Here is a 56,888-nt window from a genome sequence, read left to right as displayed (position 1 = left end):
CAGGTCGCAGCGCAGCATCTCCTCCACCGTCTCGCCGATGCGCAGCTTGCCCAGATCCTGCAAGTTGGGCAGCCCTTCCAGAAACAGCACCCGCTTGACCAGCTCGTCGGCGTGTTTCATCTCATCGATGGACTCGTGATACTCCTTGTGACCGAGCGCCTTGAGGCCCCAGTCATCATAGATGCGGGCATGCAGAAAATATTGGTTGATGGCTATCAGCTCATTGGCCAGCACCTTGTTGAGGTGGGCAATGATCTTGGGATCTCCTTTCATCGACAGTGCTCCTTGGTTCGTGCCTGAGGCTGAGATCCTTAGAGCTTAGTCCAGAAAAGTGACAACAAGAGGTCCGGCGAGCCAGCTCGCCTGCGGGAAGGGATTGAAAAGACGGGCCGGTTTTGCCGGCGACAGGCCCTGCTCAGGCCACCTCGTAGTAGAGCGGCGCCTGTTCCAGCTCTGCCTTGTCGAGTTCGGCGGCAATGATCTCCATGGTCATGCGCACGCATTTGCCGCACTGGGCACCCACTTCGAGCGACTGCTTGAGCTGGCGAAACTCGGTCTTGCCTGCCTGTACCGCCTTGCGGATCTGGGAATCTGTGATGCCGCGGCACAAACAGACGTACATAGTGTTTACCTCATGCTGGATTGCCATGAAATCTAAATGAGAATGGTTCGTAGTGCAAATAACGATTGGTAATAAGATCCCCCGCTTGCCAGCCATCAACCCCTTGGTGACAATGCCCTGTCACTGAGGGAAACATCATGCTCAAGAAACTGTTCACTGCCCTGTTTGGCGGCCAGCCCGCTGCAGCCACCGAAGTCACCCCCACCGAATACGCCGGCTACCTCATCTATCCCGAGCCCATGGCCGAAGGGGGCCAGTATCGGCTGGCAGGCCGCATCACCAAGGAGCTGGACGGCGTGCTGCAGACCCATCGCTTCATCCGCTCCGATCTGTTTGCCAATCCCGCCGACGCGGAGCGCTTCATGGTGCAGAAGGCACACATCTTCATCGACCAGATGGGGGATCGCATGTTCGAGCCCCGCAAACCGGCCGACAGCACCGCCTCATGATGTCGGCTGCGCTCGACGAGTTGCGCCAGGCGCTGGCCCGCACCGGTGAACGGCGGCTGATCTGGCTGGAAGGTGATGAGGCCGATTGCATCGCCCGAGCCGAGGCGCTGCTGAGCGGTGCCAGCTACTGGCTGGGGGACGGCCCGAGCGAACACCACCCGCAACCGGCGGCCAAGGCGTTGCAGCGGCTCGGTCAGGAGTGCGACACGCTTGTGTTTAATACTTTCAGCGGTTTTCACCCCGACGCATTCGGGGCGCTGGCGGGCACCTTGCGGGCAGGCGGTCTGCTGCTGTTGCTGACTCCGCCGCGGGCCGAATGGCCAGCCTGGCCGGATCCAGACCGGGTGCGGCTGGTGGCCCAACCGGAAGACATGGTGCTGGCGGGTCACGGCTTTCTCGCTAGGCTGGTGCGGCTGCTGGCGGGTGACCCTGCCCTCGATCTGACGCCCCCTGCCGCGACAACCCCGTGGCAGCCGGTTGGTCCAGCGCGGCCGCTGAGCTGTGATCAGGCGCGCGCCCTGCCCGCCATCCACAAGGTGTTGCACGGTCACCGCCGCCGCCCGCTGGTGTTGAGCGCGGATCGGGGCCGCGGCAAGAGCAGCCTGCTGGGGCTGGCCGCCGCCGAGCTGCTGCGCCAGCAACCCGATCTGCAGATCGTGGTGACGGCGCCCTCCCAGGCCACGGTCGCCACCCTGTTTACCCACGCTACCAATACCCTTGAAGACGCGCCACAGCTGCTGGCAGGGCTCAGCTACTGCTCGCCCGATCGGCTGGTGCACGAACCGCTGCAACCCGACTTGTTGTTGGTGGACGAAGCGGCCGCCATTCCGACCCCGCTGCTGGAAGCCATGCTGGCCCGGCACGGCCGCATCGTCTTCGCCACCACAGAGCACGGCTACGAGGGCACCGGGCGCGGTTTTCACCTGCGCTTCAAGCGGGTGCTCGATCGCGAAACGCCCGGCTGGCAGGAGATCCACCTGGCCGAGCCGATCCGCTGGAGCAGCCGGGATCCGCTGGAGCCGCTGGTGTTCCGGCTGCTCGGCCTCAATGCCGAGGTCGAGACACCGCCAGCGCCCACCCAGCCTGGCTGGCGCCGGCTCGAGCAGGATGCACTGGCGGCCGACGAGGGGCTGCTGCATCGGGTGTTCGGCCTGCTGGTGCTGGCCCACTACCAGACCACACCGAGCGATCTGCGCTACCTGCTGGAAAGCCCGGCCCTCGACATACACCTGCTGGAGCAGGGCCCACATCTGCTCGGGGTGGCGCTGGTGGCCCGGGAAGGAGAGATAGCAGACGAGCTGGCCGAGGCGATCTGGGCCGGGCGGCGGCGCCCGCGCGGCCATCTGCTGCCCCAGTCGCTGCTGGCGCACGCCGGCTTCAAAACCGCAGGTGCGCGCAGCTACGCCCGGGTGATGCGCATCGCCATCCACCCGACTCTCCATCGCCACGGGCTGGGGTCGCTCCTGCTGGCCCACCTCGAACAGCATTATCAGGCGGCAGGGCTCGACTATCTGGGCTCCGCCTTCTCGGCCAGCGCCGACTTGTTGCCCTTCTGGCGCAAGGCCGGGCTCAGGGTGCTGCGCATCGGCCTGCAGCGAGATGCCGCCAGCGGCAGTCACGCCGCCCTGCTGCTCAAGGCGCTGCAACCAAGCTGCACCGCCGAGCTGGCCCACTGGCACCGGCGCTTCGTGCGCCAGCTGCCCACCCTGCTGGCGGGCGAGCTGAAAACCCTTGAATCCGAGCTGGTGTGGCAGTGCCTGCAGGATGGTGAGGCCAGCTCGAGCGGGCTCGATGAGTTTGATCAGGATGAGCTGGCCTGCTTTACCCACCACCACAAACCGTTCGAGCTGTGCCAGCCCAGCCTGCAGCGCTGGCTGGCGGGCAACCTGACAACACTGGCGCAGCTTGACCCCGCCGAACGGCAACTGCTGATCGCCACCATCTGGCAATATGCCGACTGGGGAGTGCTGGCGGCCAGGCTGCAACTGGCAGGCAAGCCGGCGGTCATCAAGGCGCTGCGCAGCCTGCTGGCCCGGCTGCTGCCGCCCGCTACCACTCGATAGGCTCGCCTCGCCAGTCGAGATAGCTCAGCTCGCCATCCGGCGTCAGCCGCGCCATCAGCGTCACCAGATGCGCGGCAGCCTGTTGCGGGCTGTACAGGCTGCCGGCGGCCAGGTTGCCGTGAAACGGGCGCGAGAGCTGGGTATCCACCGTGCCCGGGTGGAACGCCAGCAACTTGACGCCGGGCGCCCGTCTGGCGAGCTCGATGGCAGCACACTTTAGCAGCATGTTGAGGGCCGCCTTGGCGGCGCGATAGCCATACCAGCCCCCGGTGCGGTTGTCGCCGATGCTGCCGACCCGGGCGCTGAGCACCGCCAGGGTACAGGGGCTCGACCCCAGCAGGGGCAGCAGCCGGCTGATCCAGCGCAGCGGCAGCAGGGCGTTGGTCTGGTAGAGCTGGGTCATGGCCTCGAGGTTGAGCGCTTCGAGCCGCTTCTCCGGCCGGATGCTTCCCTGCTGCAGCAGGCCGTTGCAGATCACCAGCCAGCGCGGCCTCGGCGCCAGCTCGCCGATGCGGGCCACCACCTCTGCCAGCTGTTCATCACTGTAATCGCAGCGTAGCCAGTGCAGCCTGCTGCTGTTGAGCCCCACCGGTTGCGGCTGGCGACTGACGGCGATGACGGGCGCGGCGCCCGCCGCCAGCCAGTGCTCGACCAGGGCGCTTCCCAGCCCCCCACCGGCGCCGATCACCACGACACTCTCTTCCATGACGAGCCCCCTTGTGGCGAGTGTGATGGCCTTCTCCATAGCCCCGCGCTTTTCCTGATAGGCTGATACGCGCCTTCCAGCCTGCGGGATCAAGCGGTTATGGAGGCGATCTTGTGTGGATCCCGCCGTCAGCGGCGGATCCATTCCTATACTGAGGGAAAACCGCAGCGGGTGCTGCCAGCGCAACCAGAAGCACGAGAGTGACCATGATGTCCAAAGACGGGGAAGAGCGTAAATCCATCCTGACCGAGAGCGGCACCAACGAGCTCGAGATCATCGAATTCCACCTCAAGAAGCAGCTGCCCGATGGCCGCGAGAAAATAGCCTATTACGGCATCAACGTCGCCAAGGTGCGCGAGGTGATCCGGGTGCCGGAAACCACCGACTACCCCAATGCCCAGCGCCACATGGTGGGGGTCTTCTCCCTGCGCGAGCGGCTGATCCCGCTGGTGGATCTGGCCGGCTGGCTCGGCATCCGCACCAACCCGGACAACAGCAACAAGGTGGTCATCGTCACCGACTTCAACAAGATGGCAAACGGCTTCCTCATCGACAGCGTCAGCAGGATCCACCGGGTCTCCTGGGAGGATGTGGAGTCCCCCAGCCAGTTCCTGGAGGCGGGCGAGAATGACTGCGTGGTGGCAGTGGTCAGGCGCGATGGCAACCTCATCATGATCCTCGACTTCGAGAAGATCATCGCCGACATCAACCCAGAGCTCAGCATGGAGAAGTACGATGTGACCCAGGATCGCAAGGTCATCATCGACGATCGCATGATGGCCATGCGCCAGGCCAAAACCATTTTGGTGGTGGACGACTCCGCCTTCATCCGCAAGATGATCGAGACCACTCTGCGCACCGCGGGCTACAACGTGGTGACCGCCAAGGACGGGGGCGACGGGCTGGAAATGCTGATGGAGTTCGATCGCCTGTCGCAGGAGGAGAAGATCCCGGTGGCCGAGTTTGTCAGCGGCATCATCACCGACGTGGAGATGCCCCGCATGGACGGCATGCACCTGCTCAAGCGGCTGCGCGATACCCCCGCCTTCAAGGCCACCCCCATCGTCATGTTCTCGTCGCTGATGAGCGATGACAACCGCCACAAGGCGCTGCAGCTGGGCGCCAACGACACCATCACCAAACCGGAGCTGGGCCGCATGGTCGGCATGATGGACAACTTCCTGCTCGGCATCCCCATTCCCAAACCGGGCAACCTGTGAAGCCGCCGGACGGCCACGCAAGCAAAAGGGCGCCGAGGCGCCCTTTTGCTGCTTGATGACTCAGCCCAGCCAGAGATAGAGCTGATGAGCCGCCACCCCGGCGCACAGGCCGCCGATGGTGTGGGCCACGATAGCGCGAGAGGTGAGATGGCGATAGCCGAGCGCATCCAGCATGGCGGTGTGGGTGCTCAAGAAGCCACTCCAGCACATGCCCATGGCGGTGAACACCGCTACCTCGTTGCCGGTGATCCAGCCCTTGCCGATGAAGGGAGGTACCAGCGACATGGCGGCCCCGACCGCCCCCAGCGAGGTGACCGGGAAGGCCACCAGCTCGGCGTGGGTGAAGCCGAACAGCAGCTCGAACAGCCAGCCCACCTTGGCCGCCAGCACCGGCAGCAGCGCTACCCCCTGGAAAGCCTCACCGCTGTAGCCCTGCTCGCCCGGACCGAAGGTCAGCAGCATCACGAAGGTGCTGATGATGAGCACCCCGGGGATCACCGCCATCCCCAGCTCCACCCCGGACTTGCCACCGTCCAGCAGGGCGTTGAGCACCCGCAGCCAGGTCGGGGCGGCTTCCTGGCTCAGACCCGGTTTGGCCCCCACGCTCGCCACCTCGTCGGTGATCGGGGTCTCCCCCACCAGAGGGCGGATCATCCGCTGCATCAGCCGGGTCGACACCACGGAACCGATGAGAGCGCCGAGCAGGCCGATCAGCGCCGCGCTGGCGGTGGACTCGCCGCCCGGCAGTTGCAGGGTGGCCATGAAGGTCACCACGATCAGCCCCATGCCGAAGGCGGTGCCGAAGTTGGTGAGCGACACCAGCTGCCAGGGAGTGAAGCCCTTGCGAAAGCGGCTGTCCTTGGCGAGGCTGATCACCGCCGGGTTGTCGGAGAAGAAGGTCATCAGGGCCGCCAATGCGGTGCGCCCCGGCAGCCGGAACACCGGCTTCATCAGCGGCGCCAGCAGCACCTCCAGCAGGCGGATCACCCCGAACTCGCTGAGCAGCTGGCTGAGCGCACCAGACAGCACGGTAATGCCCATGATGAAGAGCACGGTGTTGAGCAACAGCTGATGAGCGGTGTTGAACAGGGTGTTGACCAGGGCGGAGAGGCCCATCTGGCTGCCGAGGTAGCCAAACAGGCTGCCGAGGATAACCAGCACCAATACCGGCTCCAGCCAGCGGCGAAGGGAGGCCGCCCCCTGGTGAGAATCTTTAACTGCTTGATTTTCCATACCAATCCTGAAATCTGTCGCTGTGTGGTGAGTATTGTTGTTATGGCACCCATAAAGCAGGAGCCCTTGTCTTGCGACAAGGGCTCCTTGAATGACTCTTCCTGCCGGCCGCGAACCCGTGCCATACGGATTGACGCTTCGCCGCGCTAGCGGCTGAACCAGGGAGGAAACACGGGTGGCCGGACGATCCTGTCCAGTCTGCCCGTCTCGCGTCAGCGCGCCGGCCCACGGCCAGCCCGGCGACGAAACGGGGCGGCAGTATAACAACTGGGGCCAGTCAGCGAAACAAGGGTAGGAGGCCTGCGCCTTGCCACCCCCTCGCCTGTGCTGGCCGCCGACGAGCTCTACGGCTTCACGCCTTCGCTCTTCAACCACTTGCGCAGCCGGCCGTTGGCATTGTGATAGGGCGAGGCGGTATTGAACTGGATCATCCGCCCCAGCGGCCAGCGTTCATACCAAGGGTGGCCGTACAGCTCATCGTCGCTGCGCTGCCCGATCAGCTCGACGATGCGGGCCCTGGCCGCCACCAGCCGGGTCAGCAGCTGCGGGTAGGTCAGCCCCTCATAATCCCGATAGAATTTGTGCGCCAGCCCGCCCAGCTCGTTCCATTTAAAACCGGTCTCGGGAAAATCCACCGGCAGACCCGCCGCATCCCGCTCGATCCACTTGATCACCAGCTCATTCCAACCGATAAGGTAGGCCACCAGATTGGCCACGCTCATGCGGGAACCCTTGCTGTGTCCCTCCATCACCGGCTCTTGTGTCAGGCTCTCGGGGACGGCCTGCAAGGCCTTGAGCAACTTGCCGAAGTTCGTCTCGATGGCGAGCAGCAGCTCGGCCTTGTCAGCAGGGATCCCCATCACTTTTCTCCTGAATGCCCGCCACCCGACAAGCGGCGGGCGAGATTGCCGTCCACGGCCGGCGCGGGTAAGCTCGCCCCATCGGCCATCCATCTACTCATCCAGCAGCACCATGAACGACCTCGTGACCTACATCAGAGCCATCCATCGCCAGGCGGGGCCGGCGATCATCGTCCGCCAGCAGAGTGAACAACACAGCGAGCAGGACGAGAGCGGCACTCTGACTCATCACCGGCAGACCCATTACTGGTTTGCCAACGGCGTGGTCATCTGCCACCAGCTGGAGCTGGACGAAGAGTCCTCTCCGCAGCTCTGCCCGGAGTGCTGGATCAGCTACCGGGTGGTCGCCAGCCCCATTCCCATCACACCTGCGCGCAAGCTGTTCCACAACCCCTGCCAGGAGGCCTTCTGGCTCAAGATGCAGCAGATCACGCCAGCTGGCTGACCCGCTCGGCCGGCCGCCGGCCCCCCCATCAATACTGCTTGGTCTTGGAGGCAAACCCCGCCAGGAACAGCCCGGTCAGAAACATGCCGCAGAAGGCCTCGATGGCAGACAGCAGCTGGAGCGGGGAGGAGGTCTGGGAGATGTCGCCATAGCCCAGGGTCACGAAGGTGACGATGCTGAAGTAGAGCGAGCGGCCCAGGTGGTGGTAGGTGACCGAGGCCGGCGCCAGAAAATAGGTCAGGGTCGCCAGCAGGATCACCCCCATCGACAGCAGCAGGCTGCGGATCGGCCGCTCGCCAAAGCCCCAGGTGATGAAACTGATGAACTTGGCGGCGCACTTCAGGTAGCACAGCAGGGTGAGCCAGCCTTTCTTTAGCCAGCCGCTGCGCAGCCAGCACTCCTTGAACAGCTCCCTCGGGCTCGCCAGCGACTTCATCTCGTGCAGCTTCTCCTTGTAGTAACACTCGCCGGCATCGACGGTATCACCCACGCTGGAGAAGAGCCGCTTGGCATTGCGGTAGAGCTTGCTGGCCTCGCTGTGATCGACCCGGCCATTCTCGTTGTAGGCCACCTGCACCTTGTCCAGGTTGGTGTGCTCCATGGTGGCGTCGAAGTTCTTGGCCCGCACGTTGAAGTTTTTCAGCACAGCCCGGGAGGAGTGAAAGCGGATCTCCTCGCACTCGATGGTGAAGTCCTGAAATACTCCGTCCTCCAGCGCCAGCTCCCGCTTCTTGGCCCAGGCCCTGTGGTCCCACAGCAGGGAGTCGAACAGATCGAGCCCGATCACCCCGCCGTTGACCCTCACCCCCTTGGCCGAGCAGTGCCACAGATAGACCTTGGAGTTGTTGACGGCGCCATCCAGCGAGAGTTCGTCCAGGCAGGTGAAGTCGAGCAGCCGGCCGGAGATGATGGGGCTTTTGAGCTCGACGCCGCCGATGTTGAGCAGCCGGTGCTTGCCCAGTACCTGGGCCTCCCCCTTGTTGTTCTCGGAGACCGAGAGCAGGCTCTGCACCCGCTTCACCTCGTCCTTGCCGTGCTTGCCGGCCAGCCACATGCAGTAGGGTTCAAAGCGCGTCTCGGCACGGATCAGCCCGCTTTTGCGCAGGGACTCCAGCGCGCTCGAGGCGGTCTCATAGAGCCTGATCTTGTCGTCGCTCATGTAGAGGCACAGGCTCAGCACGCAGCGGGAGCTGATGAAGCGGGCGATGCCGATCTGGAAGATCACCTGCTTGTCGATCTTCTGCTCCGTCATCCAGTCGTCGAAATGGGGCAGCGACGCCACCAGCAGATCCCAGATCAGGGGATAGTCGTTGGCCCGGCGCCACTCGTTGAACTGTTCGGGGGAAAGCTGCCAAAGCTCTGTTGCATTCATGGATGACCTCGCTCAAGAAACGGTTCCGTTTGCCTGCACCGGGCCTGATACCCGATAAGTCTGCATGACCCGAACCGGGCAGGAGACGGACTCAGCAAGCCATCATACTAGCCGAGCCGACGAAGTCACTGATGGGGAGGGGACAGGGTGAGCCATGCGACAACTTGGCGCCGGTTGGCCCATTTATTGGGCCGCAGTGAGTGCCGGATAGCGACGAACGGGCAAAGAAAAAGCCCAGCATTGCTGCTGGGCTTTTGAATTGGCTCCTCCTACTGGACTTGAACCAGTGACATACGGATTAACAGTCCGCCGTTCTACCGACTGAACTAAGGAGGAATTGTACTTTGGAGACCAGATATCCCTATCTCATCGCCTTATTGTGGTGCCCAGAGACGGAATCGAACCGCCGACACGGGGATTTTCAATCCCCTGCTCTACCGACTGAGCTATCTGGGCAAATGGTGCCGGCTACCGGAATCGAACTGGTGACCTACTGATTACAAGTCAGTTGCTCTACCTACTGAGCTAAGCCGGCACACTTTAAACCATTGTGCATGAACAATTTTTTATTTCATGGCACCAAAAATTGGTGCCCAGAGACGGAATCGAACCGCCGACACGGGGATTTTCAATCCCCTGCTCTACCGACTGAGCTATCTGGGCGTGGGCGCTATTAAACGGATTTTAAGGCAGGTGGTCAACGGGAAATTTCACTTTTTGTCTCGTTCGTCTCTTTTTTGCTCAGGATCATCCATTTCCAGCACTTCTTCCTGCTCGGCGCGGTTCTGGCGGCCCCAGACTCTGGGTTCCTCCCCTTTCAGCAGGCGAGCAATGTTCTCGTGATGGCGGATCAGAATGAGGCAGGAGAGCAGCGACACCGGCAACGTGTATTCCGGTTTGAGCAGGTAGGTAAAGAGCGGGGTCAGCAATACGGTAATGATGGAGGCCAGCGACGAATAGCCGCTCACCAGCAGCACCAGCAACCAGGTGCCGATCACCGCCCCCCCCATGGTGAAGCCGATGGGCATCATGGTGCCGAGCGCCGTGGCCACTCCCTTGCCGCCACGAAAGTGGAAGAAGATGGGGTACATGTGGCCGAGACAGGCAGCCACCCCGATAAAGCCTAGGTAGACGGGTTTGATCTGCAGATACCAGGCGAGGTAGACGGGAGCCGTGCCCTTGAGCACATCGAGCAGCAACACCACCACGGCCGCCAGCCGGCCACCGAGGCGCAGCACATTGGTGGCCCCCGGGTTGTGGGAGCCGTGATCACGGGGATCCGGCAGACCCGTGATGCGGGAAACCAGCACCGCACTGGACAGCGAGCCGCCCAGGTAGGCCAGAATAATCATCAAAATCGTCAGGGCCGTCATCTTGGTCGTTTTTACCACGATATGAATGGGGTATGATGCGGGCCACATTCTCTGGCGCCGACGTGGGGTTGCCCAACGCGTGTCGCCCAAACCGGCCGCCGGCACTCATCCGCTGGCCAGGCCTGCATCCCTGCGCTGTCATCACAGCCCATCAAGAGTAAAGAAGAAGTACTGTCATGGACAAGGTGTTTATTCGCGGACTCGAGGTTTTGACCACTATCGGTGTATACGAGTGGGAGAAAGGCATTCGCCAGAAGCTCTGTTTCGACCTCGAGATGGGGTTCGACAACCGCCCCGCCGCCGCAACCGACGATATCAAGCTGGCACTGGATTACGCCACCCTCTCTCGCAAGATCTGTGATCACGCCTCCAGCAAGGTGGTGGAGCTGGTCGAAACCATGGCCGAACAGGTCGCCATGCTGGTGCTGGCCGACGAACGGGTGCAGTGGGTCAAGGTCACCCTGACCAAACCGGGTGCCGTCCCCAATGCCGCCGGTGTCGGCGTCGAGATCCTGCGTCACCGCACCCCGGCCGCGAGCGCCAACTGATGACCCGCATCTATATCAGCCTGGGATCCAACATCGAGCGGGAACGTCATATCCGCGCCGGCCTCGATGCGCTGCAGGCCGAGTTTGGTGAACTGCAGGTCTCCCGGGTGTTCGAGAGCGAGGCGGTGGGCTTCAACGGCCGCCCCTTCTACAACCTGGTAGTGGGCGCCGATACCGAGCTGCCGCTGGCGACCCTGTGCCAACGACTGCGCGCCATGGAGTTTGCCCACGGCCGCGAGCCGGATGCCAAGAAGTTCGCCCCGCGCACCCTGGATCTCGATCTGCTGCTCTACGGCGAGCTGGTCTGCGAGACGCCGCTGGTACTGCCGCGCGGCGAGATCCTCAGCAACGCCTTCGTGCTCTGGCCGCTGGCCGAACTGGCCCCCACCCTGCGCCATCCGCTGGATGGGCGCACGCTCGGTGAGCTGTGGGAGCGTTACGACAAGGCCTCCCAACGGCTCTGCCCCATCCCCTTTCACTGGGCAGCGGGCGAATTGCAGCACCACTGAACGACAAGGGCACCTCGCGGTGCCCTTGTTGTTGATGGACGGAGCTGATAACGGATAAGAAACCGTGATTGGGCCTGCGCCGGTGCAAGTGGCAGGATGGCCGCCATCACAGGAGAACCCCATGCCACTCGATACCATTCACGACTTCAACTGCCGGCTGCTGGCCGGGCTGCCCCACCAGCGCTTCGAGCACGAACCCATTCTCGACTACGCCACCGATGAAAAGGTGAGAGCACGCCTCGGTTGGCAGGCCGAATTCAGCAAGACCCTGTTTCTCAAGTTCAAGGATGGCCGCTTCGCCCTGCTGCTGACCCACAGGGACGGCCGGCTCGACAACAAGGCGGTCAAGGCGGCGCTCGGCGCCAAGCCCTCCATCTGCACCGCCGACGAGATGCAGGCGGAGATTGGTTGCCTGCCGGGCGCGGTCTGCCCCTTCCTGCCTCGCGCCGACATCCCGCTGCTGGTGGATCCCGTGCTCATGACCCACCACGCCTTTACCTGGACCCCGGGCCACCCCGAGCAGACCTTCCTGCTGGAAACCGCCCACCTGGCCGGGCTGCTGACCCAGCTACCCTGCCAGGTGAGCTACCTGCCGGCCCCCTGAGCCCGCGGCTCAGCGCTTGTCCCGCGCCAGCTGGGCGAAGATCAGCGCCGCCAGCATCGACATCAGGCCGATGCAGAGGTAGGTGAGGTGAAAGCCTCCCAGCCACTGACCATCCGCCGCCGACGAGCCGGCAGAGAAGAGCCCCAGCAGACTGGCGGCGATGGCCACCCCCAAACTCATGGAGAGCTGCATCACCACCGACAGCAGGCCGTTGCCGCTGCTGGCAAACTCCGGGCTGAGATCCTGCAGGGTCAGGGTGTTCATGGCGGAGAACTGCAGCGAGTTGATGGCGCCGAACACCATCAGCCAGCCCAGCAGCACCCCGTAGGGGAGCTTGTTGTCGATGAGGGAGAAGCTGGCGATCATCACCCCGAGCGCCAGGGTGTTGCCGATCAGGATGCGGCGATAACCGATGCGCGGAATGAGCTTGTTCACCAGCGTCTTGGTCAGCATGGCCCCCAGCACGGTGGGGATCATGGTCATCCCCGCCTTGCTCGGCGAGAAGCCGAGCCCCAGTTGCAGAAACAGCGGGGTGAGAAACGGCATGGCGCCGCTGCCGAGCCGGGCAAACAGGTTGCCCCAGATGCCGATGGCGAAGGTGCTGGTCTTGAACAACCCCAGCCCGAACAGCGGCTCCTCGGCATTGGCGGCGTAGAGCCAGTAGCTCGCCATGGCGGCCAGCCCGAACAGCAGGGCAAACAGCGCCCAGCCGGTGGAGATGCTGTGCTCCCCCAGCCCCTGCAGGCCCACCGACACCAGCACCATGCCGGCGCTGAACATCACGAACCCCTGCCAGTCGAACTTGGCCGTGCTCTGGCGCAAGTCCGGCATGAAGTACCAGCTGGCGATGAAGCCGAGCAACCCCACCGGCAGGTTGATGAGAAACACCCAGTGCCAGCTCGCTACCTCCACCAGCCAGCCCCCCAGTGCCGGGCCGATCAGCGGCCCCACCAGGCCGGGGATGGTGACGAACGACATCACCCGCAGCAGCTCGTGCTTGCTGTAGACCCGCAGTACCGCCAGCCTGCCCACCGGCATCAGCAGGGCGCCACCGATCCCCTGCAGCACCCGCGCCGCCACCAGCAACGGCAGGGAGTTGGCGGCCGCGCAGGCCAGGGAGCCCAGAGTAAACAGCAGGATGGCGGCCAGATAGATGCGACGAGTGCCGAATCGGTCCGCCAGCCAGCCGGAGGCGGGAATGAGCAGCGCCACCGTCAGCATGTAGGCGATGATCACCGACTGCATCTGCAGCGGGCTCTCGCCCAGGGTCTCGGCCATGCTGGGCAGGGCGGTGTTGAGGATGGTGCCATCCAGCGTCTGCATGAAGAAACCAACCGCAGTGAGCGGCGGCAGCCATTTACGCTGGGCAGGGGTCACCATGTGTGTGCTATCGGGCATCTGCAGCCACCTCCTCTTCAGACAAAAAAAGACCCGCACAAGCGCGGGTCATCTCATTACATCAGGCATCAGGCTGGCCGAGCATGGCTCTGAGCTGCTCTTCCAGGCTGGGCTCGGGCGCCTTCAGCGTATCCAGGAACAACCGCTCTATGCCCGCCTTGTCCTGACTTTTCACGATGAACACCAGCCGGGACTGGGCCTTGCCTTCCGGCCACTCCCCCAGCGCCTGCAGCGGATAGAGCTGGCCATGGACGCCGTGGATCACCACCGGCTGGCTCTCCCCCTCCAGCTGCAATATGCCCTTGAGCCGCAGCAGCGCATCGCCGTATTGCGCCTGCACCGCATCGATGGCGGCCAGCAGGCGAGAAGGCTTGAGCGGCTCGCCGATGCGCAGGGCGAAACTCTCGATATTGCCATGCTCGAAGTGGGTCGGCGCGGCCGTGCCCACCTTGACGGCGAACGGCTTCATCTTGGGCTGCATCGGTGAGGCCAGCCCCTGTTTCGGAGCTTCGGTGCGCAGCCAGGCCAGCAGCTGGCGCACGTCGCGCCCGGCCGCCTCGTTGTAGGCACCCAGCTTCTCCAGCACGGCGGGCGACAGCTCGCCGTTGCTGACCCGCTCGATGGGGGCTGCTGGGTTCAGGGCCGCCAGCTGGGCTTCGACCCGCTCCAGCTGCTCGCCATCCACCAGATCCCCCTTGCTCACTACCAGCAGATCCGCCAGCGCCACCTGTTTCACCGCTTCATACTGAGCCGCCAGCTGCTGCTCGATATGGCCGGCATCCACCACGGTGACGGTGCCGTCGAAGCGGTAACGCTGGGCGATAAAGCCCTCTTCCCTCAACGTGAACAGCACCGGGGCCGGATCGGCGAGGCCAGTGGTCTCGATAATGAGTCGTTTAAAAGGCTTAATTTTCCGCTGGATAGCCTTCATAAACAGTCCCTGCAGCGCCTCCACCAGGGAGCCCTGCACCGAGCAGCAGATGCAGCCGGAATCGAGCAGCACCACCTGCTCGTCCACCTGCTGCACCAGGTGGTGATCCAGCCCTACCGAGCCGAACTCGTTGATCAGCACCGCGCATTCGCCAAGCTCGGGCTGCTTGACCCAGTGGTTGAGCAAGGTGGTCTTGCCGCTGCCGAGAAAGCCGGTCAGCAGGGTCACAGGGATACGCGTATCTTGCATGTCCGTCATAGGGATGACTCCCCTCTGGTCGGCAGGGTGATGAGTAAGCGAGTGTCTTGCATATCGGTCATGTCAGATCCTTACCGGTTGGCAAACAGGTCGGCGAGCCAGCGGTTTTCGAAACGGCCGTGGGGGTCGAGCTCGCCCTTGAGGGTCAGGAAGTCGTGCCAGCGCGGCAGCAGCGCCGGAAAGTCGTAGAGATCCATCGCCAGGTGCTTGCCGAAGTGCGGGATGCCGCCGAGCGGCACCAGCAGTTGCTGCAGCTCGCGCATCTGCTCCATGGAGCCGTTGACGAAGGTGCCGTCCGCCGCCAGATAGACCAGAAAACCGATCCAGCAGACCGGCTGATCATAGGCGGCACTGAGCCAGGCCTTGGAGGGGCCGGTGCAGCGCAGGATAAAGGGGTAGTGCAGCACGCCCGGGTTGGCCTGCTGCCACGCCTGCAGGGTCTCCAGCGCCTCGTTCATCCGATGCAGCGGCACCGCCACCTCGCAGTTGATCTGGGGCGCCGGGATCCCCTTGCAGAGGATCTGGTAGACGTTGCCCACCAGATCGGAGGCATCCTTGAAGCGGCGCACCGTCTCGAAGTGCTCGCCGGCCAGCGCCTCATCCTTGGTGTCCTTGGCCATCTTCTGCAGAGTCGCATCTATGGTGGCATTCATGCGGGCGTCGATGTCGCCCTCCAGCAGCAGCGGCTCGCTGCCACCGGCGCGGTAGCGGGCCACCTCCTCCTCGGAGGCGGGATCCACCAGCCAGATGTGGCTCTCGCCGGTCCAGGCGAACCACCAGCTCTTCACGAAGGCGTGCTCGCGGTTGAGCCGCTCGTTGTGCGCCAGCAGGAAGGGATAGTCGGTGGTGAACTTGGTGCAGCGCATGATGCGGTTGGGCACGGTCTGCAGGGTGACGTCGAGCAGAATGCCGAGCATCCCCATGCCCATCACGAAGGCGCCGAAGCGTGGATCGCTGCGGTCCACCCGGATGGTGTCGCCGCTGGCCAGCATGACTGTCATGGCCGCCACCGCATCGCACAGGGCGGACTGGTGCAGCCCCTGGCCGTGAGTGCCGGTGCTGAGCGCACCGCCCAGGGTCTGGATGCCGATGACGCCGGGGGAAACCGGCAACATCCGCTCCATGGCGATGAGATCGGCGTAGACGGTGTCGAGCGGGGTGCCCGCCTGGTAGGTGACGGTGTCGGCGGTCTGCGCCAACTGGCCACGCAGGTGGTGCAAGTCCACCAGCAGCGCCTGGCTGCCCTCGGCATAGACGCTGTGGATGGGTTCGAAGGAGAGGCCGGAGCCGATGAGGCGCAGCTTGCGCTCGGGGTTTTCCCGCAGCAGTTGCTGCAGTTCGTCGCGATTCTTCGGACGCCACACCTGCTCCAGTGCGCCGAGCGGATTGGTCCTGGACCAGTTGAACAGCACCTCCCGCTGACCTATCGCCTTGATGCTGTGAAATGCCTGGAACCTGACCGTCATACCGCCCCTCATCTTTATTGACGTCAAAATGAGCGCCAATTCTACCGAAAAGCGGGGCGCAAGGCATGAAAAACAAGCCCCTACAGTCGGGGGTGGATAGGGGAGAGCGCCTCTCCCCTCGCCTCAGCGCGTCTGCTGGGTCAGTGCCAGCAGCATGCCGAATCCCACCAGCAGAGCGCCAAACACCCGATCGATCCAGTGGCGCACCGCCAGCAGCCGACCCCTTACCGAATCGGTGGAGAAGAAGATCGCCACCGCGCTGAACCAGACGGCGTGGGCCAGCACGATGAAGGCGCCGTAACCGAGCTGGACCGCCAGCGGCGTCTGCGGCTGCACCACCTGCATGAACAGACTGACGATGAAGATGGTGGTCTTGGGGTTGAGCACATTGGTCAGAAAACCGGTGCGCAGCGCCCCCAGGCTGGAGAGGGCGGGCTGCTCGGCCAGCACCTCGGCGGTCGCCGGCTTGGCCCGCAGCATCTTGATGCCGAGGAAGATGAGGTAGGCAGCCCCCGCCAGCTTGATGAGATTGAACAGCCAGAGCGACTGCTGGATCAGCAGCCCCACCCCGAGCAGGGTGTAGGTGACGTGCACGCAGACCCCGGCGCCGATGCCGAGCGCCGTCAGCACCCCGCTGCGACGCGAGAGCAGCAGGCTGTTGCGCGACACCATGGCGAAGTCGGGCCCCGGGCTGATGACGGCAAAGAAGGTAATGGCTACTACGGCTAACAGTTCGGTCATGAAAATAGTCCTGATCACATGGAATATCGGCTATTTTATTTGGCCATAGCACCAATAACGAACGATAACTTCTGACATGAACGGTGAGAATGATTCACAGAAAAGCCTGTCGCTGCCGGCCCTGACCGCCCTGCGCTGTTTCGAGGTGGCGGCCCGTACCGAACACTTCAGCCGCGCCGCCGACGAGCTGCACCTCACTCACGGCGCGGTCAGCCGGGCGGTACGCCTGCTGGAAGAGGATCTCGGGGTCATGCTGTTCGAACGGCGCCAGCGCCGGGTCTTTCTGACCGAGGCGGGCGAGCGGCTCTATCAGGCGGTCAGGGAGGGGCTGGGCGGCATCCGCCAGACGGCGCAGGCGCTGCGCCGGCAGGGACGGCCGACGTCGCTGGTCATCTCCTGCGAGCCAACCCTGCTGATGCGCTGGCTGATCCCGCGCTGGCCCGCCTTCCAGGCCCTGCATCCCGAGCTGGACGTGCACCTGATGGCCGGTGGCGGTGCCCTCAGCTTCGGCAGCGGCATCGATCTCGCCATCCGGCGCAACGACTTCCAGTGGCCTGCCGAGCTCTACAGCCAGCCGCTGTTCGAGGAGCTGACCGGGCCGGTCTGCCAGCCGGGCAAGGTAGCACAGTTCTTCGAAGCGGGGGCAAACGGCCCGGCCCTGCGCCCTGGCGCCCCCCGCCTGCACACCAAGACCCGGCCGGGAGCCTGGCAGGAGTGGTTGCAGCACGCCGGCCAGTTTGCCGGCGAGGAGGCGCCGGGGCAGACCTTCGAGCACTTCTACTTCAGCCTGCAGGCGGCAGTCGCCGGGCTGGGGGTCGCCATCGGCCCCTACCGGCAGGTGTGCGACGACATCGAGGCCGGCCTGCTGGTGGCGCCGCTCGGCTTTTGTCCCGACGGCACCGGCTACCACCTGCTCGCCCCCGCCCCGCCCGCTCCCGGCAGCGCCCACGCCAGACTGTCGGAGTGGCTGCAATCCCTCACCTGATGGCTCAGACAGAAGCCAGCTGCACCGAGCGGTCGACCTGAGGCTGGGCCAATGCAGCCTGAAAGTCGCGCAGCGGCAGCGGACGGCCAAACAGGTAGCCCTGCAGGTAGTCGACGCCTTTGCGTTTCAGGTAGTCGGCCTGCTGGCGCGTCTCCACCCCCTCGGCAACCAGCGCGAGGCCGAGCCGGGTCCCCAGATCGATCACGTTGTCGACTATGTGCTCGGACAGGGATTCGGTGCCGATCCTGCCGATAAACGACTGATCTATCTTGAGATAGTCCACATGGAACTGCTGCAGGTAGTGCAGGCTGGAGTGGCCGGTGCCAAAATCGTCCATGGCCAGCCTGACCCCCATCTGGTCGAGCTGGCGAAACAGCGCCAGGGTCTGGGGATCCGCCACCAGCAGCTCCCGCTCGGTCAGCTCCAGCACCAGTACTACCTGGCCCGGCGCGAAGTGATCGAGGAAGCGCCGGCACTCGGCAAGCAGCGCCATGTCGCGACAGTGGGCGGCACTGATGTTGAAGCTGAGGTGAAACCCGTCGGGCACCAGGTCGCGCTCCATGCTCAGCTCGCGGGCCACCTCCTCCATCAGCAGGCTGGTCATCGGCACGATCAGACCGCTCGCCTCCGCCTGGGGGATGAAGAAATCCGGGCGGATCAGCCCGGCCGTCGGATGTTGCCAGCGCATCAACACCTCGGCCCCGATCACCCGCTCGCTCCCCGCCGCCACCAGCGGTTGCAAATAGGGCACAAACTCCCGATTGCGCAGGGCTCGCGCCAGCTCGACCTCCGGTGAACGGGGCCGTCCCAGCAGCCACCAGATGAGCAGGGCGAAGCCGAGGGAGATCCCCAGCAGCAGCAGGATGGCCCAGCGCCTGGCCTGCCACAGGGAGTTCCAGAACGAGGGCACCTCGTGCCCGGCATAGATGGAGAGCGGATAGCGGCTGGAGTGGATCTCATGGCTGGCCAGCATCGCCTGCGGCTGCCCCCCTTCACTCAGCACGCCCCGCTCGTCCAGCCACTGCTGCCCCACGTGCAGCAGCAGGGTGCAGGGCCGTCCGCTCAGCACCAGCATGAAGCGCAGGTACTCGCCGTCTATGGTGCTGAAAGCGGCCCCCTTGCCATGGCTGTCGCGCAGGGCCAACAGGGGGTGGTGGGCCCGCACCTGGTTGCCCGCCAACAGCAGCAGCCGTCCGCCGCTGTAACGCTCGAGCCGATCCGGCCACTGGATGGCACCGAACAGCGAGTTGCAGTAGATCCCGTTCTCCCCCACCAGGTTGACGGTGCGCACGAAGGGCACCAGCGCCACCTGCTGGCGCAGGGTGAACAGGGCCTGCTCGCACGGCTGATCGATGAAGGGAAAGAGCGAGCGGTTGGCACTCTCGGCGTGGGCCAGCATGGTTTCCATCAGGGTCACCGCCTGTCTGGCGGAGTGCTCGGACTGACGATCCAGAGCGTGCATATGACTGTTGTAGATGGCCCAGCCGCCGAACGTGAAGGGCAGGCTGAACAGCAACAGGGTGCAGCCAAGACGGAGCCAGGGACGGGAGAAATCCAGATTGGGCAGCGACATCGACATAGCGGGACCAGACAGCAAACATGGCAGCCCACCTTAACAGCCGATGCTGAACCCAGCCCTAATGTGTGCAAAAAACAACCAGGCATGCCCAGAACAAAAACAAAAGCCCCGGCACGGGCCGGGGCTTTGCATCAGCACGGGAGCGCCATGGCGGCGCCGACCCTTATACCGCTTGCTGCAGGATCACCGCATCGGCCTTCTTGGTGTAGGAGGCGATCTCGTTGAAGTTGAGGTAGCGATAGGTGTCGGCCGCAGTGGCGTCCAGGGTCTTGGCGTACTGCAGGTACTCGGCCACGGTCGGGATCTTGCCGATGATGGCGGCAACCGCAGCCAGCTCGGCAGAGGCCAGATAGACGTTGGCACCCTTGCCCAGACGGTTCGGGAAGTTGCGGGTGGAGGTGGAAACCACGGAGGCCCCTTCCGCTACCCGCGCCTGGTTGCCCATGCAGAGGGAACAACCGGGGATCTCGATGCGGGCACCGACCCGGCCGAAGATGCCGTAGTAGCCCTCTTCGGTCAGCTGATCCTTGTCCATCTTGGTGGGCGGCGCGATCCACATGCGGGTCGGCAGCTCGCCCTGATACTTCTCGAGCAGTTTGCCGGCGGCGCGGAAGTGGCCGATGTTGGTCATGCAGGAACCGATGAATACCTCGTCAATCTGGTCACCAGCCACGCTGCTCAGCAGACGGGCATCGTCCGGATCGTTCGGCGCGCACAGGATCGGCTCCTTGATGGTGGCCAGATCGATCTCGATGATTTCGGCGTACTCGGCATCCTTGTCCGCTTCCATCAGCACCGGGTTGGCCAGCCACTCTTCCATCCCCTTGATGCGGCGAGTGATGGTGCGTACGTCGCCGTAGCCTTCGGACAGCATCCATTTGAGCATCACGATGTTGGACTTCAGATACTCGATGATCGGCTCTTTATCCAGCTTGATGGTGCAACCGGCGGCGGAACGCTCGGCGCTGGCGTCGGCCAGTTCGAACGCCTGCTCCACCTTCAGGGTCGGCAGACCTTCGATCTCGAGGATGCGGCCGGAGAAGATGTTCTTCTTGCCCGCTTTCTCGACGGTCAGCAGCCCTTTCTGGATGGCGGCGTAGGGGATGGCATGGACCAGGTCACGCAGGGTGATGCCCGGCTGCAACTCGCCCTTGAAGCGCACCAGCACGGATTCCGGCATGTCCAGAGGCATCACGCCGGTGGCGGCGGCGAAGGCCACCAGACCGGAGCCCGCCGGGAAGGAGATGCCGATGGGGAAACGGGTGTGGGAGTCACCACCGGTACCCACGGTATCCGGCAGCAGCATGCGGTTCAGCCAGGAGTGGATGACGCCGTCACCCGGACGCAGGGAGACACCGCCGCGGTTCATGATGAAGTCCGGCAGGGTGTGGTGGGTCTGTACGTCGATGGGCTTGGGATAGGCCGCGGTGTGGCAGAAGGACTGCATGGTCAGATCGGCGGAGAAGCCGAGGCAGGCCAGGTCTTTCAGCTCGTCGCGGGTCATCGGGCCCGTGGTGTCCTGGGAGCCGACCGTGGTCATCTTGGGCTCGCAGTAGGTGCCGGGGCGAATGCCCTTCACGCCGCACGCCTTACCCACCATCTTCTGGGCCAGGGTGAAGCCTTTGCCGGTATCGGCCACCGGCTGCGGACGGCGGAACACGGTGGAGAACGGCAGACCCAGCGCTTCGCGGGCCTTGTCGGTCAGGCCGCGGCCGATGATCAGCGGGATGCGGCCACCGGCGCGCACTTCGTCGATCAGCACGTCGGTTTTCAGTTCAAACTGCGCCAGCACCTGGTCGGTGCCGTGCTTGCAGATCTTGCCGGCAAACGGGTAGATGTCGATCACATCGCCCATTTCCAGCTTGGAGACGTCCACTTCGATGGGCAGGGCGCCGGCATCTTCCATGGTATTGAAGAAGATCGGGGCAATCTTGCCACCGAGGCAGACACCGCCGGCGCGCTTGTTCGGCACGTGCGGAATGTCGTCGCCCATGAACCAGAGCACCGAGTTGGTGGCGGATTTGCGGGAAGAACCGGTACCCACCACGTCACCCACGTAAGCCAGCGGGAAACCTTTCTCTTTCAGCGCATCGATGGTCTTGATAGGGCCGATGACGCCATCCTTGTCCGGGGTGATGCCGGGACGGGCGTTCTTCAGCATGGCCAGCGCGTGCAGCGGAATGTCCGGGCGGGACCAGGCGTCCGGCGCCGGCGACAGGTCGTCGGTGTTGGTTTCGCCGGTCACCTTGAACACGGTGACGGTGATCTTCTCAGCCAGTTCAGGGCGGGAGAGGAACCACTCGGCATCGGCCCAGGATTGCATCACCTGCTTGGCGTGGGCATTGCCCGCCTTGGCCTTCTCTTCCACGTCGTGGAAGGAGTCGAACATCAGCAGGGTGTGGGAGAGGCCCTTGGCGGCAAGAGGAGCCAGGGTCGCGTGGTCCAGCAGGTCGATCAGCGGCTGAATGTTGTAACCACCCTGCATGGTGCCCAGCAGCTCGACGGCTTCGGCAGCGCTCAGGATGGGAGAGTGGGCTTCGCCCTTGGCGACGGCGGTGAGGAAGCCGGCTTTGACATAGGCCGCTTCATCAACACCAGGGGGAATACGGGAGGACAACAGCTCTTTCAGAAAGTCTTGTTCGCCGGCGGGCGGGTTCTTGAGCAGCTCAACCAGGGCGGCGACCTGCTCTGCGTCCAGAGGTTTGGCAACCACGCCTTCGGCGGCACGTTCTGCGACGTGTTTACGGTATGTTTCAAGCACGACTAATTCCTCTTTGGTCTTTTTTTGGGGTTCGCCCACGCTCGCGGCGATCGTCCTTGCGGGACACCCGTAGGGTGCCCCCCACTATATAAGTTTTAACGACTAATTAAAATCCAAAGCCTGTACAGATATTCATCAAAACAACATAACCATCTAAAGTTGCTGGTGTTTTACAAACAGATAAATGGCACACCAGAAATAAGTTAACAAAAAGGCATCATTTTGCCGTTATTCGAATGTGCTGCCCAATTGCAGATAGAACATGTCGTTGCCCCCCTCCGCCATGCCGTAGCCGAGGAAGATGGGGCCGAGGAAGCTCTCCACCCCCACGTAGACGGAGCCGGCGGTGAAGGAGCTCTCCATGCTGATGTCTTCACCCTTGTCCCACACCCCGCCCTGCTCGAGGGAGCCGCCCAGATAGAGCGGCGCCCGCAGCGCGCCGAAGTCGTTGTCCGCCACCCGGTAGATGTAGCGCAGCCCGCCAAACAGGCTGTAACGGCCGCTCAGCTGATAGCGCTGGAAGCCGGACATGCGGAACAACCCGCCCAGATCCTGCACGAACAGCGGCAGCTCTTCCTGGGAGGTAGAGCCCCCACCCTCCAGCAACAGGTTCAGGCTGTGTCTGTCCCAGGACCAGGGCTTGACCATCGCCAGGTGATAGTTGACCCCCTCATAGCGATCATCTATGTCACTGTTATTATCCAGCCGGACGGCGGAGTACCCCCCCTTGATGTCCCAGTAGGCGCCCTGATAGGGGAAGTAGCGGCTGTCTAGGGTATCGTGCTCGAAGCGGACATAGGGGCCCCAGGAGGAGGCATCCACCTTGGCATCCGCCACGTTGCGCACATCGATGTCGCCCACCTTCCCCTCCAACCCGAGCGAGAGGCGGCTCCAGGGCTGGCGATTCCAGCCCACCGCCAGATCGACGTTGGTGAAGTTGTACTCGGCGTCGACATAGCTCACCTCATTCGCCGCCCGCGTCTCCTCGGGGATGAAGATACGACGCTGGGTCTTGTCATAGGCCAGGCTCGCCTCGCCAAAAAAGGTCTGGGAGGGCTCCAGCGGGGTGTAGAAGTCAGTCTTGAAGTGCTTGGCGGTGCCGAGCGATGCCTCGGTCAGCCACTCGGCCCCCCAGTCGTTGACGTTGGTGAGGGTGTAGGACATGCCCACGTTGTAGTTGGAGCTGCTCTCGAAGTCATCGGAGAAGCCGAACTGGAAGTTGAGGTAGCCCGGCCCCCAGTTCTTCTCGCTGGCGTCCACCACCAGCACGTTCTCGCCGCCCCGCTCCTCCACCTCGTAGGTGATGCGATCGAACGACTCCAGCGCATAGAGCCGGCGAATGCCCGCCTCCAGGCTCTCGTTGGTCTGGATCTTGTCAGGCCGCACCTTCAGCATGGCATGCACCGTCTCGTCGGAGAGACGGGACTTGTTGATGATCTCCACCTTGTCGATGTAGTAGGCGGGCTGGCCGCTGCGCTCGGCGCGCCGGCTCAGCTTCTGGTTGCGATAGGCGGCATAGGCGGCGGGCGACAGAGAGAGCGCATCCAGCTGGGCCGAGGCACGGTTGGCCACCTGCTCCCCGAGCTTGATCCCCTCCGGCATCAGGGCGAAGTCGGCGATACCCATGTTGCCGAACTCAGGCGTCAGCAATACGTCTCTGGGCCCCATCAGCGCCTTCTGTTTCTCGGTGCCGACCTGGGTCATGTAAGTGGTGAGCTGATCGATCATGGCCAGCCCCGACTTCAAGGACTCGCGGGTGCGCAGCTTGGCGCTGATGTCCACCGCGATCACCACGTCGGCCCCCATCGCCTTGGCCACGTCCACCGGCATGTTGTTGACGGTGCCGCCATCGGCCAGGATGTGGCCCTCCCACTCCACCGGCTTGAGAGCGCCGGGAATGGACATGGACGCCTGCATCGCCTTGGCGAGGCTGCCGTGGTCCAGCACGAAGGGGGTCACCGTCTCCATGTCGGTGGCCATGGCGCGATAGGGAATGGGCAGATCGTCGAAGCTCTTCTGCACCGGCAGATTGGAGGTGGCGTGGCGCAGCAGGCTGGCCATGGACTGGCCCTGGAAGAAGCCGTCGGGGAACTGGACCGAGTCGCCATTGATGCCGATGTCGGTGCGCAGCTGATACTGCTCGCTCTGCTGCTTCTTGCGCAGGGAGAGCTCGTCACGCCCCACCTTGTCCTGATAGCCCTTGTTCCAGTCGATGGCCAGGGTGGTGCGCTCCACCTCTTCGGCGCTGAGTCCCATGGCGTACATGCCCGCCACGTAGGAGCCCATGCTGGTGCCCACTATGATGTCGACCGGGATGCGCTTCTCTTCCAGCACCTTGAGGATGCCGATGTGGGCCGCCCCCTTGGCACCACCGCCGCTGAGCACCAGGGCAATTTTGGGCCGCTCGGACTGGGCCGCCGCCATCAGCGGCAGACAGGCCAGCAATATCAGGAACAGGGGGTTCCATCCTCGACGAAAGATGCGCATATGATTTTCCATTGAATCCAGGGCGAGCCAGCTAGGCAGTGAAGCCTACTATAAGGGGCGGCCGGCGAACCGCAACAGTTCGCAGGGGATATCGGCACGCATTGCGACGCTGGCCGCCCATGCGGCGATGTGAGCGCAAACGTAATCCGTCAATAAAGTGGGTCGGCCTATCAAGGGTGGCGCCGGGCTGCCGCTAATATGTCCTCAATCCCGTGTTCACACACCCGAGTCACTCCTATGCTTGCAAGCCTGACACTCAAACAGAAAATCCTGGCCACGGTCACCCTGGCCGTGGTGCTCTCCTGCCTGCTGGTAGGCTACTTCAGCCAGCGCTCGGCGCAGCAGCTGATCGAAAGCCGCATGTTCGAGCAGGAGCTGCCCAACCTGACCCAGCGCATCGGCAAGGAGATCGAGAAGGATCTCACCTCGGTCGCCGGCGCCGCCAGACAGCTGGCCAACGATCGTTTCGTGCTGGACTGGGTGGCCCGCGGCATGCCCAAGGAGCAGGAGTCGATCCTGATCGACCAGCTCAAAGACATGGCAGCCCAATACGGGCTGGTCACCGCCTCTTTCGCCGATCGCCAGAGCGCCGCCTACTACAACCAGGATGGCTTCCTGCGCAACCTCACCCCGGAGCAGGACGCCTGGTTCTACGGCTACACCAAGAGCCAGCAAGACCTGATGCTCAGCATCTTTCGCGAGAGCAACGGCGAGGTGAAGCTGTTCGTCAACTTCCAGCAGCTCAATGGCCGCGGCCTCGCCGGCCTCGCCAAGTCCCTCGACAGCATGGTCAGCATGCTCGCCAACTTCCGCATCGGCGACAGCGGCTTCGTGTTCATGACCGACGGCAGCGGCAAGGTGAAACTGCACCCCGACGCCAGCCGCATCGACCGTGACAACCTGGCCCAGCTGGCAAGCGGCAGCGGCAACCTGCTGAACAAGCAGTCCTTTGCCGCCACCCACGCCGAGATCGACGGTCAGCCGGTGGTGCTGGCCAGCAGCTACATTCCGCTGCTCGACTGGTATCTGGTGGCCCAGGTGCCGGAAGCGGAGATCTATGCCGAGCTGGACCGGGCCCGCCTGCACATCCTGCTGGTGAGCCTGGCCATCGCCGTCGGCATGGGGCTGCTCGGCATGCTGCTGGCCGGCTCGGTGAGCCGCCCGCTCAACCAGCTGGCCCGCCTGTTCCGCGAACTCGGCAGCGGTGACGGCGATCTGACCCAGCGCCTCAAGGTGGAGGGGCGGGATGAACTGGCCCAGGTTGCGACCGGCTTCAACAACTTCGTCGCCAAGATCCACGGCTCCATCGAGCAGGTGGCGAGCAACTCCCGCCAGCTCGCCGCCACTGCCAACGAGGTGGCCGCCAAGGCTCAGCTGACCCAACACAACTGCACCGCCCAGCGCGATCGCACCGTGCAGGTGGCCACCGCCATCCACGAAATGGGCGCCACCGTGAGTGAAATCGCCGGTAACGCGTCTCTGGCGGCCGATGTGGCCAAGCAGGCCAACGAACAGGCCGACGCCGGCGCCTTGGTGGTAGCCCAGGCCCGTCACGGCATCGTCGGCCTCTCCGGCGAGATTGAACAGGTGGCTGGGGTGATCGAGTCGCTGGCCAGCCAGACCGACTCCATCGGCAGCATCCTCGACACCATCCGCAGCATCTCGGAGCAGACCAATCTGCTGGCGCTCAACGCCGCCATCGAGGCCGCCCGCGCCGGGGAACAGGGCCGCGGCTTCGCGGTGGTGGCCGACGAAGTGCGCAACCTCGCCAGCCGCTCTGCCGCCTCCACCGCCGAGATCCAGGGCATGATCAACCGGCTGCAGGAGCAGAGCGCCCGCGCCGTCAGCGCCATGGCTCAGGGCCGCAACCAGAGTCTGGAAGTGGTGACCCAGGCTGACGAGGCCAACGGCGCCCTCGGCCAGATCACCGCCCACATCACCCAGATCAGCGACATGAACATCCAGGTCGCCACCGCCACCGAGGAACAATCCAGCGTGGTGGGCGAGATCAACCGCAACGTGGAAGACATCAACCAGCTCACCATGGAGACCGCCGACATCGCCCACCAGCTGACCGAGTCGAGCCGCAGCCTGCAGCACCTCTCCGGCGAGCTGGACAAGCTGGTCGGCAACTTCCGACTTTAAGACTTCTGACATCATAAGGGGGCGCTATGGCGCCCCTTTTTGTTGGCTATTTGTTAACAAAAACTCAAGTTGGTGCCAAATCCGTCGATTTATACTCTGATAATTCACATCGTCATGATCAGCGAGGAAAACCCATGCTAGAAGGTAAACTGACGCTCAAATTGCAGCTGATCCTGGCTGTCACCGTGCCCTGTCTCGCCCTGCTGCTGGTGGGCGGTGCCAGCCTCAAGAGCATGGGCACCATCCAGCAACAATCCACCGAGCTTTACCAGAACACCGCCACCCCCATGCGCGCCATGGCGGAGGTGGTGTCGCGCATTCCCCGCATGCGGGTCGGCATCGACATGATGCTGCTGCAGGATACCTCCCTCAAGGATGTGAAGGGGGTGATCACCCGGGTCAAGGAGAGCCGGGAGGAGGACATTCCCGAGATGCGTCAGGCCATGCAACAGGCCGTCACCGCCCAGACCGACCCCGCCGCCAAAGCCAATGCCCAGCAGCTGCTCAGCCAGTTCGAAGGGATGGCGAGCAACGAGCTGGCGCCCATGCTGCAGGCGCTGGAACAGGGCGACATGGAAGCGGCAAGGGGCATCTATCGGGATCGCTATACCGTCACCTACGGCACCATGCGCAAGGATGCCAACGCCCTGCTCGACGGCCTGATCCAGCAGGCCCAGCAGCGCCATCAGCTCGGTGAACAGAGCTATGCCAGCGGGCGGCTGCAGATGATCAGCATCATCACCGGCGCCATCCTCATCTCGCTGCTAGTCTCGGTACTCATCCTGATGAACCTCAAGCGCCGGGTCGGCTTCCTGCAGCAGTACATCGGCTATGCCGCCGAACACCTGGCGCTGGATTCCCGTGCCCAGCTGAACGGCAATGACGAGCTGGCGGAGATCACGGTGAGCTTCAATCACTTCGTCAGCAAGATCCACAGCGCCATCGAGCAGGTGGCCCGCAACTCCCATCAGCTGGCCGCCACGGCTGACGAGGTGGCCGCCAAGGCCCAGCTGACCCAGCAGAACTGTACCGCCCAGCGCGACCGCACCGTGCAGGTGGCCACCGCCATCCACCAGATGGGTGCCACCGTCACCGAGATCGCCGGCAACGCCTCCCTCGCCGCAGAAGTGGCGAGACAGGCCAACGAGCAGGCGGATGCGGGTGCCGGCGTGGTCGCCCAGGCGCGCCACGGCATCGTCGGTCTCTCCGACGAGATTGCGCAGGTCGCCGGGGTGATCGAGTCGCTGGCGACCCAGACCGACTCCATCCGCAGCATTTCGGAGCAGACCAACCTGCTGGCGCTCAACGCCGCCATCGAGGCGGCCCGCGCCGGTGAGCAGGGTCGCGGCTTCGCCGTGGTGGCCGACGAGGTGCGCAACCTCGCCAACCGCTCCGCCGCCTCCACCGCCGAGATCCAGGGCATGATCAACCGGCTGCAGGAACAGAGTGCCCGCGCCGTCAGTGCCATGACCCAGGGCCGCAGCCAGAGCCTGGCCGTCGTCACCCAGGCTGACGAGGCCAACGGCGCACTCGGCCAGATCACCGCCCACATCACCCAGATCAACGACATGAACATCCAGGTCGCCACCGCCACCGAAGAGCAGTCGAGCGTGGTCGGCGAACTCAACCGCAACGTGGAGGACATCAACCAGCTCACCATGGAGACCGCCGACATTGCGCACCAGCTGACCGATGCCAGTCGCGGCCTGCAGCAGCTCTCCGGCGAGCTGGACAAGCTGGTCGGCCACTTCCGTCTGTAGCTTTTGGCTGCCTCGGCACGACTTGCCAGAGGGCGCTGCGGCGCCCTCTGTCGCCACCACGGCAGGCCGTGACGCAGGGGCTTTGCGCCGCCTCCACCCACCTCTGAAAATGCCCCATAATCAGGAAAATAAGAGGAGGAGTTATGGGCAAGCTGGTAGTGATGATCTTGCTGAGCGGTCTGCTCAGCGCCTGCAGCAGCGGGCCGGTACGGGTACACAGCGCCGACGTGAGCGTGGACGATACCCGGATCCGGGTCAGCGACGGGGATCGAGGGGGTTACGGTACCTTCTGTCCGCCGGGACAAGCCAAGAAAGGGCGCTGCTAGCGCCCTTTTTTACAGTCATACATCTTCTGGTCCGCCTGCTGCAGCAGTTGTTCCAGCGCTGGTGGCGAGCGTCCGTCATAGTGTCCGACACCGATCGAGCAGGCCAGCTGATAGGGTTTGCCGCTCTCCTGATTAAAGACAGCCAGAGCCTCGGCAAAACGGGCCAATACCCTTGTTATCTCAAGAGGCCCTGAACCCAGCAGCAGCACCGCAAATTCATCGCCCCCCAGCCGGGCAAAAATATCCGCCTCCCGAAAAACCCGGCACATCAGACCGGCCATCTGTTGCAAGGCATCGTCACCCACATCGTGCCCAAGCTGGTCGTTGATCTCCTTGAAACGGTTGAGATCGATGAACAGCAGGGTAGCCTCCCGCTCCTGCCGGTGAGCCAGTTGCAGACATTTTTGCGCCAGCAGCATGAAGCCGCGCCGATTGGTGATACCGGTAAGGTCATCAAGCGTAGCCAGCTGGATCGCGGCCAGCTCGCGCTCCACCATGCCGGCCAGATCCGTCAGCAAGCCCTGTTGGCGCGAATCCAGCAGTCGCGGCTTGCGGTCAATGATGCACAGAGTGCCCAGCTTGTAACCTTCGCCAATCTGTAACGGGCAGCCGGCATAGAAGCGGATATGGGGTTCACCGGATACCAGCGGATTATCGGCAAAGCGCAGATCCTGCCTGGTATCCTCCACCACGAACAGACCATCACCGAGAATGGCATGCCCGCAGAAAGAGACGTCGCGCGGTGTCTCCTGCACCGGCAAACCACAACAGGACTTGAACCACTGCCGGTTTTCATCCACCAGCGACACCAACGAGATGGGCACATCAAACATGCTGCGCGCCATCCTGGTAATCCGATCGAAACGCTCTTCGGCGGAGCTGTCGAGAATGGAGATCCGGCGCAATGCATCGAGGCGCAATCTTTCATTGTCAGGGATAGCCGGTGTTTGCATGGCTGACTCCAGCAAGTGATATGGAAGTCACTAGCATAGCAACCAGCCCCGAACAAATCTCATCTATATACAAAAACAAAAAAGCCGCTCGATTGAGCGGCTTTTTTACAGGCAGAAGCGAATCACTTCTTCTTCTTGGCCTTGGCGTTCGGCAGGTCGGTGATGGAGCCTTCGAACACTTCGGCTGCCAGGCCCACGGACTCGTGCAGAGTCGGGTGAGCGTGGATGGTCAGCGCGATGTCTTCGGCGTCGGCACCCATCTCGATGGCCAGACCGATTTCACCCAGCAGTTCACCACCGTTGGTACCGACGATGGCACCACCGATGACGCGGCCGCTCTCCTTGTCGAAGATCAGCTTGGTCATGCCGTCGGAGCAGTCGGACGCGATGGCGCGACCGGAAGCCGCCCACGGGAAGGTGGCCACTTCGAAGTTCAGCCCTTGTTGCTTGGCTTCCTTCTCGGTCAGACCAACCCAGGCCATCTCTGGCTCGGTGTAGGCGATGGACGGGATCACTTTCGGGTCGAAGTAGTGCTTCTTGCCGGCGATGACTTCGGCAGCCACGTGGCCTTCGTGCACACCCTTGTGAGCCAGCATCGGCTGACCAACGATGTCACCGATGGCGTGGATGTGCGCCACGTTGGTACGCAGCTGCTTGTCCACCTCGATGAAACCGCGCTCGGTCACGGCAACGCCGGCCTTCTCGGCATCCAGCATCTTGCCGTTCGGCACACGACCTACGGCAACCAGCACGTTGTCGTAACGCACCGGCTCGGCCGGGGCGTGCTTGCCTTCGTAGGAGACGTACAGGCCGTCTTCACGGGCTTCAACTGCGGTGACCTTGGTCTCCAGCATGATGTTGAACTTCTTGGCCACGCGCTTGGTGTAGATCTTGACGATGTCTTTGTCGGCAGCCGGTACCAGCTGGTCGGCAAATTCCACCACGTCGATCTCGGAACCCAGGGAGGAGTACACGGTACCCATCTCCAGGCCGATGATGCCGCCACCGATAACCAGCAGCTTGCCAGGAACGGTAGTCAGCTCCAGCGCATCGGTAGAGTCCCATACGCGCGGATCGTCATGCGGAATGAACGGCAGCTTCACCGGACGGGAACCGGCAGCGATGATGGCGTTGTCGAAGGTCACGGTGGTTTTGCCGTCGGCACCTTCCACTTCCAAGGTGTTCGGGCCGGTAAATTTACCGAAGCCGTTAACAACCTGTACTTTACGCATCTTGGCCATGCCAGCCAGTCCGCCGGTCAGCTGGTTGATGACTTTCTCTTTCCACAGACGGATCTTGTCGATGTCGGTCTGCGGGGCACCGAAGACGATGCCATGCTCGGCCAGCGCCTTGGCTTCTTCAATGACTTTGGCGACGTGCAGCAGCGCCTTGGACGGGATGCAACCCACGTTCAGGCAGACGCCACCCAGGGTGGAGTAACGCTCGACGATAATAGTATCCAGACCCAGATCGGCTGCACGGAAGGCAGCGGAATAACCGGCAGGGCCAGCACCCAGTACTACGACCTGGGTTTTGATTTCTTTACTCATCATGACCTCTTTGTCGTTCTTATATCCCCGGACAGCGCAGTCTTAAACCAGAACGAGGCGGCTGCAGCCGTGAAAAAAACGGGGCAAGTTTACAATCCTGTTAACGAAATGAGAAGTAAAAAGGGCAGGCTCTGGGCCCGCCCTCTCACTTACAGGACCAGTCGACGAACGTCGGACAGCACGCCGTTCATGGTGGTGATGAAGCGAGCTCCATCGGCACCATCGATGACGCGGTGGTCGTAGCTCAGGGCCAGCGGCAGCATCAGGCGCGGCGCGAATTCTTTGCCGTTCCACTTCGGCTTCATCTCGGACTTGGAGACGCCCAGGATGGCCACTTCCGGCGCGTTGACGATCGGGGTAAAGCTGGTACCGCCGATGCCACCCAGGCTGGAGATGGTGAAGCAACCGCCCTGCATGTCGGCAGCGGTCAGCTTGCCGGCACGGGCCTTCTTGGAGATCTCGGCCAGATCACGAGACAGCTCCATGATGCCCTTCTTGTTGACGTCACGCACCACGGGCACAACCAGACCGTTGGGGGTATCCACCGCCACACCGATATGGATGTACTTCTTCATGATCAGCTTGCTGCCATCTTCGGACAGGGAGCTGCAGAAGCGCGGGTGAGCTTCCAGCGCCTTGGCGGCGGCTTTCAGGATGAACACCAGCGGGGTGATCTTCACGTCAGCCTTCTGCTTCTCGAGCATCGCGTTCTGCTCTTTGCGGAACGCTTCCAGCTCGGTGGTATCGGCTTCGTCGAACTGGGTGACATGGGGGATCATGACCCAGTTGCGGTGCAAGTTCGGACCGGAGATCTTCTGGATGCGGGTCAGATCGACCTCTTCCACATCACCGAACTTGCTGAAATCGACCTTCGGCCACGCCAGCACACTCATGCCGTTGCCGTTGCCATTGCCAGTGCCTTGACCTGCAGCCGGAGCGGACTCGGCGCGCTTGACCGCATCCTTCACGTAGGCTTGCACGTCTTCTTTGACGATGCGGCCCTTGCGACCGGAGGCTTTAACCTTGGCCAGGTTGACACCGAACTCACGAGCCAGACGGCGCACGGCCGGCGAGGCGTGTACGTAGGCATCGTTGGCAACGAAGTCAGAGGCAGCAGCAGCCTGGGCAACCGGAGCCGGAGCTGCGGCAACAGGGGCAGCAGCGACCGGGGCGGCAGCCTGAGCAACCGGGGCAACTGCGGCGGCCGGAGCAGCACCAGCCACTTCGAATACCATGATCAGGGAACCGGTGGAGACCTTGTCACCCGCCTTCACCTTGATCTCTTTGACCACACCGGCGAACGGCGCAGGCACTTCCATGGAGGCCTTGTCACCTTCCACGGCGATCAGGGACTGGTCGGCTTCAACCTTGTCACCCACGGCAACCATGATCTCGGTGACTTCGACTTCGTCGCCACCGATATCCGGTACATTGACTTCTTTGGCAGCGGCGGCAACCGGGGCAGCAGCCACGGGAGCGGCAGCCTGGGCCGGTGCGGCAGCAACGGCAGGAGCGGCGCCAGCCACTTCAAAGACCATCACCAGGGAACCGGTAGAGACCTTGGCGCCAGCAGCGACCTTGATCTCGACCACACGGCCCGCGAACGGTGCCGGCACTTCCATGGAGGCCTTGTCACCTTCCACGGCGATGATGGACTGGTCGGCTTCAACCATGTCGCCCACGGCAACCATGATCTCGGTCACGTCCACTTCGTCGTCACCGATGTCCGGCACGTGCACGTCTTTGCGAGCGGCAGCAGCAGGAGCGGCGGCCGGGGCGGCTGCAACCGGTGCAGCGGCCTGAGCCGGCGCAGGTGCGGCAGCACCTTCGGCTTCGAAGACCATGATCTGGGAACCGGTGGCAACCTTGTCACCCACCTTGATCAGGATCTCTTTGACGATACCGGCGGACGGGGCCGGTACTTCCATGGAGGCCTTGTCGCCTTCTACCGCGATGATGGACTGATCGAGCTCGACCTTGTCACCCACGGCCACCATGATCTCGGTGACTTCAACTTCATCGGCGCCGATATCCGGCACCATAATCTGTTTGGACATTGTGCTTTATCCTCTTGCGTGCATCCGCGTGACCGACTGCTGTCACGCGTCTCTCGCGTTAACCTTTGCAAGGTCGTGCCGGGCAGCGAGTCCCGGCACGACACTTGATCCTCTTACGCGTACAGCGGGTTGACCTTGTCGGCATCGATGCCGTACTTGGCGATGGCGTCGGCCACAACCTGCTTGTCTACCTCGCCGCGCTTGGCCAGTTCGGTCAGGGCAGCAACCACAACGTAGAATTCGTTCACTTCGAAGTGACGACGCAGGTTGGCACGGCTGTCGGAACGGCCGTAACCGTCGGTACCCAGCACGCGGTAGTTCTCGGTCGGTACGAAGGCACGCACCTGATCGGCGAAGGACTTCATGTAGTCGGTCGCGGCGATGATGGCTTCAGAACCCAGTACCTGAGCGATGTACGGTACGCGAGCATCGGCGTTCGGGTGCAGCATGTTCCAGCGATCCGCGTCCTGACCGTCACGAGCCAGCTCGTTGAAGGAGGTGACGCTGAACACATCGGAGCCGATGCCGTACTCGCTGGCCAGGATCTGGGCGGCAGTGCGCACGTGACCCAGGATGGAGCCACAACCCAGCAGCTGTACCTTGGCCTTGGTGCCGGCCACGGTTTCCAGCTTGTAGATACCCTTGCGGATGCCTTCCTCGGCGCCTTCCGGCATGGCCGGCATGGCGTAGTTCTCGTTCAGGGTGGTGATGTAGTAGAAAACGTTCTCCGGCTTCTCACCGTACATGCGACGCAGACCATCCTGTACGATCACCGCTACTTCATAGGCGTAGGACGGGTCGTAGGAGACGCAGTTCGGGATGGTGTTGGCCAGGATGTGGCTGTGACCATCTTCGTGCTGCAGACCTTCGCCGTTCAGGGTAGTACGACCGGAGGTCGCACCCAGCAGGAAGCCACGGGCTTGCTGGTCACCGGCAGCCCACGCCATGTCGCCGATCCGCTGGAAGCCGAACATGGAGTAGTAGATGTAGAACGGGATCATCGGGCAATCGTTGGTGCTGTAAGAGGTCGCAGCAGCCAGCCAGGAGGACATGGCGCCCAGCTCGTTGATGCCGTCTTGCAGAACCTGACCCTGCTTGTCTTCCTTGTAGTAGGAGACGATATCGCGGTCTTGCGGGGTGTACTGCTGACCGTGCGGGCTGTAGATACCGATCTGGCGGAACAGACCTTCCATACCGAAGGTACGAGCTTCGTCAGCCAGGATCGGGACGATGCGCTTGCCGATGGACTTGTCTTTCAGCATCACGTTCAGGGAACGCACGAACGCCATGGTGGTGGAGATTTCGCGCGCCTGTTCACCCAGCAGCGGACCGAAAGCATCCAGCGCCGGGATTTCCAGCTTGGTGGTGCTCTCGCGCAGACGGGTCGGTACATAGCCCTTCAGCGCGGCACGGCGGGCGTGCAGGTATTTGTGCTCTTCGGTACCCTCTTCGATCTTCAGATACGGCAGGGTTTCCAGCTGCTCGTCGGTGACCGGCAGGTTGAAACGGTCACGCAGGTGACGCACGGAGCCCAGATCCATCTTCTTGACCTGGTGAGCGATGTTCTTGCCTTCGGCCGCTTCACCCATGCCGTAACCCTTGATGGTCTTGGCCAGGATCACGGTCGGCTTGCCCTTGGTCGCTGCAGCCTTGGAGAAGGCGGCGAACAGTTTGCGAGGATCGTGACCACCGCGGTTCAGGGCGAAGATCTCCTCGTCGGTCATGTCTTTGACCAGCGCGGCGGTTTCCGGGTAACGGTTGAAGAAGTGCTCACGCACGTAGCCGCCATCGCGGGACTTCATGGTCTGGTAGTCACCGTCCACGGTCTCGTTCATCAGCTGGATCAGCTTGCCGGAAGTGTCTTTCTTCAGCAGCTCATCCCATTTGCGACCCCAGATAACCTTGGTGACATCCCAGCCAGCGCCGGAGAACAGGCCTTCCAGCTCGTTGATGACCTTGCCGTTGCCGACAACCGGACCATCCAGACGTTGCAGGTTGCAGTTGACCACGAACACCAGGTTGTCGAGCTTTTCACGCACGGCAACGGTCAGGGCGCCCTTGGCTTCCGGCTCGTCCATCTCGCCGTCACCCAGGAAGGCGTAAACGGTCTGCTCGGAGCAATCCTTGATGCCACGGTCGGTCAGGTACTTCAGGAAGCGAGCCTGATAGATGGCGGCGATGGGGCCCAGACCCATGGAGACGGTCGGGAACTGCCAGAAGTCCGGCATCAGTTTCGGGTGCGGGTAGGAAGGGATACCCTTGCCATCCACTTCCTGACGGAAGTTGTCCAGCTGCTCTTCGGTCAGACGACCTTCGGCGAAGGCACGAGCATAGATGCCCGGGGAGATGTGACCCTGGAAGTAGACCAGGTCGCCACCGTCCTTCTCGCTGCGAGCGCGGAAGAAGTGGTTGTAGCAGACTTCGTAGATGGTCGCGGAAGAAGCGAAGGAAGACATGTGACCACCCAGGTCCAGGTCTTTCTTGGAGGCGCGCAGCACGATCATCATGGCGTTCCAGCGGATGATGGCGCGAATGCGGCGCTCCATCTCCAGGTCGCCCGGGTAGTCCGGCTCTTCGCTGGACGGGATGGTGTTGATGTAATCGCGGTTTGCCTTGGCAGCCACGTCCACACCGCTTGCGCGGGCTTTCTCGGCCAACTGTTCAAGGATGAACTGAGCGCGTTGGGGACCCTCTTCACGCAGCAGGGATTCCAGAGAGGCAAGCCACTCCAGCGTTTCTATCGGGTCCACATCGTTCTTCAGGATATCAGACATGGCTGGTTCCTATTTTGTTGTGATTGCACGGCATTGCACGGCGAAGGGCGCAAGCATTCGACAATAAAGCCTTGTGGGATTAGTTTTCCTGCTGACGGATCCGACGCATGGATCGCTGGATCCGGCTGTCTTCCCTCTGCATATCCAACAAGGTGTCCTCGATAAAGGCCAGGTGCTCATGACAAGCTGCCCTGGCCCGCTCCGGAGCCCCCGACAGGATAGCCTCGATCAGATGCGCGCGATGGCGACGGATCTTGGCGACCACTCCCGGACGGCGATTCAGAATTTCGTTATTGCGTAAAATGTTCTGCTCAAGCATGGGGCCCATGGCCCGCAGCAGATGCAGCAGCACCACGTTGTGGGACGCCTCGGCCACCGCCAGATAGAACTGGGTGACGGCAGCGGATTCGCTGACCAGCGAGCCTTGCTGGCCAGCCTCCTCGATGGCGGACTGCACCTGACGGATGCGCTCGAAATCGGCGTCAGTACCCCGTAACGCAGCATAGTAGGCGCAGATGCCTTCCAGTGCGTGGCGAAACTCCAGCAGGTCATACTGGGCTTCCGGGTGAGTGCTGAGCAGCTCGAACAGGGGATCGGCGATCCCTTTGCTCAAGGCGTTTTGTACGTAAGTGCCGCCGCCCTGACGACGATACAAGAGTCCTCTTGCCTCGAGGCGCTGGATGGCTTCGCGCAGCGAGGGGCGCGATACCTGAAACTGGATGGCCAGTTCCCGCTCGGGCGGCAACTTCTGGCCCGGCTGCAAACTGCCTTCCAGAATCATCTGTTCCAGCTCGGCGACAATGGCGTCGGCCAACTTGGGTTGAGTAATCTTGAGATAGGGCATGAGGCTGCTTTGTTAAATTGGTATTACCAATTTCATGAATGGGGCGAAAATTAGCAGAGGGCATGGGAAAAGTCCACCCAAAAGATGATCTGAATCAAGAATCAACCTTGCCACTTAAGGGGTAAAGAGAGGGATTTATGATTTAGCTCATAGAAATTGGTCAGACCAATATTTTTGACATCGCTCACAGGCAACATTTGATCAACAGCCAGTAAAAATGGCCTGCCATAAAGGCAAGCCATTGTTTTAAAAACACAAACTTATTTTTAGAATAATTACTTAAAGTTGAGTGCCTGACGGTAACGCGGCCATTCGAAACTGTCACCCGGATCCGTCTTGCGCCCCGGCGCTATGTCGCAATGGCCGACGATGCGATCCGCCGTAATGGCGGGGTAATGGCTAGACAAGGTTCGGCTGAGCCCGATCAATGCCTCGTATTGTGCATCCGTGTAGGGCTGCTCATCGGTCCCTTCCAGCTCGATCCCGATGGAAAAGTCGTTGCACGCCTCGCGTCCCTGCCAGCTCGATACCCCCGCATGCCAGGCTCTGGCACCAAACGGCACATATTGCACCAGCTCACCGTCGCGCCGGATCAGGCAGTGTGCCGAGACCCGCAGCTGATGGATACCGGCAAAATAGGGATGAGCGTCGGGATCGAGTCGCCCAAGGAAAAGATCATCGATGAAGGGACCGCCAAACTCGCCAGGCGGCAGGCTGATGCCATGCACCACCAGCAGGGAGATATCGCTCGGGGTGGCCCGCTCGTTGTGGTGCGGTGATGGCACCTTGCGGGCTTGCTCACACCAACCGTCTGAATCAATGGAAAATACTATTTTTGGCTGAGTCATTGTCTACTCGCTCTGCAATGGAATGGCGCATCTGGCAACACTGGACGGGCAACAAGGCGATCCACCTCTCAGGCTCATCGCAGTCGCCTCATGACAACGGGCAACTGTGGTAGGCTGGGCCATCTTCCGCTCGACTCAGGAAAGGATATGCACCCGATGGCACGCCGCTTCTGGTTGCTGGCCTGGCTCTCCCTGATGGGATTGCTGACCCTCTATTTTCATGCCCGCGAACAACCATCAGTCACCGCCAGCGGCGACCTGCTGCTCAAGGCCGATGCCAGCGGCCACTATCGTCTGGAGGGTGCCATCAACGGTCAGCCGGTGCAACTGCTGCTCGATACAGGAGCAACCCGCATTACCGTGCCACAACAGGTCGCCGAGCGGCTTGGCCTGACCGCCCGCGGCAGCAGCCAGGTCAATACGGCAGCCGGCTTTATCCGGGTCGGCAACGGCACCATCGAAACGCTGGCGATGGGACCACTGACCTTGTACGATCTGGCTATCTTCATCAATCCGGCAGCGGCTGGCGACGAGGTGCTGGTAGGCATGAACGCCCTCGGCCGGCTGGAGCTGGTTCAAAAGGAGCGGCAGTTGCTGCTCAGACCTTTGCAGGAATAAAAGGCATGCTACAACAGGACATCCGCCGCGCCGTGCGCGCCGCACTACTCGAAGACTTGGGCGATGCCCTCACCCCTTTGGATCAACCGGATGCCGGTGCCGACATCACGGCCCAGTTGATCCCGGCGGATCGCCTCGCCAGCGCCAGGGTCATCACCCGCGAGGCTGGTGTATTTTGCGGCCAGCCCTGGGTCGATGAGGTGTTTGTCCAGCTTGGTGGCGAAGTCAGAGTTGAATGGCTGGTACAAGATGGCGAAGTGCTCTCCCCCAATCAGGAACTGTTTCGCCTGCACGGCCCGGCCCGCGTGTTGCTGACCGGTGAGCGCAATGCCCTCAACTTCGTGCAGACCCTCTCCGGAGTGGCCTCTCTTACCGCTCGCTACGTGGCCGAGTTGGCAGATACCGATTGTCGGCTGCTCGATACCCGCAAGACCCTGCCGGGACTGCGCAGCGCCCAGAAGTACGCTGTCACTTGTGGCGGTGGCAAGAACCACAGGATCGGCCTGTTCGACGCTTACCTCATCAAGGAGAACCACATTATTGCCTGTGGCGGTATCGCTGAAGCAATCAGTGAAGCGCGCCGTCTCAACCCGGGTAAACCGGTAGAGGTAGAAGTCGAATCCCTGGTCGAGCTGGAGCAGGCCTTGGCTGCCGGCGCCGACATAGTGATGCTGGATAACTTCGACATTCCCATGATGCGCGAGGCGGTTGCCCTCAATCAGGGCCGGGCCAAGCTGGAGGTATCTGGCAATGTCACGCTGGATACCCTGGCTGACTATGCCGCCACCGGCGTCGATTTTATCTCGGTCGGCGCCCTGACCAAGCATGTCCGCGCCTTGGATCTCTCCATGCGATTCATCTAGCCGCAGAGGCATCATCATTCCCCCGTCTTGTCGCTGACATATAACAAGATGAAGGACTTGCAAAAGGCGCCACGGGCGCCTTTTCTTTAAGGCAGGATCCCTCGGCAAAGGAGTGTGAGATGGACCCATCCCCGCCAGTAAAAAAGAGTCGATAGGGACTCTTCATCCATGATTTATATCAAAATTTTCGCAAATGACAGAAAGATTGTTAACAAAGACCCCGGCCTCTGTTGCCAAGTCAAACAGCTCGGATAAGATACTGACGTGTGGATAGTTTTCCACCGGCACTTCCCAGGAACCAAGGACAAAAAGGATATTTGAAATGAAGAAACAATCAGGCTTTACCCTTATCGAATTGATGATCGTGGTCGCGATCGTCGCCATCTTGGCCGCCATCGCGCTGCCGGCGTATCAGACCTACACAAAAAAAGCAAAGTTCTCTGAAGTAGTTACAGCAACAGGAGCGTTTAAAACTGCAGTTGAAGTGTGCGCACAGAAAGATGGGGCACTAACCAATTGCGCGACAGCAGGTACAAATGGAATTCCTGCTGCTGTAAGTGCCTCTGCATCTGCCAATAGCTACGTACAGTCAGTTGATATCGCTCTCTCTGGAACTGCTGTGCAGATAACTGCTATGGGCAAAGTCCCTCCTTTTGCCTCAGGTGAAGAAACCTATATCCTCGAAGGTAACTATGATGGGGGAAGGGTCATATGGACAAATGCTGCGAGTGGTAGCACTTGTTCGGCTGCAGGTATCTGCTAATACATGACTTCTAGTCCCAATAGCGGCTTGGCGTTAAGCCTGGCCGCCTCTTCCCTGCTCAGTGAGTCCGACTCACAACGCTATCTGAGCCAAGCCAAGGCACAGCGCAAACCTTTTGTGACCTTTCTGATCGAAAACGAAATCCTCGACAGCAAAGCATTGGCGGACTTCTGCGAGCTGGAGTATGGGGTACCTCTGCTGGATCTTGCCGCCTTCGACCTGGCCGAGATCCCGCAGAAATACCTCAATCAGAAGCTGATTGAAAAACATCATGTCCTGCCCATTTACACCCAGGGGCACACCCTCTATATCGCCATGTCGGATCCCACCAATGTCTCTGCACTGGAGGATTTTGGTTTCAGCTTCGGGTTGCATACCGAAGCGCTGCTGGTAGAGGAGAACAAACTCACCACAGCCATCGGCAAGCTGATGGAGAGCGATCAGGATGCCCTCGGCATGGAGGACATCGACGAATCCGAGATCTCCGAACTGGAAGTGTCTGACGAGGGATCGCGGCTCGACGAGAGCGTCAATACGGCCGACGACGACGCCCCCATCGTCAAATACATCAACAAAATCATGATGGATGCCATCAAGCGCGGAGCCTCCGACCTTCACTTCGAGCCCTATGAGACCAAATACCGCATCCGCTTTCGGATAGACGGGATCTTGCATGAAATAGCGACTCCACCAGTCAATCTGGCCAACCGCTTCTCGGCTCGCCTCAAGGTGATGGCACGGCTCGATATCGCCGAGCGGCGACTGCCCCAGGATGGTCGCATCAAACTGAAGCTGTCGCGCAACAAGTCGATGGATATGCGGGTCAATACCCTGCCCACCATGTGGGGCGAAAAGATCGTTATCCGTCTGCTCGACTCCTCCGCGGCACGTCTCAATATCGAGCAGCTCGGTTTCGACGATCGGCAGAAGGCGCAATATCTGCGTGCTCTGTCGAAGCCCCAGGGCATGATCCTGGTGACCGGCCCTACCGGTTCGGGCAAGACGGTTTCCCTCTATACCGGTCTCAATATTCTCAATACCACCGAGGTCAATATCTCCACCGCCGAAGATCCGGTGGAGATCAACCTGCCCGGCGTCAATCAGGTGCAGGTCAATCCCAAGGCAGGGCTGACCTTCGCGAGCGCCCTGCGCTCTTTCTTGCGCCAAGACCCCGATGTGGTCATGGTGGGTGAAATCCGGGATCTGGAAACAGCCGAAATTGCCATCAAGGCCGCCCAGACAGGTCACCTGGTGCTATCCACCCTGCACACCAACTCGGCGGCGGAAACGCTGACCCGGATGATGAACATGGGGGTCCCCGCCTTCAATATCGCCTCCTCGGTCACCCTGATCATGGCTCAGCGGCTGGCGCGTAAATTGTGCGATCACTGCAAAGCCCCCGAAGTGGTACCCGAGGCTGAGCTGCTTGAGCTGGGTTTTACCCAGCAGCAGCTGGCCGCTGGCTTGCGGCTGTTCAAACCGGTTGGCTGCAAAGAGTGCTCGGGTGGCTACAAGGGCCGGGTCGGCATCTACGAAATCATGCTAATGTCTGAAAACATCGCAAAATTGATCATGCAAGGGGCCAACTCTCTGCAGATTGCCGCCATCGCCCAGAAGGAAGGCATGCGTACCTTGCGTACCTCCGGCCTTGAGAAGGCCCGCCTGGGGGTGACCAGTCTGGCGGAGATAAACCGGGTAACAACCAACTGACAGAGTCTATCGCTCAGCCGATTCATCCAGGTGCCGCCGGCCCTGGCGATTTCCATCAGGCCGAGGCTGCTTCTCCTCATGACGAGCAACCCGAGCCCCATTGCAGGACGCAGTGATGGCAACGCTAACCCAGAAACAGAATGCCCCCAAGAAAGTCTTCGCCTTTCGCTGGAGCGGGGTAAATCGCAAGGGCCAGAAGGTCTCCGGCGAATTGCAGGCCGACAGCATCAACACGGTCAAGGCAGAGCTGCGCAAACAGGGTGTCAACGTCACCAAAGTAAGCAAGAAGAGCCAGGGGCTCTTCTCCAAGGGCGGCGCCAAGATCAAGCCGATGGACATCGCCGTCGTCTCCCGCCAGATCACCACCATGCTGTCAGCCGGCGTACCTCTGGTCCAAAGCCTGCAGATCATCGCTCGCAGCCACGAGAAGGCGGCCATGCGCGAGCTCATGGGCCAGATTGCCGCCGATGTGGAGACCGGCACGCCCATGTCCGAGGCACTGCGCCGCCATCCCCGCCACTTTGACGATCTTTATTGCGATCTGGTGGAGGCTGGCGAGCAGTCCGGCGCTCTGGAGACCATCTACGATCGCATCGCCACCTATCGCGAGAAATCGGAAGCACTCAAGTCCAAGATCAAGAAAGCCATGTTCTACCCCACCATGGTCATCCTGGTGGCCATTGTTGTTACCTCCATCCTGCTGCTGTTTGTCATTCCCCAGTTCGAGGACATCTTCAAGAGCTTCGGTGCCGAGCTGCCCATCTTTACCCAGTTTGTCATCGGCATCTCCCGTTTCATGCAGAACTGGTGGTATGTGATCTTTGGCGGCATAGCGCTTTCCATCTTTCTCTACGTTCGCGCCTGGCGCGCCTCCCAGAAGGTCAAGGACAACACCGACAAGTTCATACTGACCATCCCCGTGGTCGGCATGATATTGCACAAGGCCGCCATGGCCCGTTTCGCCCGTACCCTCTCCACCACCTTCTCTGCCGGTATCCCGCTGGTGGATGCCTTGGTTTCTGCAGCTGGCGCCTCCGGCAACTATGTCTACCGTACTGCCGTCATGGCCATTCGCAACGAGGTGGTGGCCGGCATGCAAATCAACGTGGCCATGCGCACCGTCGATCTGTTCCCGGACATGGTGATCCAGATGGTGATGATCGGCGAGGAGTCTGGCGCCATCGATGATATGCTCTCCAAGGTCGCCACCATCTTCGAGCAGGAGGTGGACGATCTGGTCGATGGCCTCACCAGCCTGCTGGAACCTCTCATCATGGTGGTGCTGGGGGTACTGGTTGGCGGCATGGTGGTCGCCATGTATCTGCCCATCTTCAAACTGGGATCGGTGATCCACTGATCCCCCATCAATCCGAGACTCAATGTTGCTGATCACTGACGTTTTCCACAGCCTGCCCTGGCTCTATTTCTCGCTGGTATTCCTCTTTTCCCTGGTGATCGGCAGTTTTCTCAACGTGGTCATCCATCGCCTGCCCATCATGCTGGAGCGGGAGTGGCAGGCCGAATATCTCGGCTATTTCAATCCGGAGGCACAGCCGCAGCAGGAAGAGCGCTACAACCTGATGGTGCCGCGTTCTGCCTGCCCCCATTGCGGCCACGCCATCACGGCCATGGAGAACATCCCCCTGCTCAGCTGGCTCTGGCTCAAGGGGCGCTGCCGTGAATGCCAGGCCCCCATCTCGGCCCGTTATCCTCTGGTGGAACTGCTGACATCCCTGCTCTCGCTGGTCGTCGCCGCGACATTTGCACCGGGCTGGGGCTTGCTGGCCGCCCTGCTGCTCACCTGGGTGCTGGTGGCACTCACTTTCATCGATCTGGACAAGATGCTGCTGCCGGATCAGCTGACCCTGCCACTGCTGTGGGGCGGCCTGCTGTTCAATCTGACAGGGGGATTTGCACCGCTGGCCGATGCGGTGATCGGCGCCATGGCCGGCTATCTGGTGCTCTGGAGCCTCTATTGGGCCTTCAAGCTGCTGACCGGCAAGGAAGGGATGGGGTATGGCGACTTCAAGCTGCTGGCGGCGCTGGGCGCCTGGCTCGGCTGGCAGGCACTGCCCATAGTGTTGCTGCTCTCGTCGCTGGTTGGCGCTTTCATCGGTATTGGTCTCATCCTGCTGCGCAATCATCATCAGAACAAACCCATCCCCTTTGGCCCCTATCTGGCCATCGCCGGCTGGATTGCGCTGCTGTGGGGCGATACCATCACCCGCTGGTACCTCACGACGTTTCTCTGACCAAGGCAGCACTGACCCATGTATGTAGTCGCAATCACCGGCGGAATTGGCAGCGGCAAGACCACGGTTGCCAATCAGTTTGCAGAGCTCGGCATCGAAGTAGTGGATGCGGACGTCATCGCCCGCGAGGTAGTCGAGCCCGGTACCCCGGCTTTGGCCGCCATCGCCGCCCATTTTGGCTCAGATGTCATCACCCCCGATGGCCAGCTCGATCGCCGCCGGCTGCGTGAGCGGGTTTTCACTGACCCGCAGGGCAAGGGCTGGCTCAACGCTCTGCTCCACCCCCTCATTCGCACCGAGATGCAGCGCCAGTGTGCGGCCGTTCGCTCCCCCTATTGCTTGCTGGTAGTGCCCTTGCTGGTGGAAAACCGGCTCACTGCCCTCGCCAATCGGGTACTGGTGATCGACGTGGACGAGGCGACCCAGATTGAGCGTACCTGCCGCCGGGACGGCGTGAGCCACGAGCAGGCCCAAGCCATCCTGGCCGCCCAAGCGAGCCGGGCCGAACGGCTGGCGGCAGCCGACGATGTACTAGACAACCAGAATGCCACCCCCGAGGCGATAAAGAGCCGAATTTTAGCGCTGCACGAGACATATCTGGCATTTGCCTCTCAACAAGCCCGCCAACTGTGAGTACACTAGGCCGGTTTATGGCTGGCCAGGATTAGGCATGATTTACGATTTTCCCCTCAATGAAAAAAGCCGGACCTATCTTCGTCTGGAGTCCCTGTTTTCCCAGATCCGCGACAATTTGGAGAGCGACCAGTCCTGGGCACATATCGCCTTTTTCAAGGGTCTGTTCGACCTGCAGGAGTTGCTGGAACGCGGCGACCTGCGCGCCGATCTGATCAAGGATCTGGAGCGCCTCGGCCAGCGCCTGAGCCACTGGGCCAGCCTGCCCGATGTCGACCTGGAGCAGATCAGCCAGATGCAGCAGGAGAGCGCCCAGCTCTCCCGCAACCTGCTGAGTGCCCCGCGTCCCGGTGCCCGCCTCAAAGAGGATCGGCTGCTCGGCTCCATTCGCCAGCGCTTCTCCATTCCGGGCGGGTTGTGCGCCTTCGACGTGCCGCAACTGCACCACTGGCTCGCTACCCCGGCCATCGCCCGTCATCAGCAGATGCAGCTGTGGCTGAGCGACATCAACCTGTTGATGAACGCCATCTCCCTGCTGCTGCGGCTGTGGCGTGAGTCCGGCAACTTCAGCGAGCAGGTTGCCGTCAACGGCTTCTTCCAGGATACCGCCGAGAGCGCAGAGCTGATCCGCATTCGTTTGACCGGCACCCAGCAGTGTTACCCCACCCTGAGCGGCCACAAGAACCGGTTCGCCCTGCGTTTCCTGCCCACCACGGAGCAGCAGATCGGTGATGTTCCCTTCCAGCTTGCCTGCTGCTGAGGAGTATTCATGGTGACCAAAGTAAAGTGCCCGACCTGCCAAACCGAGCTGGAATGGGGCCCGCAAAGCCCGTTTCGCCCGTTCTGCAGCAAGCGCTGCCAGCTGATCGATCTCGGCGAGTGGGCCGACGAGGAGAAGCGGATCCCGGGGGAAATAGACCCGGAGCTGCTGCCCTACCCCGAAGAAGGGGAGCAGTGGCAGTAAGCCAGCAAGCAAAAAGGGCCGATACGGCCCTTTTTGCTTTGGTATGCACTGCGGCTCACATCAGCCCTGTGCGGCCAGTGATGCCTGCAGGCGCGTCACGATCGGGCCATTGGCGTCGGGGAAGTGATACTCGTGCAGCGAGGCCAGCGGCGCCCAGCGACACTCCTGCCCCTCCTTGCCGAACGGCTCGCCGCTGAAGCGGGTCACCTTCCAGATATCCAGCAGCACCTGCTTGTCCGGGTAGTCGTGATGCAGTTCCATGAAGGGGGCGCAATCCTGCACCCGGATCCCGATCTCTTCCCACAGTTCGCGATCCAGCGCGGTAAGCAGATCCTCCCCGGCTTCCACCTTGCCGCCGGGAAACTCCCAGCGATCCCCCTGATGGCGATCGGCGGAGCGCTTGGCGATGAAGATATCGCCCCGTTCGTTCTCGATGACGCCGACCGCCACCCAGATCCGTTTCTTCTGTTCCATCATTGTCCTCAACATAAACACGGCAAACGGGCAATCCAGGGCGCCAGCCGACGGGCCTGCGGCTCCCTTTGTGCCGTAAAGATATCCTGCCCCACATGTTCGCTCCCGCCAGGGGCGGGCTGCGGCCAGGGCATGGCGCCTGGCGGCATGAAGCAGCGATCGTGCACCAGACAGCTCTGCGAGAGATAACCCCAGAGCCGGTCGCGCAAAAACCATTGGTCGATGTTTGGCGTCTCCATCACGTCGGGCTGATAGCCTTCGAGCAGGGGCGCCAACGGCGGCAATACACCGGCCACCCCGCCCCACATCCCCGCCAGCACCAGATCGGTATGACTCCACCAGTCGCGCATGATATGAAACCAGCGCGTCGATGCAAGCCACTCCTGTACCGCCAGCCGCTCGCGCACGCCTGGCACCGAGTCCACATCCCGCACCAGGAAGCGCCCCACCAATGGATCATTGGCCACCTGGAAGCGCCAGCACAGACGCTGACGCAAAGGCTGACCGGCGGACTGCATTATCACCTCGGCGCCGTGTTCCCGCAGGCAAGCCAGCAACTCGGCCGGCACGCTCTCATCCACGTAAAAACGCACCCGCCAACCCGGGTAGAGATAGGCCGCCGCCAGCACGTTGTCGATGGCCCCCCGCAGATAACGGGGACCACTACCCCACAGGGAAAAAGCGATGACATCCGGCTTGCGACTGCCATCGGCCAACCAGACGGCCGGTTCTGCCGCAGGCAATGACCAGGATGGTGGCACCTTGCCCGCCGACCGGGCCTTCAGGGTCAGTGAGCGGGTTCCCGCCTGGGCAGCCTCATCATAGCGATCCAGCTTGGCCAGCGAGGCGCAGAGGGCGTCCAGCGCATGGAAGTCGTCGGGGACGCGCTGCAACAGGGTTTGCAAGCGTGTCACTGCCAGCTCGTACTGACCGGCCCGCGACAAACAAGAGCAGAGGTTGCGCAGCACCTCGTCATTGCCGGGTTCGGCCTTGTGGGCCATCTCCAGCACCTGCGCCGCGGAAGCCGGGTCGTCGCACAGAAAGAGGTAATAGGCAAACTGCAGCTGCAAGGCAATCGGCTTGGCCGTGCTGCCGTTGAGCCGGGCCAACAGTTGCTGGATGGCAACCTGGCGCTGGCCGGCCAGCCAGCTGTTGTGGGCAGTAGTATCCCATCCTGTCGGCATCTTGCTCATCGCACGGCTCTCCTTCTTTGCCTGCCGGAAATGAATGCACCGCCCGGAGGCGGTGCATCATCATCATTGCGCTATCAGGTCAACTGACCGTGGCAGTGCTTGTATTTTTTGCCTGAGCCGCACGGGCAGGGGTCATTGCGTCCCACCTTCTGCTCGTCCCGCACGAAGGTAACCGGGGCAGCTTCGGCCTGGGCCTCGTCGTCAGCCAGCTGGTTGTCGGCCGCGGCATGGGTGTAGGTGCGGGGAGCGGCTTCGGCCTGCTGGCGCTGCTGCTCTTCCATCGCCTCCACATCGCGCTCCTGAACCTGTACCCGGCTCAGGATGCTGACCACGTCGCGCTTGAGGGTTTCCAGCATCTGGGTGAACAGATCGAAGGACTCGCGCTTGTACTCCTGCTTGGGGTTCTTCTGGGCGTAGCCGCGCAGATGGATACCCTGACGCAGGTGATCCATGGCCGCCAGGTGCTCTTTCCACAGGCCGTCCAGGGTTTGCAGCATCACCGCCTTCTCGAAGTTGCGCAGCACCTCCTTGCCGACCAGCTCTTCCTTGTGGGCATAGAGTTTGGTGGCTTCATCCAGGATGCGCTCGCGCAGCTTCTCTTCATAGAGCTTGTCGTCTTCCGCCAGCCACTGCTGCAACGGCAGATCCAGCGCGAAGTCAGACTTCAGGCGGGCTTCCAGACCCGGCACATCCCACATCTCTTCCAGAGACTGCGGCGGGATGTACTCGTCGATGATGGCGCCATAGACATCGTCACGGATGACGTGGATGGTCTCGGAGATGTCGCTGGTGTCCAGCAGCTCGTTGCGCTGCTCGTAGACCACCTTGCGCTGGTCGTTGGCCACGTCATCAAACTCCAGCAGGCTCTTGCGGATGTCGAAGTTGCGACCTTCCACCTTGCGCTGGGCATTTTCGATCGCCTTGGTCACCCACGGGTGCTCGATGGCCTCTCCCTCTTCCATCCCCAGCTTCTTCATCATGCCGGTGACGCGATCGGAGGCGAAGATCCGCATCAGGGTATCTTCCATGGAGAGGTAGAAACGGGAGGAGCCCGGGTCGCCCTGACGACCGGAACGGCCGCGCAGCTGGTTGTCGATACGACGGGATTCGTGGCGCTCGGTACCTATGATGTGCAGACCACCGGCGGCCAGTACCGCATCGTGACGCACCTGCCAGGCCGCTTTCAGCTCGGCGATTTGTGCCTCGGTCGGGTTCTCCAGCTGGGCGATTTCCGCTTGCCAGTTGCCGCCGAGCACGATGTCGGTACCACGACCGGCCATGTTGGTGGCGATGGTGACGGCGCCGGTCTGGCCGGCCTGGGCGACGATCTCCGCTTCCATGGCGTGGAACTTGGCGTTCAGCACCTTGTGCGGGATGTTTTCCTTGGTCAGGATGCCGGAGAGCAGCTCGGAGTTCTCGATGGAGACGGTACCGACCAGCACCGGCTGCCCACGCTCGACACAACCGCGAATGTCTTCGATGATGGCGGCATATTTCTCGTTGGCGGTCAGGTAGACCAGATCGCCCATGTCTTTGCGCACCATCGGCTTATTGGTCGGGATAACCACGGTATCCAGGCCATAAATCTGCTGGAATTCAAAGGCTTCGGTATCAGCAGTACCCGTCATGCCCGCCAGCTTGTCGTACAGACGGAAGTAGTTCTGGAAGGTGATGGAGGCCAGGGTCTGGTTCTCGTTCTGGATCTTGACCCCTTCCTTCGCTTCAACCGCCTGATGCAGACCATCGGACCAGCGACGGCCCGGCATGGTACGGCCGGTGTGCTCATCGACGATGACGATTTCGTCCTTCTGGACGATGTAGTCGACGTTGCGTTCAAACAGGGTATGGGCGCGCAGGCCGGCGTTGACGTGGTGCAACAGGCTGATGTTGGTGGCAGAGAACAGGGAGTCGTCCTCGGCCAGCAGCCCCTCTTTCTTGAGCAGCTCTTCCACGAAGATCTGGCCGTTCTCGGTCAGCAACGCCTGGCGGTTCTTCTCGTCCACCGTGTAGTGGCCGTCGCCGGTGTACTCTTCAGAGTCTTCCTTGTCCTGCTTGACCAGCAGCGGGATCAGCTTGTTGACGCGTATATAGAGCTCGGAGCTGTCTTCGGCCGGGCCGGAGATGATAAGCGGAGTACGGGCTTCATCGATGAGTACCGAGTCCACCTCATCCACCAGCGCATAGTTGAGCGGACGCTGTACACGCTGCTCGGGCGAGAACGCCATGTTGTCGCGCAGGTAGTCGAAACCGAATTCGTTGTTGGTACCGTAGGTGATGTCGGCGGCGTAGGCGTCACGCTTCTGGGACGCGTCCATGCCAGGCACGTTGCAGTCGACGGTCATGCCGAGGAAGGCAAACAGCGGGCGGTTCGCCTCGGCGTCACGCTTGGCCAGATAGTCGTTCACGGTCACCACGTGCACACCGCGGCCGCTCAGGGCGTTCAGGTAGGCCGGCAGGGTCGCGGTGAGGGTCTTACCTTCACCTGTCTTCATCTCGGCGATGCGGTTGGAGTTCAGCACCATGCCACCGATCAGCTGGACGTCGAAGTGACGCATGCCGAACACCCGGCGAGAGGCTTCACGCACGGTGGCAAAGGCCTCCGGCAGCAACTGCTCCAGTGTCTCACCCTGCTCCAGACGCTGACGATACTCGGCCGTCTTGGCCTGCAGCTGTGCATCGGACAGAGCTTCGAACTGAGGCTCCATCGCATTGATCTGTTTTACAATTTTGCGCAGAGCCTTGAGCGTTCTGTCGTTCCGGCTGCCGATAATCTTGGTAAGCAGTGTGCTAATCATGGGTACCAACTATTTCTGGTTATATAAGTGTTCCGTCACTGGAACCTGGAGAAAAAAACCTAACCCCGTCTGGCATTGAGAAAACGCGCGGGGTCCACCTGACGACCATCTTTCAACACTTCGTAATGCAAATGGACCCCGGTCGCGCGACCGGTGCGTCCCATCAAGGCAATTTTCTGGCCCTCATCGACCAGGGTGCCCACTTCGACCAGCAACTTGGAGTTGTGGGCATAGCGGGTCACCAAACCATTGCCGTGGTTGATCTCCACCATGTTGCCAAATTCCGGATGACGGCCCGCCCAGCTCACAACCCCTGGGCCCGTCGCCAGAATAGGGGTACCGGGCTTGCCACGGAAATCCACCCCTTTGTGCATTTTGGCGCGACCGTTGAACGGATCGACCCGGCCACCGAAGCCAGAGGAGACCCAAACTCGCTCCTGCTTGACCGGTGTTCCGGAAATAAAGCCGGCATCGGTTATATGGTGATTCATGATGAAAGATTCAAGTACCGACAGTTGCTCTTCACGACTGCTGAGCTGCTGGCTGAGATGCTTCATGGAGTCCTGCAGCTCGTTGAGGCTGACTTCCAGATCCGCATCATAGGAGGGGCCACCCATGGGGGGCAGCTCCTTGAAATTGAACTCTTCGGGATCGAGGTCGGCCTTTTCGGTCAGCCGCTCACCGAGCGCGTTGAGACGACCCAGCTGCCCCTGCATGGTGCCCACCTGGGCGGCCAGCATGGCAAGCTGTTCGCGGGCTTCGTCAGCCCCTTGCGTGGATTTTTGCTGTTCGGCCATGGCCAGCGCGACTTCCAGCGCCTCCATTTTTTGATGCCAGCTCTGCCAGAGCCAGCCACCACTCAGGGCCAATACAGTGAAGAAGATACCGCCGACCCAGGCCAGACGTTGTTTCGGTAAGTGCAACTTGCGTCGCTGCTTGCCATTGAGGATCAGGGTAATGCTCATAGAAATCAGTCTGCTCGGTCAGGTGTGGCCATTGGCCCGCACGGGAAATAAAACCGGGAGATAATCGGTATTACAGAATGGAGTAAACAAATGACGGAACGTCGGTGCGGAGAGAGGACCGACGTTCCGTTGCACAGCTATCAGGCCAGAACCAGACCGTTATCGTAGTAAGCGATGGGCGCTTTGTCGCCCTCACCCTCGAAGGTCACCAGTTCCCAGGCCTCCTGCTTGGCCAGCAAGGCACGCAGCAGCTTATTGTTCAGGGCATGGCCGGTCTTGTAGGCACGGAATTCGCCGATGATGCTGCGGTTACACATGTAAAGGTCACCGATTGCATCCAACATTTTGTGTTTGACGAATTCATCTTCATAGCGCAGGCCATCTTCGTTCAGTACCCGGTAGTCATCCAGCACCACGGCGTTTTCCAGGCTACCGCCCAGCGCCAGGTTCTGGGAACGCAGGTACTCGATGTCACGCATGAAACCGAACGTACGAGCACGGCTGATCTCTTTCACGAAAGAGGCACCGGAGAAGTCCAGCACGCAACGCTGATTGCGTCCTTCAAATACCGGATGCTGGAAGTCGATCTCGAGATCCATCTTGAAGCCGTTGCGATAGGGGTGGAATTCCGCCCACTTGTCGCCGTCTTCAACCCGGATGCTCTGCTTGATCCGCACAAACTGCTTGGGCGCATTCTGTTCACGGATACCGACTTCCTGCAGCAGGTAGATAAAGGGGTGCGCACTGCCGTCCATCACCGGGATCTCGGGCGCATCAACCTCGACATAGAGGTTGTCGATGCCCATCCCGGCCAGCGCGGCAGAGAGGTGCTCAATGGTAGAGACTCGGACACCGGCTTCATTGACCAGAGCGGTACAAAGCACGGTATCACGCACCTGATCGGCATTGGCTGGCAGCTCTACCACAGGATTCAGATCGGTACGCAAGTAAACGATCCCTGTGTTAACAGGCGCCGGACGGAACGTCATTGTGACTTTCCGGCCCGAATGCAGGCCGACACCGGTGGCCTGGACACTCGTTTTCAAGGTTCTTTGTCTAATCATGGGCGTATCCGCTTAACAGCTCAAATTCCTGACCAGATGGTCGTTGCCGGGCCATCTTAGCACATTCCTTAAGCAACAAACAAACCAGCGTCATTAGAGGCTTAGTCAGCTTGCTTGCGCAGGAACGCAGGAATATCGAGATAATCCGGTTCGCGACGAGCTTGCGGCTCGGCGTTGACCACCTTGGCCGGGGCCTCTTCCATCACGCGAGACTGCAGGGCTTCGCTGATCAGGGGCTGACGGGCCGGACGCTCTTGTACCATGTTGTTTTTCACCAGCGTGATGTCCGGCTTGCGCTCGGCACCGATACCGGTGGCAACCACGGTCACGCGCAGTTCGTCGTGCATTTCCGGGTCGATTACGGTACCCACCACCACGGTGGCGTTCTCGGAGGCGAAGGCCTTGACCGCGTTACCCACGGTTTCGAACTCTTCGATGGTCATGTCCATACCGGCGGTGATGTTGACCAGGATGCCACGGGCACCGGCCAGATCCACGTCTTCCAGCAGCGGGCTGGAGATGGCTTTCTCGGCCGCTTCTTCGGCACGGTCATCACCGGAGGCGGAACCGGTACCCATCATGGCGGTACCCATTTCACGCATCACGGTACGCACGTCCGCGAAGTCGACGTTGATCAAGCCCGGACGGGTGATCAGCTCGGCAATGCCCTGTACCGCGCCAAGCAGTACATCGTTGGCAGCCTTGAAGGCGTCCAGCAGGGAGATGCCGCGACCCAGCACCTTCAGCAACTTGTCGTTGGGGATGGTGATCAAGGAGTCGACGTTCTTGGACAGCTCTTCGATGCCGTGGGCGGCGAAGCCCATCCGCTTCTTCCCTTCGAAGGAGAACGGCTTGGTTACGACAGCAACTGTCAGGATACCCATCTCGCGGGCCACTTCGGCCACGATCGGTGCAGCACCGGTACCGGTACCACCACCCATGCCGGCGGCGATGAACACCATGTCGGAGCCGGTCAGCAGCTCGCGCAGCGCTTCCCGATCTTCCATGGCCGCATCACGACCCACTTCCGGATTGGCTCCGGCACCCAGACCCTTGGTGATGCCACCGCCGATCTGCAGGGTTGTGTTGGCACTGGAGTTACGCAGAGCCTGAGCGTCGGTGTTGACGGTAATGAATTCAACGCCTTCGATGTTTTGACGAACCATGTGCTCGACCGCGTTGCCGCCGCCGCCACCCACACCAATCACTTTAATGACGGCTTCGTCAGTGTGGCTATCCATAAATTCAAACATGTTGTCTCTCCGCTTTATTTGCCTGACTCAGCAAAATCTTTTAGAACTCGCCACGCAACCAGTTGCTGACCCGTTTGACCAGCCCACCTACGCTTGCCTTGGCGGCATATTCCTTGCTACTGCCGGTGGATTGATGGGTGCGGCCATACTGCAGCAACCCGACCGCGGTCGAGTACACAGGCGCCTGCACATAATCACTCAATCCCCGGATATTCATGGGCTCCCCTACCCTGACCTGGCTCTGGAAGATCTGCTCTGCGCACTCCACAATGCCTTCGATCTGGGCAGCGCCGCCGGTCAAGACCACACCGGCTGCAAGCTGATGCTTGACCCCCTGCGCTTTCAATTCGCTTTGTACCCGCACCAGCTCATCATTCACCATGGAGAGCAACTCGGTGTAACGGGGCTCAATCACTTCAGCCAGTGTCTGCCGCTGCAGGCTGCGCGCCGGACGACCGCCGACACTGGGTACTTCAATATTGTCTTCCTTGCTGACCAGCCGGCCGAGGGCGCAGCCATAGCGCACCTTGATCGCCTCCGCATCCAGTGGCGGGGTGCCGAAGGCATAGGCGATGTCGCTGGTCACCGTGCTGCCGGCGTACGGGATCACCTTGGTGTGACGCAGGGCACCGCCGGTAAACAGCGACATGTCCATGGTGCCACCACCGATGTCCACCACGCAGACACCCAGCTCCTTCTCGTCTTCGGTCAGTACGGCGTAGCTGGACGCCAGTGCGGAGAAGATCAGCTGATCCACCCGCAGACCCACCTTCTCCACGCATTTCTCGATGTTGCGAGCCATGTCGTTGTGGCAGGTGATCAGGTGCACCTTGGCCGCCATCCGCACGCCGGAGAGGCCGACCGGGTTTTTGATCCCTTCCTGGTAGTCGATGGCGAACTCCTGGGGCAGCACGTGCAGTACCCGGAGCTCATCGGACAACCGTACCGACTTGGCGGTGTGGATGACGTTGTCCACGTCTTCCTGGGTCACCTCTTCATCGGAGATGGGCACCATGCCGGTTTCATTGCGACAGTCGATATGCTTGCCGGACAACCCCAGATAGACGGAGCTGATCTGGCAGTCGGCCATCATTTCAGCCTCTTCCACCGCGCGACGCAGGGACTTGACCACGGAGTCGAGATCGTTGACCCCGCCCTTGTCCATGCCGCGAGAGGCGTGACTGCCCATGCCGATGACATTGAGCTCACCGTCTGGCAGCACTTCGCCAACCAGAACCGCCACCTTGGTTGTGCCGATATCCAGCCCGACAATCAGATTTCTATCTGCGGTTTTGGTCATTCACTTTCTCTTCGTTCTTCTTCCAGCCAACTGCCATTCCGGTGTCGTATCGAAGATCCACGTAAGCAACCCGCTCACGAGGTTCGATGACCGGAAAGGCATCGATAAACCGCTGCAGTCGAAGCGCGATATCCGAGCGCCCCAAAAACAGCTGAATGTTGCCATCCAGGGTCAGTTCCCAGGCATGGCGGGGGGTCAGATTCACCCCCAGCAGCTTGTACCCTCTGGCCGCCAGCTGCGCCTCGTATTGGCGGCTGGCCTCCAGCACCTTGACGGCCTGATCTTCTGGCCCGGACAGCTGCATCAGAGGGGTCTTCACCCTGTCCGGCGCACTAAACACCTCACCCTTGGTGTTGACGAAGCGGTTGCCATTCCAGCGGGCCGCGACCGCCTGTTCGGTGAGGTAGACCTTGATCTTGTTGGGCCACTTCTTGCGTACCGAGACCTGGGCCACCCAAGGCAAGGCGTTCAACCGCGCCTGCAATTCGTTCACATCCAACTCGAAGAAGTTGCGCAACTCGGCGCCATCCAGCACGGCGCTGCGCAGTTCATCGGTTTGCAAATACTGGTGTTGCCCCTGCAGCAACAGCTCGCTCATGGGCAACCGATTGGCATCCGTCAGCCAATCTTTAACATCCAGCGCGGTCTGGTAGAGGCCCCACATGACCAGGATGAAAAATCCCACCCCGGCGATGAAGCCCCCCTTGGTGCGCCCTTGTGCCCTTGCCTCCACCCGATCGATCCCCGTTTAACGCGCCATGCCGGCCCTTTGCAGACTGGTTCGCCATTATATAGGCCCCGGCTTGGCGGTCAAAATACTCATTGGGCCCTCAGGCGCCGGATTTCATGCTCTCGATGCTCAATTTCATCTCGCCGAGACGGCGAGCCAGTGCGCCGACGTTCCCTGCCCCCTGGGTCAGCACCAGATCGCCTTCGCCGACCAGCCCGGCCAGCACCGCCGGCACATCGTCCGGCGTCGCGACAAAGATGGGCTCCAGGCTGCCGCGGGAACGGATGGAGCGACACAGGGCGCGGCCATCGGCGCCCGGAATCGGCTCTTCACCGGCGGCATAAACCTCCAGCATCACCAGCACGTCCACCTTGGAGAGCACATCCGCGAAGTCTTCGTAGAGATCGCGGGTACGGGTGTAGCGGTGCGGCTGGAACACCATCACCAACCGCTTCTCGGGCCAGCCGGCGCGAGCTGCGTTGATGGTGACCTTGACCTCGCTCGGGTGATGACCGTAGTCGTCCACCAGCATGGCCTTGCCGCGACCGGTCTCGAACTCGCCATACTGCTGGAAGCGGCGACCCACCCCTTCAAACTTGGCCAGCGCCCGGATGATGGCATCATCGCCGATCCCGTCCTCGGTGGCGACCGCAATCGCCGCGGCGGCATTGAGCGCGTTGTGGATGCCGGGCAGGTTGAGGGTCACCTCCAGCTCGCCGGCATCTTTGCGGCGCACCCGGAAGCGACTGCGGTTGCTGGTCTGCACGAAGTCCAGCACCTGCACGTCGGCATCATCACTCAGGCCGTAGGTGATGGTGGGACGGGCGATCTCCGGCAGCATGCCGCGGATCACAGGATCATCCACGCACACCACGGCCAGCCCGTAGAACGGCAGGTTGTGCAGGAAGTCGATGAAGGTGGCCTTCAGCCTAGAGAAGTCGCCACCATAGGTGTCCATGTGATCCGCTTCGATGTTGGTCACGATGGAGACCATCGGCTGCAGATGCAGGAAGGAGGCGTCGCTCTCGTCCGCCTCGGCAATCAGATAGCGGCTGCTGCCCAGGCGGGCATTGGTGCCGGCGCTGTTGAGCAAACCGCCGATGACGAAGGTCGGATCCCGGTCCGCTTCGGCATAGATGCTCGCCACCAGACTGGTGGTGGTGGTCTTGCCATGGGTGCCGGCGATGGCGATGCCGTGACGGAAGCGCATCAGCTCGGCCAGCATCTCGGCGCGGCGCACCACGGGAATGCGCAGCTCGCGGGCGGCCAGCAGCTCGGGGTTGTCCTGCTTGATGGCGGTGGAGACCACCACCACGCTCGCCTCGTTCACGTGCTCGGCACTGTGGCCGACGAAGATGTGGGCGCCAAGGGACTCGAGTCGCTCGGTCACCGCATTGCGGGCCAGATCCGAGCCGGTTACCTGATACCCTTCGTTGGCAAGCAC

The 56,888-nt window shown here is 61.8% G+C and carries 49 protein-coding genes and 4 tRNA genes (2 of these 53 running past the window's edge); 20 read left to right on the top strand and 33 right to left on the bottom strand.

Annotated features, from left to right (window positions below):
- Nucleotides 1-273: the 5' portion of a bacterioferritin gene (gene bfr / locus ACPW75_RS23575; RefSeq protein WP_011707537.1), read on the bottom strand. It extends 207 nt beyond the left edge of the window; the window shows 273 of its 480 coding nt (coding positions 1-273); it begins with the start codon at nt 271-273; its stop codon lies off the left edge, out of view.
- A gap of 142 nt (nt 274-415) precedes the next feature.
- Nucleotides 416-622 (bottom strand): bacterioferritin-associated ferredoxin, encoded by a 207-nt coding sequence (locus ACPW75_RS23570; RefSeq protein ID WP_016352142.1) that lies wholly within the window; start codon nt 620-622, stop codon nt 416-418.
- A 137-nt stretch (nt 623-759) separates the two neighbouring features.
- Here ACPW75_RS23570 and ACPW75_RS23565 point away from each other — a divergent pair, with 137 nt between their 5' ends.
- Both ACPW75_RS23565 and ACPW75_RS23560 read left to right on the top strand, forming a co-directional pair.
- On the top strand, nt 760-1,071 hold the full coding sequence (locus ACPW75_RS23565; protein ID WP_077095220.1) for an HlyU family transcriptional regulator: 312 nt from the start codon (nt 760-762) through the stop codon (nt 1,069-1,071).
- Entirely contained in the window at nt 1,068-3,134 is a 2,067-nt protein-coding gene (locus ACPW75_RS23560; RefSeq protein WP_077095221.1) for a tRNA(Met) cytidine acetyltransferase TmcA, read from the top strand. The genes ACPW75_RS23565 and ACPW75_RS23560 overlap by 4 nt, the downstream gene beginning before the upstream one ends.
- Here ACPW75_RS23560 and ACPW75_RS23555 read toward each other — a convergent pair.
- Complete coding sequence (locus tag ACPW75_RS23555; RefSeq protein WP_077095222.1) at nt 3,121-3,840, bottom strand: SDR family NAD(P)-dependent oxidoreductase; 720 nt, start codon at nt 3,838-3,840, stop codon at nt 3,121-3,123. The two genes, ACPW75_RS23560 and ACPW75_RS23555, sit on opposite strands and share 14 nt — an antisense overlap.
- Before the next feature lie 206 nt (nt 3,841-4,046).
- Between ACPW75_RS23555 and ACPW75_RS23550 the strand changes: the two genes are divergently transcribed.
- Entirely contained in the window at nt 4,047-5,060 is a 1,014-nt protein-coding gene (locus tag ACPW75_RS23550; protein ID WP_076361939.1) for a chemotaxis protein, read from the top strand.
- A 60-nt stretch (nt 5,061-5,120) separates the two neighbouring features.
- Here the strand turns inward: ACPW75_RS23550 and ACPW75_RS23545 are convergent, their stop codons facing one another.
- Together ACPW75_RS23545 and ACPW75_RS23540 are read right to left on the bottom strand one after the other, a co-directional pair.
- Nucleotides 5,121-6,293 (bottom strand): CD0519/CD1768 family membrane protein, encoded by a 1,173-nt coding sequence (locus tag ACPW75_RS23545; RefSeq protein WP_029302089.1) that lies wholly within the window; start codon nt 6,291-6,293, stop codon nt 5,121-5,123.
- Nucleotides 6,294-6,637: 344 nt separating this feature from the next.
- Nucleotides 6,638-7,153: a ClbS/DfsB family four-helix bundle protein gene (locus ACPW75_RS23540; protein WP_077095224.1), complete on the bottom strand. Its 516-nt coding sequence runs from the start codon at nt 7,151-7,153 to the stop codon at nt 6,638-6,640.
- Nucleotides 7,154-7,265: 112 nt separating this feature from the next.
- Between ACPW75_RS23540 and ACPW75_RS23535 the strand changes: the two genes are divergently transcribed.
- Entirely contained in the window at nt 7,266-7,598 is a 333-nt protein-coding gene (locus ACPW75_RS23535) for a hypothetical protein (RefSeq protein WP_077095225.1), read from the top strand.
- A 28-nt stretch (nt 7,599-7,626) separates the two neighbouring features.
- On the opposite strand, the gene ACPW75_RS23530 is transcribed toward ACPW75_RS23535, so the two are convergent.
- The 6 genes from ACPW75_RS23530 to plsY form a co-directional block, all read right to left on the bottom strand.
- Entirely contained in the window at nt 7,627-8,970 is a 1,344-nt protein-coding gene (locus tag ACPW75_RS23530) for a potassium channel family protein (protein ID WP_039213987.1), read from the bottom strand.
- A 260-nt stretch (nt 8,971-9,230) separates the two neighbouring features.
- Nucleotides 9,231-9,306 (bottom strand) — tRNA-Asn (locus ACPW75_RS23525).
- A gap of 44 nt (nt 9,307-9,350) precedes the next feature.
- A tRNA-Phe gene (locus tag ACPW75_RS23520) sits at nt 9,351-9,426 on the bottom strand.
- 3 nt (nt 9,427-9,429) lie between these two features.
- Nucleotides 9,430-9,505: transfer RNA gene (locus ACPW75_RS23515), tRNA-Thr, on the bottom strand.
- 52 nt (nt 9,506-9,557) lie between these two features.
- Nucleotides 9,558-9,633: transfer RNA gene (locus ACPW75_RS23510), tRNA-Phe, on the bottom strand.
- Nucleotides 9,634-9,680: 47 nt separating this feature from the next.
- Entirely contained in the window at nt 9,681-10,343 is a 663-nt protein-coding gene (plsY, locus tag ACPW75_RS23505) for a glycerol-3-phosphate 1-O-acyltransferase PlsY (RefSeq protein ID WP_016352149.1), read from the bottom strand.
- 176 nt (nt 10,344-10,519) lie between these two features.
- On the opposite strand from plsY, the gene folB reads away from it, so the two are divergent.
- The 3 genes from folB (at nt 10,520) to ACPW75_RS23490 (ending at nt 12,004) form a co-directional block, all read left to right on the top strand.
- Nucleotides 10,520-10,891 carry a dihydroneopterin aldolase gene (gene folB, locus ACPW75_RS23500; RefSeq protein ID WP_011707547.1) on the top strand — a complete coding sequence of 124 codons (372 nt, stop codon included), beginning with the start codon at nt 10,520-10,522 and terminating at the stop codon, nt 10,889-10,891.
- Nucleotides 10,891-11,400: a 2-amino-4-hydroxy-6-hydroxymethyldihydropteridine diphosphokinase gene (folK, locus tag ACPW75_RS23495; RefSeq protein ID WP_017409458.1), complete on the top strand. Its 510-nt coding sequence runs from the start codon at nt 10,891-10,893 to the stop codon at nt 11,398-11,400. Before folB ends, folK begins: the two co-directional genes overlap by 1 nt.
- 121 nt (nt 11,401-11,521) lie before the next feature.
- Nucleotides 11,522-12,004: a YbaK/EbsC family protein gene (locus ACPW75_RS23490; protein ID WP_017409457.1), complete on the top strand. Its 483-nt coding sequence runs from the start codon at nt 11,522-11,524 to the stop codon at nt 12,002-12,004.
- A 9-nt stretch (nt 12,005-12,013) separates the two neighbouring features.
- Here ACPW75_RS23490 and mdtD read toward each other — a convergent pair whose 3' ends face one another.
- The 4 genes from mdtD to ACPW75_RS23470 form a co-directional block, all read right to left on the bottom strand.
- Nucleotides 12,014-13,402: a multidrug transporter subunit MdtD gene (gene mdtD / locus ACPW75_RS23485; RefSeq protein WP_077095226.1), complete on the bottom strand. Its 1,389-nt coding sequence runs from the start codon at nt 13,400-13,402 to the stop codon at nt 12,014-12,016.
- A 61-nt stretch (nt 13,403-13,463) separates the two neighbouring features.
- Complete coding sequence (locus ACPW75_RS23480; protein ID WP_179101295.1) at nt 13,464-14,591, bottom strand: CobW family GTP-binding protein; 1,128 nt, start codon at nt 14,589-14,591, stop codon at nt 13,464-13,466.
- A gap of 71 nt (nt 14,592-14,662) precedes the next feature.
- On the bottom strand, nt 14,663-16,057 hold the full coding sequence (locus ACPW75_RS23475; RefSeq protein WP_077095227.1) for a D-arabinono-1,4-lactone oxidase: 1,395 nt from the start codon (nt 16,055-16,057) through the stop codon (nt 14,663-14,665).
- A 123-nt stretch (nt 16,058-16,180) separates the two neighbouring features.
- Nucleotides 16,181-16,798 (bottom strand): LysE family translocator, encoded by a 618-nt coding sequence (locus tag ACPW75_RS23470; protein ID WP_005305594.1) that lies wholly within the window; start codon nt 16,796-16,798, stop codon nt 16,181-16,183.
- 76 nt (nt 16,799-16,874) lie between these two features.
- Between ACPW75_RS23470 and ACPW75_RS23465 the strand changes: the two genes are divergently transcribed.
- On the top strand, nt 16,875-17,783 hold the full coding sequence (locus ACPW75_RS23465) for a LysR family transcriptional regulator (RefSeq protein ID WP_077095228.1): 909 nt from the start codon (nt 16,875-16,877) through the stop codon (nt 17,781-17,783).
- Between the two features lie 4 nt (nt 17,784-17,787).
- Here ACPW75_RS23465 and ACPW75_RS23460 read toward each other — a convergent pair whose 3' ends face one another.
- The 3 genes from ACPW75_RS23460 to ACPW75_RS23450 all read right to left on the bottom strand — a co-directional run bounded on the left by ACPW75_RS23460 (nt 17,788) and on the right by ACPW75_RS23450 (nt 24,610).
- Nucleotides 17,788-19,362, bottom strand: coding sequence for an EAL domain-containing protein (locus ACPW75_RS23460; protein WP_077095229.1), 1,575 nt, complete (start codon nt 19,360-19,362; stop codon nt 17,788-17,790).
- Between the two features lie 163 nt (nt 19,363-19,525).
- Complete coding sequence (acnB, locus tag ACPW75_RS23455) at nt 19,526-22,123, bottom strand: bifunctional aconitate hydratase 2/2-methylisocitrate dehydratase (protein ID WP_077095230.1); 2,598 nt, start codon at nt 22,121-22,123, stop codon at nt 19,526-19,528.
- Nucleotides 22,124-22,351: 228 nt separating this feature from the next.
- Nucleotides 22,352-24,610, bottom strand: coding sequence for a patatin-like phospholipase family protein (locus ACPW75_RS23450; RefSeq protein ID WP_077095231.1), 2,259 nt, complete (start codon nt 24,608-24,610; stop codon nt 22,352-22,354).
- Nucleotides 24,611-24,847: 237 nt separating this feature from the next.
- Between ACPW75_RS23450 and ACPW75_RS23445 the strand changes: the two genes are divergently transcribed.
- The 3 genes from ACPW75_RS23445 (at nt 24,848) to ACPW75_RS23435 (ending at nt 28,841) form a co-directional block, all read left to right on the top strand.
- Nucleotides 24,848-26,755, top strand: a complete 1,908-nt coding sequence (locus tag ACPW75_RS23445) for a methyl-accepting chemotaxis protein (protein WP_179101296.1) — start codon at nt 24,848-24,850, stop codon at nt 26,753-26,755.
- A 134-nt stretch (nt 26,756-26,889) separates the two neighbouring features.
- Nucleotides 26,890-28,515 (top strand): methyl-accepting chemotaxis protein, encoded by a 1,626-nt coding sequence (locus tag ACPW75_RS23440; protein WP_179101297.1) that lies wholly within the window; start codon nt 26,890-26,892, stop codon nt 28,513-28,515.
- A gap of 143 nt (nt 28,516-28,658) precedes the next feature.
- Nucleotides 28,659-28,841 carry a hypothetical protein gene (locus ACPW75_RS23435; RefSeq protein WP_077095234.1) on the top strand — a complete coding sequence of 61 codons (183 nt, stop codon included), beginning with the start codon at nt 28,659-28,661 and terminating at the stop codon, nt 28,839-28,841.
- On the opposite strand, the gene ACPW75_RS23430 is transcribed toward ACPW75_RS23435, so the two are convergent.
- From ACPW75_RS23430 to ampD, 6 genes are all read right to left on the bottom strand, one after another.
- Nucleotides 28,838-29,794, bottom strand: coding sequence for a GGDEF domain-containing protein (locus ACPW75_RS23430; RefSeq protein ID WP_045525666.1), 957 nt, complete (start codon nt 29,792-29,794; stop codon nt 28,838-28,840). The genes ACPW75_RS23435 and ACPW75_RS23430 overlap by 4 nt on opposite strands.
- A 122-nt stretch (nt 29,795-29,916) precedes the next feature.
- A complete protein-coding gene (gene lpdA / locus ACPW75_RS23425; protein ID WP_017409445.1) occupies nt 29,917-31,344 on the bottom strand; it encodes a dihydrolipoyl dehydrogenase in 1,428 nt (475 codons plus the stop codon).
- 149 nt (nt 31,345-31,493) lie between these two features.
- Nucleotides 31,494-33,401, bottom strand: a complete 1,908-nt coding sequence (gene aceF / locus ACPW75_RS23420; protein ID WP_077095235.1) for a pyruvate dehydrogenase complex dihydrolipoyllysine-residue acetyltransferase — start codon at nt 33,399-33,401, stop codon at nt 31,494-31,496.
- A 113-nt stretch (nt 33,402-33,514) separates the two neighbouring features.
- Complete coding sequence (gene aceE / locus ACPW75_RS23415; RefSeq protein WP_077095236.1) at nt 33,515-36,175, bottom strand: pyruvate dehydrogenase (acetyl-transferring), homodimeric type; 2,661 nt, start codon at nt 36,173-36,175, stop codon at nt 33,515-33,517.
- 79 nt (nt 36,176-36,254) lie between these two features.
- The gene (gene pdhR / locus ACPW75_RS23410; RefSeq protein ID WP_011707564.1) at nt 36,255-37,019 is read right to left on the bottom strand and encodes a pyruvate dehydrogenase complex transcriptional repressor PdhR; all 765 of its coding nucleotides are present in this window, start codon (nt 37,017-37,019) and stop codon (nt 36,255-36,257) included.
- 275 nt (nt 37,020-37,294) lie between these two features.
- Nucleotides 37,295-37,867, bottom strand: coding sequence for a 1,6-anhydro-N-acetylmuramyl-L-alanine amidase AmpD (gene ampD, locus ACPW75_RS23405; protein WP_077095237.1), 573 nt, complete (start codon nt 37,865-37,867; stop codon nt 37,295-37,297).
- Nucleotides 37,868-38,014: 147 nt separating this feature from the next.
- On the opposite strand from ampD, the gene ACPW75_RS23400 reads away from it, so the two are divergent.
- The 9 genes from ACPW75_RS23400 to yacG all read left to right on the top strand — a co-directional run bounded on the left by ACPW75_RS23400 (nt 38,015) and on the right by yacG (nt 45,670).
- On the top strand, nt 38,015-38,485 hold the full coding sequence (locus ACPW75_RS23400; protein ID WP_024944772.1) for a retropepsin-like aspartic protease family protein: 471 nt from the start codon (nt 38,015-38,017) through the stop codon (nt 38,483-38,485).
- Nucleotides 38,486-38,490: 5 nt separating this feature from the next.
- Nucleotides 38,491-39,348, top strand: a complete 858-nt coding sequence (gene nadC / locus ACPW75_RS23395; protein ID WP_077095238.1) for a carboxylating nicotinate-nucleotide diphosphorylase — start codon at nt 38,491-38,493, stop codon at nt 39,346-39,348.
- Nucleotides 39,349-39,670: 322 nt separating this feature from the next.
- Nucleotides 39,671-40,111 (top strand): pilin, encoded by a 441-nt coding sequence (locus ACPW75_RS23390; protein ID WP_077095239.1) that lies wholly within the window; start codon nt 39,671-39,673, stop codon nt 40,109-40,111.
- Between the two features lie 3 nt (nt 40,112-40,114).
- Complete coding sequence (gene tapB / locus ACPW75_RS23385; protein WP_029302067.1) at nt 40,115-41,821, top strand: PilB family type IVa pilus assembly ATPase TapB; 1,707 nt, start codon at nt 40,115-40,117, stop codon at nt 41,819-41,821.
- Nucleotides 41,822-41,936: 115 nt separating this feature from the next.
- The gene (locus ACPW75_RS23380; protein WP_043126919.1) at nt 41,937-43,178 is read left to right on the top strand and encodes a type II secretion system F family protein; all 1,242 of its coding nucleotides are present in this window, start codon (nt 41,937-41,939) and stop codon (nt 43,176-43,178) included.
- 22 nt (nt 43,179-43,200) lie between these two features.
- On the top strand, nt 43,201-44,073 hold the full coding sequence (locus ACPW75_RS23375; RefSeq protein ID WP_077095240.1) for a prepilin peptidase: 873 nt from the start codon (nt 43,201-43,203) through the stop codon (nt 44,071-44,073).
- 18 nt (nt 44,074-44,091) lie between these two features.
- On the top strand, nt 44,092-44,706 hold the full coding sequence (coaE, locus tag ACPW75_RS23370) for a dephospho-CoA kinase (RefSeq protein WP_077095241.1): 615 nt from the start codon (nt 44,092-44,094) through the stop codon (nt 44,704-44,706).
- Between the two features lie 37 nt (nt 44,707-44,743).
- Nucleotides 44,744-45,466, top strand: a complete 723-nt coding sequence (gene zapD, locus ACPW75_RS23365) for a cell division protein ZapD (protein ID WP_024945431.1) — start codon at nt 44,744-44,746, stop codon at nt 45,464-45,466.
- A gap of 9 nt (nt 45,467-45,475) precedes the next feature.
- Nucleotides 45,476-45,670, top strand: a complete 195-nt coding sequence (gene yacG / locus ACPW75_RS23360) for a DNA gyrase inhibitor YacG (protein WP_005305661.1) — start codon at nt 45,476-45,478, stop codon at nt 45,668-45,670.
- 60 nt (nt 45,671-45,730) lie between these two features.
- On the opposite strand, the gene mutT is transcribed toward yacG, so the two are convergent.
- From mutT to murC, 9 genes are all read right to left on the bottom strand, one after another.
- Nucleotides 45,731-46,144, bottom strand: coding sequence for an 8-oxo-dGTP diphosphatase MutT (gene mutT / locus ACPW75_RS23355; protein ID WP_179101298.1), 414 nt, complete (start codon nt 46,142-46,144; stop codon nt 45,731-45,733).
- Nucleotides 46,145-46,152: 8 nt separating this feature from the next.
- Nucleotides 46,153-47,337: a tetratricopeptide repeat protein gene (locus tag ACPW75_RS23350; protein ID WP_077095243.1), complete on the bottom strand. Its 1,185-nt coding sequence runs from the start codon at nt 47,335-47,337 to the stop codon at nt 46,153-46,155.
- 74 nt (nt 47,338-47,411) lie between these two features.
- Entirely contained in the window at nt 47,412-50,132 is a 2,721-nt protein-coding gene (gene secA / locus ACPW75_RS23345; protein WP_011707576.1) for a preprotein translocase subunit SecA, read from the bottom strand.
- A 59-nt stretch (nt 50,133-50,191) separates the two neighbouring features.
- Entirely contained in the window at nt 50,192-51,097 is a 906-nt protein-coding gene (locus tag ACPW75_RS23340) for a M23 family metallopeptidase (protein WP_016352175.1), read from the bottom strand.
- Between the two features lie 140 nt (nt 51,098-51,237).
- A complete protein-coding gene (lpxC, locus tag ACPW75_RS23335) occupies nt 51,238-52,161 on the bottom strand; it encodes a UDP-3-O-acyl-N-acetylglucosamine deacetylase (protein WP_011707578.1) in 924 nt (307 codons plus the stop codon).
- Between the two features lie 101 nt (nt 52,162-52,262).
- Nucleotides 52,263-53,414: a cell division protein FtsZ gene (gene ftsZ / locus ACPW75_RS23330; RefSeq protein WP_005305686.1), complete on the bottom strand. Its 1,152-nt coding sequence runs from the start codon at nt 53,412-53,414 to the stop codon at nt 52,263-52,265.
- 40 nt (nt 53,415-53,454) lie between these two features.
- Nucleotides 53,455-54,714: a cell division protein FtsA gene (gene ftsA / locus ACPW75_RS23325; protein WP_005305690.1), complete on the bottom strand. Its 1,260-nt coding sequence runs from the start codon at nt 54,712-54,714 to the stop codon at nt 53,455-53,457.
- Complete coding sequence (locus tag ACPW75_RS23320; RefSeq protein ID WP_017409434.1) at nt 54,695-55,447, bottom strand: cell division protein FtsQ/DivIB; 753 nt, start codon at nt 55,445-55,447, stop codon at nt 54,695-54,697. The genes ftsA and ACPW75_RS23320 overlap by 20 nt, the downstream gene beginning before the upstream one ends.
- A gap of 97 nt (nt 55,448-55,544) precedes the next feature.
- Nucleotides 55,545-56,888 carry the 3' portion of a UDP-N-acetylmuramate--L-alanine ligase gene (gene murC, locus ACPW75_RS23315; RefSeq protein ID WP_016352177.1) on the bottom strand. It continues 111 nt past the right edge of the window, so only the last 1,344 of its 1,455 coding nucleotides appear in the window; its start codon lies off the right edge, out of view; it ends in the stop codon at nt 55,545-55,547.

The organism is Aeromonas sp. FL131, assembly GCF_049860615.1.
Classification (GTDB): Bacteria; Pseudomonadota; Gammaproteobacteria; order Enterobacterales; family Aeromonadaceae; genus Aeromonas; species Aeromonas hydrophila.
This window is presented reverse-complemented; position numbering and strand designations above follow the sequence as displayed.

Bases quoted from the DNA above. Each gene is read 5' to 3' on its own strand.
- ACPW75_RS23570 (WP_016352142.1), bottom strand. From the start codon at position 622: ATGTACGTCTGTTTGTGCCGCGGCATCACAGATTCCCAGATCCGCAAG.
- ACPW75_RS23565 (WP_077095220.1), top strand. From the start codon at position 760: ATGCTCAAGAAACTGTTCACTGCCCTGTTTGGCGGCCAGCCCGCTGCA.
- ACPW75_RS23560 (WP_077095221.1), top strand. From the start codon at position 1,068: ATGATGTCGGCTGCGCTCGACGAGTTGCGCCAGGCGCTGGCCCGCACC.
- ACPW75_RS23555 (WP_077095222.1), bottom strand. From the start codon at position 3,840: ATGGAAGAGAGTGTCGTGGTGATCGGCGCCGGTGGGGGGCTGGGAAGC.
- ACPW75_RS23550 (WP_076361939.1), top strand. From the start codon at position 4,047: ATGATGTCCAAAGACGGGGAAGAGCGTAAATCCATCCTGACCGAGAGC.
- ACPW75_RS23545 (WP_029302089.1), bottom strand. From the start codon at position 6,293: ATGGAAAATCAAGCAGTTAAAGATTCTCACCAGGGGGCGGCCTCCCTT.
- ACPW75_RS23540 (WP_077095224.1), bottom strand. From the start codon at position 7,153: ATGGGGATCCCTGCTGACAAGGCCGAGCTGCTGCTCGCCATCGAGACG.
- ACPW75_RS23535 (WP_077095225.1), top strand. From the start codon at position 7,266: ATGAACGACCTCGTGACCTACATCAGAGCCATCCATCGCCAGGCGGGG.
- ACPW75_RS23530 (WP_039213987.1), bottom strand. From the start codon at position 8,970: ATGAATGCAACAGAGCTTTGGCAGCTTTCCCCCGAACAGTTCAACGAG.
- plsY (WP_016352149.1), bottom strand. From the start codon at position 10,343: ATGACGGCCCTGACGATTTTGATGATTATTCTGGCCTACCTGGGCGGC.
- folB (WP_011707547.1), top strand. From the start codon at position 10,520: ATGGACAAGGTGTTTATTCGCGGACTCGAGGTTTTGACCACTATCGGT.
- folK (WP_017409458.1), top strand. From the start codon at position 10,891: ATGACCCGCATCTATATCAGCCTGGGATCCAACATCGAGCGGGAACGT.
- ACPW75_RS23490 (WP_017409457.1), top strand. From the start codon at position 11,522: ATGCCACTCGATACCATTCACGACTTCAACTGCCGGCTGCTGGCCGGG.
- mdtD (WP_077095226.1), bottom strand. From the start codon at position 13,402: ATGCCCGATAGCACACACATGGTGACCCCTGCCCAGCGTAAATGGCTG.
- ACPW75_RS23480 (WP_179101295.1), bottom strand. From the start codon at position 14,591: ATGACGGACATGCAAGATACGCGTATCCCTGTGACCCTGCTGACCGGC.
- ACPW75_RS23475 (WP_077095227.1), bottom strand. From the start codon at position 16,057: ATGACGGTCAGGTTCCAGGCATTTCACAGCATCAAGGCGATAGGTCAG.
- ACPW75_RS23470 (WP_005305594.1), bottom strand. From the start codon at position 16,798: ATGACCGAACTGTTAGCCGTAGTAGCCATTACCTTCTTTGCCGTCATC.
- ACPW75_RS23465 (WP_077095228.1), top strand. From the start codon at position 16,875: ATGAACGGTGAGAATGATTCACAGAAAAGCCTGTCGCTGCCGGCCCTG.
- ACPW75_RS23460 (WP_077095229.1), bottom strand. From the start codon at position 19,362: ATGTCGATGTCGCTGCCCAATCTGGATTTCTCCCGTCCCTGGCTCCGT.
- ACPW75_RS23450 (WP_077095231.1), bottom strand. From the start codon at position 24,610: ATGCGCATCTTTCGTCGAGGATGGAACCCCCTGTTCCTGATATTGCTG.
- ACPW75_RS23445 (WP_179101296.1), top strand. From the start codon at position 24,848: ATGCTTGCAAGCCTGACACTCAAACAGAAAATCCTGGCCACGGTCACC.
- ACPW75_RS23440 (WP_179101297.1), top strand. From the start codon at position 26,890: ATGCTAGAAGGTAAACTGACGCTCAAATTGCAGCTGATCCTGGCTGTC.
- ACPW75_RS23435 (WP_077095234.1), top strand. From the start codon at position 28,659: ATGGGCAAGCTGGTAGTGATGATCTTGCTGAGCGGTCTGCTCAGCGCC.
- ACPW75_RS23430 (WP_045525666.1), bottom strand. From the start codon at position 29,794: ATGCAAACACCGGCTATCCCTGACAATGAAAGATTGCGCCTCGATGCA.
- lpdA (WP_017409445.1), bottom strand. From the start codon at position 31,344: ATGAGTAAAGAAATCAAAACCCAGGTCGTAGTACTGGGTGCTGGCCCT.
- aceF (WP_077095235.1), bottom strand. From the start codon at position 33,401: ATGTCCAAACAGATTATGGTGCCGGATATCGGCGCCGATGAAGTTGAA.
- aceE (WP_077095236.1), bottom strand. From the start codon at position 36,175: ATGTCTGATATCCTGAAGAACGATGTGGACCCGATAGAAACGCTGGAG.
- pdhR (WP_011707564.1), bottom strand. From the start codon at position 37,019: ATGCCCTATCTCAAGATTACTCAACCCAAGTTGGCCGACGCCATTGTC.
- ampD (WP_077095237.1), bottom strand. From the start codon at position 37,867: ATGACTCAGCCAAAAATAGTATTTTCCATTGATTCAGACGGTTGGTGT.
- ACPW75_RS23400 (WP_024944772.1), top strand. From the start codon at position 38,015: ATGCACCCGATGGCACGCCGCTTCTGGTTGCTGGCCTGGCTCTCCCTG.
- nadC (WP_077095238.1), top strand. From the start codon at position 38,491: ATGCTACAACAGGACATCCGCCGCGCCGTGCGCGCCGCACTACTCGAA.
- ACPW75_RS23390 (WP_077095239.1), top strand. From the start codon at position 39,671: ATGAAGAAACAATCAGGCTTTACCCTTATCGAATTGATGATCGTGGTC.
- tapB (WP_029302067.1), top strand. From the start codon at position 40,115: ATGACTTCTAGTCCCAATAGCGGCTTGGCGTTAAGCCTGGCCGCCTCT.
- ACPW75_RS23380 (WP_043126919.1), top strand. From the start codon at position 41,937: ATGGCAACGCTAACCCAGAAACAGAATGCCCCCAAGAAAGTCTTCGCC.
- ACPW75_RS23375 (WP_077095240.1), top strand. From the start codon at position 43,201: ATGTTGCTGATCACTGACGTTTTCCACAGCCTGCCCTGGCTCTATTTC.
- coaE (WP_077095241.1), top strand. From the start codon at position 44,092: ATGTATGTAGTCGCAATCACCGGCGGAATTGGCAGCGGCAAGACCACG.
- zapD (WP_024945431.1), top strand. From the start codon at position 44,744: ATGATTTACGATTTTCCCCTCAATGAAAAAAGCCGGACCTATCTTCGT.
- yacG (WP_005305661.1), top strand. From the start codon at position 45,476: ATGGTGACCAAAGTAAAGTGCCCGACCTGCCAAACCGAGCTGGAATGG.
- mutT (WP_179101298.1), bottom strand. From the start codon at position 46,144: ATGGAACAGAAGAAACGGATCTGGGTGGCGGTCGGCGTCATCGAGAAC.
- ACPW75_RS23350 (WP_077095243.1), bottom strand. From the start codon at position 47,337: ATGAGCAAGATGCCGACAGGATGGGATACTACTGCCCACAACAGCTGG.
- secA (WP_011707576.1), bottom strand. From the start codon at position 50,132: ATGATTAGCACACTGCTTACCAAGATTATCGGCAGCCGGAACGACAGA.
- ACPW75_RS23340 (WP_016352175.1), bottom strand. From the start codon at position 51,097: ATGAGCATTACCCTGATCCTCAATGGCAAGCAGCGACGCAAGTTGCAC.
- lpxC (WP_011707578.1), bottom strand. From the start codon at position 52,161: ATGATTAGACAAAGAACCTTGAAAACGAGTGTCCAGGCCACCGGTGTC.
- ftsZ (WP_005305686.1), bottom strand. From the start codon at position 53,414: ATGTTTGAATTTATGGATAGCCACACTGACGAAGCCGTCATTAAAGTG.
- ftsA (WP_005305690.1), bottom strand. From the start codon at position 54,714: ATGACCAAAACCGCAGATAGAAATCTGATTGTCGGGCTGGATATCGGC.